The 55,984-nt window shown below is 59.3% G+C and carries 55 protein-coding genes (1 of these 55 cut by a window edge); 25 read left to right on the top strand and 30 right to left on the bottom strand.

The genetic code is table 11. The annotated features are described in order from the left end of the window. Positions 1-43: 43 nt before the first annotated feature. The 5 genes from glnQ to dps form a co-directional block, all read right to left on the bottom strand. Positions 44-766, bottom strand: coding sequence for a glutamine ABC transporter ATP-binding protein GlnQ (gene glnQ, locus ACJ8HH_RS03080; RefSeq protein WP_004939230.1), 723 nt, complete (start codon positions 764-766; stop codon positions 44-46). Then, the gene (glnP, locus tag ACJ8HH_RS03085) at positions 763-1,422 is read right to left on the bottom strand and encodes a glutamine ABC transporter permease GlnP (protein ID WP_004939229.1); all 660 of its coding nucleotides are present in this window, start codon (positions 1,420-1,422) and stop codon (positions 763-765) included. The genes glnQ and glnP overlap by 4 nt, the downstream gene beginning before the upstream one ends. Before the next feature lie 104 nt (positions 1,423-1,526). Further along, complete coding sequence (glnH, locus tag ACJ8HH_RS03090) at positions 1,527-2,270, bottom strand: glutamine ABC transporter substrate-binding protein GlnH (protein ID WP_004939223.1); 744 nt, start codon at positions 2,268-2,270, stop codon at positions 1,527-1,529. 338 nt (positions 2,271-2,608) lie between these two features. Next, on the bottom strand, positions 2,609-2,875 hold the full coding sequence (locus ACJ8HH_RS03095) for a DksA/TraR family C4-type zinc finger protein (RefSeq protein WP_033637659.1): 267 nt from the start codon (positions 2,873-2,875) through the stop codon (positions 2,609-2,611). A 140-nt stretch (positions 2,876-3,015) separates the two neighbouring features. Continuing rightward, a complete protein-coding gene (gene dps, locus ACJ8HH_RS03100; RefSeq protein ID WP_004939215.1) occupies positions 3,016-3,519 on the bottom strand; it encodes a DNA starvation/stationary phase protection protein Dps in 504 nt (167 codons plus the stop codon). Positions 3,520-3,874: 355 nt separating this feature from the next. Between dps and ACJ8HH_RS03105 the strand changes: the two genes are divergently transcribed. After that, positions 3,875-4,426 carry an AAA family ATPase gene (locus ACJ8HH_RS03105; protein WP_033647478.1) on the top strand — a complete coding sequence of 184 codons (552 nt, stop codon included), beginning with the start codon at positions 3,875-3,877 and terminating at the stop codon, positions 4,424-4,426. On the opposite strand, the gene ACJ8HH_RS03110 is transcribed toward ACJ8HH_RS03105, so the two are convergent. Together ACJ8HH_RS03110 and rhtA are read right to left on the bottom strand one after the other, a co-directional pair. Next, the gene (locus ACJ8HH_RS03110) at positions 4,408-4,875 is read right to left on the bottom strand and encodes a YhcH/YjgK/YiaL family protein (protein ID WP_033646871.1); all 468 of its coding nucleotides are present in this window, start codon (positions 4,873-4,875) and stop codon (positions 4,408-4,410) included. The two genes, ACJ8HH_RS03105 and ACJ8HH_RS03110, sit on opposite strands and share 19 nt — an antisense overlap. Positions 4,876-5,007: 132 nt before the next feature. Next, positions 5,008-5,895, bottom strand: a complete 888-nt coding sequence (rhtA, locus tag ACJ8HH_RS03115) for a threonine/homoserine exporter RhtA (RefSeq protein ID WP_004939202.1) — start codon at positions 5,893-5,895, stop codon at positions 5,008-5,010. Between the two features lie 400 nt (positions 5,896-6,295). Between rhtA and ompX the strand changes: the two genes are divergently transcribed. After that, on the top strand, positions 6,296-6,814 hold the full coding sequence (ompX, locus tag ACJ8HH_RS03120) for an outer membrane protein OmpX (protein WP_033637662.1): 519 nt from the start codon (positions 6,296-6,298) through the stop codon (positions 6,812-6,814). Between the two features lie 87 nt (positions 6,815-6,901). Here ompX and ACJ8HH_RS03125 read toward each other — a convergent pair whose 3' ends face one another. After that, complete coding sequence (locus tag ACJ8HH_RS03125; protein WP_060451417.1) at positions 6,902-7,885, bottom strand: nitrilase family protein; 984 nt, start codon at positions 7,883-7,885, stop codon at positions 6,902-6,904. Between the two features lie 91 nt (positions 7,886-7,976). On the opposite strand from ACJ8HH_RS03125, the gene ACJ8HH_RS03130 reads away from it, so the two are divergent. After that, on the top strand, positions 7,977-8,849 hold the full coding sequence (locus ACJ8HH_RS03130; RefSeq protein WP_060451418.1) for a LysR family transcriptional regulator: 873 nt from the start codon (positions 7,977-7,979) through the stop codon (positions 8,847-8,849). 3 nt (positions 8,850-8,852) lie between these two features. On the opposite strand, the gene ACJ8HH_RS03135 is transcribed toward ACJ8HH_RS03130, so the two are convergent. The 6 genes from ACJ8HH_RS03135 to ltnD all read right to left on the bottom strand — a co-directional run bounded on the left by ACJ8HH_RS03135 (position 8,853) and on the right by ltnD (position 14,505). Beyond that, positions 8,853-9,383 (bottom strand): GNAT family N-acetyltransferase, encoded by a 531-nt coding sequence (locus ACJ8HH_RS03135; RefSeq protein ID WP_033637665.1) that lies wholly within the window; start codon positions 9,381-9,383, stop codon positions 8,853-8,855. Positions 9,384-9,446: 63 nt separating this feature from the next. Continuing rightward, positions 9,447-10,817, bottom strand: a complete 1,371-nt coding sequence (locus ACJ8HH_RS03140; RefSeq protein ID WP_442520212.1) for a GntP family transporter — start codon at positions 10,815-10,817, stop codon at positions 9,447-9,449. A gap of 105 nt (positions 10,818-10,922) precedes the next feature. Further along, positions 10,923-11,699 (bottom strand): 2-oxo-tetronate isomerase, encoded by a 777-nt coding sequence (gene otnI, locus ACJ8HH_RS03145; protein ID WP_049233524.1) that lies wholly within the window; start codon positions 11,697-11,699, stop codon positions 10,923-10,925. Between the two features lie 3 nt (positions 11,700-11,702). Further along, positions 11,703-12,335, bottom strand: coding sequence for a 3-oxo-tetronate 4-phosphate decarboxylase (gene otnC, locus ACJ8HH_RS03150; RefSeq protein WP_033637668.1), 633 nt, complete (start codon positions 12,333-12,335; stop codon positions 11,703-11,705). Next, positions 12,332-13,591 (bottom strand): 3-oxo-tetronate kinase, encoded by a 1,260-nt coding sequence (gene otnK, locus ACJ8HH_RS03155; protein WP_080377019.1) that lies wholly within the window; start codon positions 13,589-13,591, stop codon positions 12,332-12,334. The genes otnC and otnK overlap by 4 nt, the downstream gene beginning before the upstream one ends. Continuing rightward, a complete protein-coding gene (gene ltnD / locus ACJ8HH_RS03160) occupies positions 13,591-14,505 on the bottom strand; it encodes an L-threonate dehydrogenase (RefSeq protein ID WP_060451419.1) in 915 nt (304 codons plus the stop codon). Before ltnD ends, otnK begins: the two co-directional genes overlap by 1 nt. Positions 14,506-14,788: 283 nt before the next feature. Here ltnD and ygbI point away from each other — a divergent pair, with 283 nt between their 5' ends. Beyond that, positions 14,789-15,559, top strand: a complete 771-nt coding sequence (ygbI, locus tag ACJ8HH_RS03165) for a DNA-binding transcriptional repressor YgbI (RefSeq protein ID WP_033637671.1) — start codon at positions 14,789-14,791, stop codon at positions 15,557-15,559. A 149-nt stretch (positions 15,560-15,708) separates the two neighbouring features. On the opposite strand, the gene ACJ8HH_RS03170 is transcribed toward ygbI, so the two are convergent. The 4 genes from ACJ8HH_RS03170 to ACJ8HH_RS03185 form a co-directional block, all read right to left on the bottom strand. Beyond that, positions 15,709-16,236, bottom strand: a complete 528-nt coding sequence (locus ACJ8HH_RS03170) for a hypothetical protein (RefSeq protein ID WP_048321379.1) — start codon at positions 16,234-16,236, stop codon at positions 15,709-15,711. Positions 16,237-16,358: 122 nt separating this feature from the next. After that, positions 16,359-17,126: a molybdopterin-dependent oxidoreductase gene (locus ACJ8HH_RS03175; RefSeq protein ID WP_060451420.1), complete on the bottom strand. Its 768-nt coding sequence runs from the start codon at positions 17,124-17,126 to the stop codon at positions 16,359-16,361. Continuing rightward, positions 17,119-17,724, bottom strand: a complete 606-nt coding sequence (locus tag ACJ8HH_RS03180; protein WP_033646856.1) for a cytochrome b/b6 domain-containing protein — start codon at positions 17,722-17,724, stop codon at positions 17,119-17,121. The genes ACJ8HH_RS03175 and ACJ8HH_RS03180 overlap by 8 nt, the downstream gene beginning before the upstream one ends. 12 nt (positions 17,725-17,736) lie before the next feature. Next, entirely contained in the window at positions 17,737-18,363 is a 627-nt protein-coding gene (locus tag ACJ8HH_RS03185; protein ID WP_033637674.1) for a hypothetical protein, read from the bottom strand. A 140-nt stretch (positions 18,364-18,503) separates the two neighbouring features. On the opposite strand from ACJ8HH_RS03185, the gene ACJ8HH_RS03190 reads away from it, so the two are divergent. The 9 genes from ACJ8HH_RS03190 (at position 18,504) to ACJ8HH_RS03230 (ending at position 29,382) form a co-directional block, all read left to right on the top strand. Continuing rightward, positions 18,504-19,175, top strand: a complete 672-nt coding sequence (locus ACJ8HH_RS03190; RefSeq protein WP_033637675.1) for a heavy metal response regulator transcription factor — start codon at positions 18,504-18,506, stop codon at positions 19,173-19,175. Next, the gene (locus ACJ8HH_RS03195; protein ID WP_033646854.1) at positions 19,172-20,593 is read left to right on the top strand and encodes a heavy metal sensor histidine kinase; all 1,422 of its coding nucleotides are present in this window, start codon (positions 19,172-19,174) and stop codon (positions 20,591-20,593) included. The genes ACJ8HH_RS03190 and ACJ8HH_RS03195 overlap by 4 nt, the downstream gene beginning before the upstream one ends. A 516-nt stretch (positions 20,594-21,109) precedes the next feature. Beyond that, the gene (locus ACJ8HH_RS03200) at positions 21,110-21,949 is read left to right on the top strand and encodes a winged helix-turn-helix domain-containing protein (RefSeq protein ID WP_033646852.1); all 840 of its coding nucleotides are present in this window, start codon (positions 21,110-21,112) and stop codon (positions 21,947-21,949) included. 168 nt (positions 21,950-22,117) lie between these two features. After that, positions 22,118-22,747, top strand: coding sequence for a helix-turn-helix transcriptional regulator (locus ACJ8HH_RS03205; protein WP_033646850.1), 630 nt, complete (start codon positions 22,118-22,120; stop codon positions 22,745-22,747). Positions 22,748-23,176: 429 nt separating this feature from the next. After that, positions 23,177-23,764 (top strand): common pilus major fimbrillin subunit EcpA, encoded by a 588-nt coding sequence (gene ecpA / locus ACJ8HH_RS03210; protein WP_033646847.1) that lies wholly within the window; start codon positions 23,177-23,179, stop codon positions 23,762-23,764. Between the two features lie 77 nt (positions 23,765-23,841). After that, on the top strand, positions 23,842-24,510 hold the full coding sequence (locus ACJ8HH_RS03215) for a hypothetical protein (protein WP_033646845.1): 669 nt from the start codon (positions 23,842-23,844) through the stop codon (positions 24,508-24,510). Between the two features lie 17 nt (positions 24,511-24,527). Further along, positions 24,528-27,080: a fimbrial biogenesis outer membrane usher protein gene (locus tag ACJ8HH_RS03220; protein WP_048322049.1), complete on the top strand. Its 2,553-nt coding sequence runs from the start codon at positions 24,528-24,530 to the stop codon at positions 27,078-27,080. After that, positions 27,070-28,704 (top strand): fimbrial adhesin EcpD, encoded by a 1,635-nt coding sequence (ecpD, locus tag ACJ8HH_RS03225; RefSeq protein WP_048321380.1) that lies wholly within the window; start codon positions 27,070-27,072, stop codon positions 28,702-28,704. The genes ACJ8HH_RS03220 and ecpD overlap by 11 nt, the downstream gene beginning before the upstream one ends. An 18-nt stretch (positions 28,705-28,722) precedes the next feature. Then, a complete protein-coding gene (locus ACJ8HH_RS03230; RefSeq protein WP_049233507.1) occupies positions 28,723-29,382 on the top strand; it encodes a fimbria/pilus periplasmic chaperone in 660 nt (219 codons plus the stop codon). On the opposite strand, the gene ACJ8HH_RS03235 is transcribed toward ACJ8HH_RS03230, so the two are convergent. Then, positions 29,379-30,845 (bottom strand): sensor histidine kinase, encoded by a 1,467-nt coding sequence (locus tag ACJ8HH_RS03235; RefSeq protein WP_033646836.1) that lies wholly within the window; start codon positions 30,843-30,845, stop codon positions 29,379-29,381. The two genes, ACJ8HH_RS03230 and ACJ8HH_RS03235, sit on opposite strands and share 4 nt — an antisense overlap. Before the next feature lie 3 nt (positions 30,846-30,848). Next, the gene (locus ACJ8HH_RS03240; protein WP_041034140.1) at positions 30,849-31,562 is read right to left on the bottom strand and encodes a response regulator transcription factor; all 714 of its coding nucleotides are present in this window, start codon (positions 31,560-31,562) and stop codon (positions 30,849-30,851) included. A 150-nt stretch (positions 31,563-31,712) separates the two neighbouring features. Between ACJ8HH_RS03240 and ACJ8HH_RS03245 the strand changes: the two genes are divergently transcribed. The 4 genes from ACJ8HH_RS03245 (at position 31,713) to ACJ8HH_RS03260 (ending at position 33,997) form a co-directional block, all read left to right on the top strand. After that, a complete protein-coding gene (locus ACJ8HH_RS03245) occupies positions 31,713-32,324 on the top strand; it encodes a cytochrome b/b6 domain-containing protein (RefSeq protein WP_041034142.1) in 612 nt (203 codons plus the stop codon). A gap of 10 nt (positions 32,325-32,334) precedes the next feature. Beyond that, the gene (locus ACJ8HH_RS03250; protein WP_039566870.1) at positions 32,335-33,111 is read left to right on the top strand and encodes a molybdopterin-dependent oxidoreductase; all 777 of its coding nucleotides are present in this window, start codon (positions 32,335-32,337) and stop codon (positions 33,109-33,111) included. 59 nt (positions 33,112-33,170) lie between these two features. Beyond that, on the top strand, positions 33,171-33,461 hold the full coding sequence (locus ACJ8HH_RS03255; protein ID WP_039566869.1) for a pentapeptide MXKDX repeat protein: 291 nt from the start codon (positions 33,171-33,173) through the stop codon (positions 33,459-33,461). Between the two features lie 65 nt (positions 33,462-33,526). Further along, a complete protein-coding gene (locus tag ACJ8HH_RS03260; RefSeq protein WP_033637683.1) occupies positions 33,527-33,997 on the top strand; it encodes a YkgB family protein in 471 nt (156 codons plus the stop codon). A 44-nt stretch (positions 33,998-34,041) separates the two neighbouring features. Here ACJ8HH_RS03260 and ACJ8HH_RS03265 read toward each other — a convergent pair whose 3' ends face one another. Next, positions 34,042-36,081, bottom strand: coding sequence for a choline transporter (locus ACJ8HH_RS03265; protein ID WP_033653535.1), 2,040 nt, complete (start codon positions 36,079-36,081; stop codon positions 34,042-34,044). Between the two features lie 399 nt (positions 36,082-36,480). On the opposite strand from ACJ8HH_RS03265, the gene betI reads away from it, so the two are divergent. From betI to betA, 3 genes are all read left to right on the top strand, one after another. Further along, positions 36,481-37,083 carry a transcriptional regulator BetI gene (gene betI, locus ACJ8HH_RS03270; RefSeq protein ID WP_004939107.1) on the top strand — a complete coding sequence of 201 codons (603 nt, stop codon included), beginning with the start codon at positions 36,481-36,483 and terminating at the stop codon, positions 37,081-37,083. Positions 37,084-37,097: 14 nt separating this feature from the next. Next, positions 37,098-38,570 (top strand): betaine-aldehyde dehydrogenase, encoded by a 1,473-nt coding sequence (gene betB / locus ACJ8HH_RS03275; RefSeq protein ID WP_033653381.1) that lies wholly within the window; start codon positions 37,098-37,100, stop codon positions 38,568-38,570. Between the two features lie 137 nt (positions 38,571-38,707). Continuing rightward, positions 38,708-40,375 (top strand): choline dehydrogenase, encoded by a 1,668-nt coding sequence (gene betA, locus ACJ8HH_RS03280; protein WP_033646828.1) that lies wholly within the window; start codon positions 38,708-38,710, stop codon positions 40,373-40,375. A gap of 109 nt (positions 40,376-40,484) precedes the next feature. Here the strand turns inward: betA and ACJ8HH_RS03285 are convergent, their stop codons facing one another. The 3 genes from ACJ8HH_RS03285 to ACJ8HH_RS03295 form a co-directional block, all read right to left on the bottom strand. Continuing rightward, positions 40,485-42,110 carry an FMN-binding glutamate synthase family protein gene (locus ACJ8HH_RS03285; protein ID WP_060451421.1) on the bottom strand — a complete coding sequence of 542 codons (1,626 nt, stop codon included), beginning with the start codon at positions 42,108-42,110 and terminating at the stop codon, positions 40,485-40,487. A 186-nt stretch (positions 42,111-42,296) separates the two neighbouring features. After that, positions 42,297-42,887 (bottom strand): LuxR family transcriptional regulator, encoded by a 591-nt coding sequence (locus ACJ8HH_RS03290; protein WP_004939094.1) that lies wholly within the window; start codon positions 42,885-42,887, stop codon positions 42,297-42,299. Positions 42,888-42,908: 21 nt separating this feature from the next. Then, a complete protein-coding gene (locus ACJ8HH_RS03295) occupies positions 42,909-43,625 on the bottom strand; it encodes an EAL domain-containing protein (protein WP_033637688.1) in 717 nt (238 codons plus the stop codon). Positions 43,626-44,137: 512 nt separating this feature from the next. Here ACJ8HH_RS03295 and ACJ8HH_RS03300 point away from each other — a divergent pair. From ACJ8HH_RS03300 to ACJ8HH_RS03315, 4 genes are read left to right on the top strand one after another with little or no spacing between them, the layout of a single operon-like run. Beyond that, complete coding sequence (locus tag ACJ8HH_RS03300) at positions 44,138-44,680, top strand: fimbrial protein (RefSeq protein ID WP_033647475.1); 543 nt, start codon at positions 44,138-44,140, stop codon at positions 44,678-44,680. Between the two features lie 48 nt (positions 44,681-44,728). Next, a complete protein-coding gene (locus tag ACJ8HH_RS03305; protein ID WP_033646826.1) occupies positions 44,729-45,415 on the top strand; it encodes a fimbrial biogenesis chaperone in 687 nt (228 codons plus the stop codon). Between the two features lie 12 nt (positions 45,416-45,427). After that, complete coding sequence (locus ACJ8HH_RS03310; protein WP_033646825.1) at positions 45,428-48,022, top strand: fimbria/pilus outer membrane usher protein; 2,595 nt, start codon at positions 45,428-45,430, stop codon at positions 48,020-48,022. Between the two features lie 14 nt (positions 48,023-48,036). After that, positions 48,037-49,104: a fimbrial protein gene (locus ACJ8HH_RS03315; RefSeq protein ID WP_033647471.1), complete on the top strand. Its 1,068-nt coding sequence runs from the start codon at positions 48,037-48,039 to the stop codon at positions 49,102-49,104. Positions 49,105-49,177: 73 nt separating this feature from the next. On the opposite strand, the gene ACJ8HH_RS03320 is transcribed toward ACJ8HH_RS03315, so the two are convergent. The 5 genes from ACJ8HH_RS03320 to ACJ8HH_RS03340 all read right to left on the bottom strand — a co-directional run bounded on the left by ACJ8HH_RS03320 (position 49,178) and on the right by ACJ8HH_RS03340 (position 54,908). Continuing rightward, the gene (locus ACJ8HH_RS03320) at positions 49,178-49,636 is read right to left on the bottom strand and encodes a helix-turn-helix domain-containing protein (protein ID WP_033646824.1); all 459 of its coding nucleotides are present in this window, start codon (positions 49,634-49,636) and stop codon (positions 49,178-49,180) included. A 205-nt stretch (positions 49,637-49,841) separates the two neighbouring features. After that, complete coding sequence (locus tag ACJ8HH_RS03325) at positions 49,842-51,422, bottom strand: malate:quinone oxidoreductase (protein ID WP_060387464.1); 1,581 nt, start codon at positions 51,420-51,422, stop codon at positions 49,842-49,844. A gap of 461 nt (positions 51,423-51,883) precedes the next feature. Next, on the bottom strand, positions 51,884-53,311 hold the full coding sequence (gene phoA, locus ACJ8HH_RS03330) for an alkaline phosphatase (RefSeq protein ID WP_033653376.1): 1,428 nt from the start codon (positions 53,309-53,311) through the stop codon (positions 51,884-51,886). Positions 53,312-53,442: 131 nt separating this feature from the next. Further along, on the bottom strand, positions 53,443-54,150 hold the full coding sequence (locus ACJ8HH_RS03335) for a glutathione S-transferase N-terminal domain-containing protein (RefSeq protein ID WP_039566863.1): 708 nt from the start codon (positions 54,148-54,150) through the stop codon (positions 53,443-53,445). Between the two features lie 74 nt (positions 54,151-54,224). Further along, entirely contained in the window at positions 54,225-54,908 is a 684-nt protein-coding gene (locus ACJ8HH_RS03340; protein WP_060451422.1) for an ArsR/SmtB family transcription factor, read from the bottom strand. A gap of 179 nt (positions 54,909-55,087) precedes the next feature. Between ACJ8HH_RS03340 and ACJ8HH_RS03345 the strand changes: the two genes are divergently transcribed. After that, positions 55,088-55,435 (top strand): antibiotic biosynthesis monooxygenase family protein, encoded by a 348-nt coding sequence (locus ACJ8HH_RS03345; protein WP_033646818.1) that lies wholly within the window; start codon positions 55,088-55,090, stop codon positions 55,433-55,435. A 31-nt stretch (positions 55,436-55,466) separates the two neighbouring features. Here ACJ8HH_RS03345 and ACJ8HH_RS03350 read toward each other — a convergent pair whose 3' ends face one another. Next, positions 55,467-55,984, bottom strand: the 3' portion of a protein-coding gene (locus ACJ8HH_RS03350) for an isochorismatase family protein (RefSeq protein ID WP_033637699.1). 214 nt of this gene lie beyond the right edge of the window; 518 of the gene's 732 nt are visible here — the last part of the coding sequence; its start codon lies off the right edge, out of view — the gene reads right to left on this strand; it ends in the stop codon at positions 55,467-55,469.

Raw genomic sequence — 55,984 nt, forward strand, 5'->3', positions numbered from 1 at the left:
AAAGCGGCGGGCGCGTGGCGCGCCCGCCGTGAAACCGCCAGGATCAGGATACGTGCTGCAGGAACTCCTGCAGACGCGGGCTTGGCGGATGGTTGATCAGGTCGTGCGGGTTGCCGTCTTCGGCAATCCGGCCCTTATCGATAAAGATCAGGCGCGACGCCACTTTTTCGGCAAAGCCGACTTCGTGGGTGACGATGACCATCGTCATGCCTTCCTCGGCCAGATCCTGCATCACCTTCAGCACTTCGTGGCGCAATTCCGGATCGAGCGCGGAGGTCGGCTCGTCGAACAGCATCATTTTCGGCTTCACCGCCAGCGCGCGCGCAATCGCCACGCGCTGCTGCTGCCCGCCCGACAGTTCGGACGGGTAGTGGTGGGCACGCTCCGCCAGACCGACCTTGGCCAGCAGCTCGCGCGCCAGCTTTTCCGCATCGGACTTCTTCGCGCCGCGCACGCGGATCGGGCCGAAGGCGACGTTTTCCAGCGCCGTCAGGTGTGGGAACAGGTAGAACTGCTGGAACACCATGCCGGCTTCCTGGCGGATCAACCGATCGTCCACTTTCGGATCGTTGGCTTTCAGGCCGTCGACGATCAGATCGCCGCTGGTGACCTCTTCCAGCTTGTTGATGCAGCGCAGCAGGGTGGATTTGCCGGAGCCGGACGGCCCGATGATCACCACCACTTCGCCTTTGTCGATCTTCAAATCGATGTTATGCAGCACCTGGGTTTGGCCAAAATGCTTGGAGACGTTTTTAAATTCAATCACAGGATTTTCATCCTTCTTTCCAGACGACGCAGCACGAAGCTCAGCACCAGGGTAATAATCAGATAGATAACCGCCACGGCGCTCCAGATTTCCAGCGCGCGGAAGTTACCGGCAATAATTTCCTGACCCTGACGGGTCAGCTCCGCCACGCCGATCACGATGAACAGCGAGGTGTCTTTGATGCTGATGATCCACTGGTTGCCCAGCGGCGGCAGCATGCGGCGCAGCGCCAGCGGCATAATGACGTAGCGGATGGTTTCGCGGCGCGACAGGCCGAGCGCCAGGCCGGCCTCGCGGAAACCGTTATGAATCGACAGCACCGCGCCGCGGGTGATTTCCGCAATGTAGGCGCCGGAGTTGATCATGATGGTCACCACCGCCGCGGTGAACGGATCGATGCGCAAATCGGTGAACGCCATCGGCAGGGCGAAGTAGATGAACATCACCTGCACCACGATCGGCGTGCCGCGGATCACTTCGATAAACACCAACGCGATGTGGTTGGCGATCCAACCGCCGTAGGTGCGGGCAAAGCCGGCGACGAGGCCGATGATCAGGCCGCCAATCAGACCGAGGACCGAAATCCACAGGGTCATTTTGGCGCCCTCTAACAAGATAGGAATGGCGGGCCAGATGGCGCTCCAGTCGAACTGCATGATATTTCTCCCGGTGATCCCGAACGTGGGTATCAGATACAACGAAGCGCAGGGGGGGTAAGCGCCCCCCTGTGCTTAAGTTAATAGCTTGCCAAATTCACAGCTTACTTAGGTTCGGTGCCGAACCACTTCTTGTAGATCTCGTTATAGGTGCCGTTCTCACGCAGGGTCTTCAGCGCGCCGTTCACCTTCTCGCGCAGCTCGTCGCTGCCTTTAGGGAAGGCGATGCCATACTGCTGTGCTTCCAGCGAATCGCCTACGGTTTTGAATTTGCCGGCGCCGGCCGTCTTGATGAAGTACAGGATGTTTGGCGTGTCGTGCAGCACCGCATCGGCGCGCTTGGTGCCCAGCTCCATGTAGGCGTTGTCGATGTTAGGGAACTGACGCAGATCCTTGGTTTTGATGTGCTGCTTGGCGTAATCCACCGAGCCGGTGCCGCTCTTCACCGCCACCACTTTGCCGTTCAGATCGTCGATGCTTTTCACGCTGTTGTTGTCGGCGTTGACCATCACCAGCAGGCCGCTCTTGTAGTAGCCGTCGGAGAAGTCGATGGCTTTCTTGCGCTCATCGGTGATGGTGATGCCGGCCAGCGCCAGATCGACGTTTTTGGTCTGCAGCGCCGGAATGATGCCGCCGAAGTCCATTGGCTTCAGGGTGTAGTCCAGCTTCAGCTCTTTGGCGACGGCGGCCCACAGGTCGATGTCGAAGCCGACGTATTTGTCGCCTTGTTTGAACTCAAAAGGAACGAAAGCGGTGTCGGTGGCGACCACCAGTTTGTCTGCTGCGTGGGAACTTACGGCAAAGGCCAGAGAGAGTGCGGCCAGGGAGACTTTAAAAATCGACTTCATGAGAGGAATTCCTGTACAGGTTGCGGATTACCCATTTTTTATATTGCAGTTGGTGCCATGAAAAAATCGTGCCATGTTTTCAACTACTATAAAAACAAAGAGTTATTGCGTGATGTTGTGCCGTAAAGGCGAATTGTTATGGTTATGCACCAACGTGAGGCACCAAAATGGTGCGTAAGAATTATCTTGGTGCATGGGGCTATCATTAACCAAACTTTGGCTGTGAAACAACCGTTCTTTAACGTTTTTGCTTCAATATTGATAACTAACTCTAACTTTCATGATGCACTGACGGTGCAAGCGGAGCCGCGTGCGGCGAAAAGGGGGAGCAGATAATGCTAGCGCAACTGGCTGTCTTTGCTGCCGCGCCGGTTATACAGGCTGGCGGCCGCGTGTTTTTTGTCTTGTTCGGTCTGGCAGGCGAGGCAAAAACGCACGCCGGTTAACGCCTTGCGGCGCGCCTCGGGGATCGGCTCTCCACATTCCTGGCAATAGCGCTCGCTCTCGCCGTGCCCGAGCGCTTCACGCGCGCGCTGCACCGCATCGTCGACGGTGGAATCAATCTGATCTTGTACGGCGCCGTCCGCCGCCCAGCCGCTGGCCATCGTTACCTCCTGACAAAGGAACCTTACCGTTTAATATGGGCCGTTTTTTGTACAATGCAACGGCCGCGCAAAAGAAAACAGGCCGGGCGAAGCCCAGCCTGTTCTGCCCGGAACGACGGGCGCTCTGCAACTTTTTAGCGTTATTCGATGTTGGATTCGATGAACCACAGGAACTTGTCCAGATCGCGCGAAGCGGCGGTGAACATGTCGGCGGTATCTTCGTCTTCCACTTCGGTAATGGCTTTACGGATGTCATTCGCGACCGCGCCGTAGCGATCGGCCAGCGCTTTCAGGTGCTCTTGCACGCTGTGGATATTGGTCGGATAGCTTTTCAGCGGCGTCCGATCGTTAACCACCTGTACGGTGCCCAGCGCCACGCCGCCCAGTTGCACCACGCGTTCGGCGAAGGTGTCCTGATGCTCGATGATGGCGGTGCGGAAGCCGTCCAGCATTTCATGGACCGCGATGAAGTTTGCGCCGCGCATGTTCCAGTGCGCCTGCTTGGTGATCAACGAAAGATCGATGAATTGCACGACCTGATGGTTCAGCGCCTTGATGGCGGCCAGTTTGACTTTTTCGTCCAGATCGTTACGGGTATACAGCAGATCAGAAGATTTCGTTTTCACCAGTTTAGCGGTACTCATATCAGATATCCTCTTGATTAGTCGTTGTCCTATTTCGTTACGGGATCAATTATAGCAGGGGTATTTATTTTTGCCGCACGAAAATGGCTATTGCACAAATAGGAATGGCCGAATGGCACTATTTTTATTTGTTTTTTGTTTTTGTGTAACTTTATGAAAGTTATTGTTATTTCAATTTAAGTTATTATTTATGTCAGTGAAGATTTACCCCTGTTATTTTATTTTCTGGCGGCATGCGGGTTCGGCTAAATATCTGCTTTGTTATCGGGGTGTTAATTTCAAGCCTATTCAGATTGATAGCCGTAATTGATGCGGATAAAGTAAGGGAATTAACCCCGGTCTTTATTGGCGAATGATGAAAATTAACGTCGTCGGCACCAGCGGCAGCGGTAAAAGCACCCTGGCGCGTCAACTGGCGGAACGGCTTGACGTTCCCTATATCGAGATGGACAGGCTCTATTGGCGGCCCGAGTGGCAGGGGACGCCCGATGACGCGTTCCTGGCGCGGCTTGAGCAGACGCTGGCCGAAGCGGGAGGAGGCTGGGTGCTGGACGGCAACTACAGCCGCACGCAGGCGATCAAGTGGCGCGAGGTCGATTATATCCTGTGGCTGGACTACGGCTTCTGCCGCACGCTGTGGCAGGCCGTGCGCCGCGCGTGCCGGCGCGCGGCCAGCAAACGCGAGCTGTGGCCGGGCACCGGCAATCGGGAAAGTTTCCGCCGTTCTTTCTTCAGCCGCGAGTCGATCGTGCTGTGGACGATCCGCACTTACTCGAAGAACCGGCGAAAATACCTGGCGGAGATGGCCCGTACCGATGCAGGGCGCCGTTTCAAGCGCTTGCGCTCTCCCCGCCAGGCTGCCGATTTTCTACGGACGCTGCCGCAGGTTCACAGCAGCAGGCGGTGATGGATCCTCACCACCGCTTTCTTGATGTGCTGCGGCCGCTGCCACAGGCAGCCGGTTTTGTGCGCTTCCATCTGGAAAAAGATCGCGAACATGCCGTGCGTCATGTGCAGCGTTTGCGGGTGGCGTTTGATGTCCAGCAGCAGAAGGTCGCTATTTTCCGCGTGGGGATGTTCGCGGTGCCAGTCGCCCGCCAGGCCGTATTCGATGCGTTCTTCGCCGCTGATCAGCAGATGCAGCGCGATGTACTCCTGATGCATTTCGGCGCGCTTTTCCGCCGCCGGCACGGTGGTCAGCGTCATCACGTCCATAAAGATGTTGTCGCCGTCGATCGGGTGATGGCCCAGCGCCAGTTCGGGCAGGTCGCATCGGCGTAACTCGGTCAGGGTTGAAACCAGCGCCGGCGCGAGTCCGCGGCCGAAGCGGGGGTTGAACAGGCTGTTGTGAATCACTGTTATTCTCCATGTGAGCGAAAGTCCAAAGAGCCTGCGATACAGGCTAAGGGGAAGTATGCCGATTTGTCACGAGGAAAACAGTTAACCCGCCTGCATTCCGACGTTGCGGTCGGCAGGCGAGTCAGGCGATCAGGAAAGGCTTTCGAGGCGCGGCTTGGGGCGAATGGTCAGGGCGGAGCCCATGGAGGCGGCGATAATCGCCGCCAGCGCCAGCCATTGCACGCCGCTCAGGTGTTCGCCGAGGAACAGCATGCCGGACAGCGCCGCCATCGCCGGTTCGAGGCTCATTAAGGTGCCGAAGGTGCGCGCCGGAATTTTGGGCAGCGCGATGATCTCCAGCGAATATGGCAGCGCGGTGGAGAGGATCGCCACCGCCAGCGCCACCGGCAGAATATCGAGGTTGAACAGTACGCTGCCGGTTTGCCAGGCGCCGATCGGGCAGAACACCAGCGCGGCGATCAAGGAGCCGAGCGCCACCGTACCGGGGCCGTGATCGCCGCCGGCCTTCTGGCCGAAGATGATATAGACCGCCCAGCAGGCGCCGGCGCCGAGCGCACAGGCGGCACCGAACGGATCGATCCCGCCCACGCCGTGGCCGAGCGGCAACAGGAACCATAACCCGGCGATCGCCAGCGCCACCCAAAGAAAGTCGATCGGCCGGCGCGACGAGAACATGGCCACCGCCAACGGGCCGGTAAACTCCAGCGCCACGGCGATGCCGAGCGGCACGGTGCGCAGCGACAGGTAGAACAGGTAGTTCATCGCGCCGAGCGACAGGCCGTAAATCAGCAGCGGCAAGCGGCTGCCGGCGACGATGCGCATACGCCACGGGCGGAAGATAATGAACAGAATCAGGGTGCCGATGAAAAGGCGCAGCGTCGTAATGCCTTCGGCGCCCACGATCGGGAACAGGCTTTTGGCCAACGAGGCGCCGCTCTGGATAGACACCATGGCGATGATCAACAGACAGATGGGCAGAAGCGCGGAGGGCGCTCTGCCGGAAGTAGATAACGACATCCTTAACGAGCCTTTTTTGCGCCGTTCCTCAGCCTTGAGAAAACGGTCGAAACGGGGATGCGAGCAGTGTAAATGAAATGGCGAAAATCTGTCTGAGAAAAGCGCGCATCGCGGTGAAATCCGCCGATCCTCGGATGAGATGTGGCGGATTTGGTCAAAAAGTGCGCTTTTTCTTAAGAATTATCTGGATATTAAATTGGTGATTTTTGTCACAGAAAGCCGTAGAATACGGCCGAAAATAGAGCGAAAAGAAGCAGATACACTGTTCTTGAAATCTTCTGTTACACGATATAAAGCTTTAGACACTCATTTCAAGGCAGAGTTTCACGCTAATTTTTGTTATATTTTCAAAGCATGAACAAATGGATGTACTTAATAATAAAACGCGTTTGAGGTGGTTATGAAAAAAATTGCATGTCTTTCCGCAGTAGCAGCTTGCGTATTAGCAGTTAGCGCAGGTACCGCATTCGCTGGTCAGAGCACCGTATCCGCTGGCTATGCGCAGGGTGATCTCCAAGGCGTTGCTAACAAGGCCGACGGTTTCAACCTGAAATACCGTTACGAGTTCGACAACAACCCACTGGGTGTGATCGGCTCCTTCACCCACCTGGAAAAAAATCGTTCTGAAAACGGTTTCTACAAGAAATCTCAGTACGATTCCATCACCGCAGGTCCAGCTTACCGCTTCAACGACTGGGCGAGCATCTACGGTGTGATCGGTGTTGGCTACGGCAAAAACATCGACAACGCCCAGGCTGGTGGTAACAAAGGTGGCAACAGCGACTATGGCTTCACCTACGGTGCCGGTCTGCAGTTCAACCCAATCGAAAACGTTGCCCTGGACGTTGGCTACGAGCAGAGCCGCATCCGCAGCGTGGACGTTGGCAGCTGGAACGTTGGCGTAGGCTACCGCTTCTAAGATTTCTTCATGCCTGCGGGCGTGAATGCGCGGCACAGGTTGCCGCGCGGATAAAAAATCCGCCTTCGGGCGGATTTTTTTTATCTGTCATTGGCCGCCGCCCCCCGTCGGCTGCGTCGAAAAGCGTGCGCTGCGGGCATCGCGCTCATAGCCTTGCGGTTCGGTCAGTAAACCGTACAGCTCGGGGCGGCGTCCGTAAATCCAGCGGCGGCCGGTGCTGAGCGGGATCAGCGTCAGATCGAGATCGGCGCTGACCATCCGGTCTTCCGCCGCCCAGGTCTCCGCCACGATGCGGCCGTAGGGATCGAGGATCATCGCATTGCCGGTGCGTACCTCATCGTCATCGCGGCCCACGCCGTTGCTGAACAGCAAAAACAGCCCGTTGTCGTGAGCGCGCGAGGGCAGCCAGCGCATCAGCCAGCCGCGGCCGTGTTCGCCGCGAAAGGCGGCTTCTATCGCCTGCGGATCTTCCGCCCGCCGCTGCCACAGCGCCTGTGGGATCGGCTTCATGCCGTGCGGGCTGCGCGAATGGGTGCCGCCGGTCTGGTGCGGGGCCATCAACACCTCCGCGCCCAGCAGCGCCGTTGCGCGCACATTCTCCACCAGATTGTTGTCCCAGCAGATCAATACGCCCACGCGCACGCCCCAGGGGGTGTCGAATACGGTATAGCGATCGCCGCTGGCGATAGCCGGGTGTTCGAAGGCGTGCAGTTTACGGTGCACATGCAGCGCGCCGTCCGGCAGGCATACGGCGTAGGCGTTGTAGCAACGGCCGTCGTCGCCCAGCTCGATCAGCCCGACGCCGATCGCCATGTTGTATCGCTCCGCCAGCGGGCGAATGCGCGCCAGCGAAGGGCTGGTGGCGATCGGTTCCGCCAGCGCCCGCACTTCGGCGTCGGACAGATGGCGCACGTGCCAATAGCCGGTGATGCACATTTCCGGGAAGGCCAGCAGCTGTACCTGCTGCTCGGCCGCCTGAGCGATAAAGCGCTCAATGATCGACAGGTTGTAATTCTTATCGTTGGCGCGATGCTGGAACTGCACCGTGGCGGCGCGCAATGAGATGGTCATGGTGTCTCTCCGGTTAGGGTCTGCGTTGATTACAGCAGGTGGATTGATTACTGTATAATCAATTAAATTCCCTATTTGATAACCTAATGGAATGGATATAAAACAACTGCGCGCCCTGGTGGCGCTGGCCGAGCAGGGCAACTATCGACAGGCGGCGAGCCGGCTGTGCATCAGCCAGCCGGCGCTGAGCAAGCAGATTCAGGCGCTGGAAACCCAGCTCGGCGTTCGATTGTTCGAGCGTGGCCGACAGGGCGCGGTGCTCACCGCCGGCGGGCAGCGGCTCTACCCGGAGGCGCAGGCGCTGGTGGAACAGTACCAGCAGTTTCAGCGGCGCGCCCGGCGGGTGGCGCTCGGGGAAGCGGGGCGGCTGGCGTTGGGATTTGGCCTCTCCAGCTTTCATCTGGCGCCGCAGCTGGTGGCGGCTTTTCGCCAACGGTTTCCCGAGGTGGCGATCGGCCTGGAGGACATCCCGTCGGAGCGGCAGTATCAGTTGCTGTTACAGGGGGAGTTGCAGGCGGGGTTCGTGCGTTTGCCGGTCAATACGCCGCTGTGCGGCGTGGCAATGCTGAGTGACCGGTTGGTGCTGGCTGCGCCGGGAGCGCTGGCGCTGCGCGCCGACGATCTGATGGCGCGTTTCAATCAGCTGCCGCTGTTGCAGTTGACTCCGAAGCGCGGGCGCGGGCTGAGCGATCAGTCGCTGCGGTTTATCGCCGCTCACCGCTTGACGCCGAACGTGGTGCAGCAGGCCAGCGATATTCAGACGCTGTTGGCGCTGGTCGCCGCCGGCGTCGGCGTTGCGCTGCTGCCGCACAGCATCACGCATATCGCGCCGGCCGGCATCGATATTTTACCGCTGAGCGGCGAGGAAACGGAGTGGCAGGTCGGTATCGCCTGGGATCCGCAACGCGCCGACGCGCTGCGGGACAACTTTGTTCAGACGGCGTTGGCGATGCAGCGCGGTTAGGTTTTAGAGCGGGCAATGCATCACGACGATCGGGCTTTGGTGATACTCGCTGCGGCGGCTTTCGCTAAAGCCGACTTTTTTCGCCAGCGCCAGCGAAGCCTGGTTTTCCGGCGAGATGATGCAGACGGTTTTCTCCCCCGGCAGGTGCGTTTTACCCCAGGCCAGCGCCGCCCGCAGTGCCTCGGTGGCGTAGCCTTTGCCGTGCGCAGAACTCACCAGCGTCCAGCCCATTTCCGGCGCGTCGAGCGCCGGGGTGATATCGCGCAGGCCGTCGAAGAAGCCGATGCTGCCGAGGTACTCGCCGCTCTGTTTGTCACGCACCGCCCAATTTCCATACCCCAACAGCGCCCAGTGGCCGGCGTAGCGCATCAGGCGCCCCCAGGAGTCTTCCCGGTCGCGCGGCGTGCCGCCGATATAGCGTACCACCAGCGGATCGGCCCACAATGCGGCCAGCGACTCGAAGTCGTCCAGCCTGTGCGCGTCCAGCCGCAGGCGTTCGGTGACAAGCGTTGGCGCGGTGTTGATTACGGTCATGTTGCTGCTCCTGCACAGGGTGAAAGGCGATGAAAAACAACGGCGTTCAGTATGCCAGAGAAATCACACCGCCAGCCACAACAGCCAGGTGAACAGAAAGCCGCTCAGGCCGAGCAGGGTGGTCAGCACCGTCCAGGTTTTCAGGCCGTCGGCCACCGACAGCCCCAGATAGCGCGTGACGATCCAAAAACCGGAGTCGTTGACGTGGGAAAGCCCCAGCCCGCCGAAACAGGTCGCCAGCGTCACCAGCACCAGCTGCAGCTGATTCAAGCCGCTGACCGCCTCCGACAACAGGCCGCCGGTGGTCAGGATCGCCACGGTGGCGGATCCCTGCGAAGCGCGCAGCGCCAGCGAAATGATAAAGGCGGCGGGCACCAGCGGCAGGCCGATGGCCGTCAGCACCTCCGCCAGCGCCTTGCCGACGCCGGATTCCACCAGCACCTTGCCGAACACGCCGCCCGCGCCGGTCACCAGGATCACCACCGCGGCGGTCGGCAGCGCAGCGCCCATCACGTCGCTGGCGTGTTGCAGGCTCCAGCCGCGGCGCAGCGCCAGGAAGTAGAAGGCCAGCAGCAGGGCGATCATCAGCGCCACCGCCGGCGAGCCCAGCAGCGACAGCGTATCGCGCAGCGCCGAGCTGGCAGGCAACAGCGTGGCGGAGACGGTGCCGAGCATGATGATGGCGATCGGGATGACGATCAGCGCTGCCACCAGCCCGGCGCCGGGCGGGTTGATGCGATCGCTGAGCGGCGCTTGCCCTTCCGGCCGCGGTTCCGGCGCCGCCAGCTGCAGCTGTTCCAGCACCTCTATCGATAACGGATAGGTTTTGCGGTTGAGGTAGTTGGCGGCGAAATAGCCGATCGCGCCGACCGGAATACAAATCGCGAGGCCGATGATGGTCAGCCAACCGATGTCGGCGTTGAGCAAACCGGCGGCGGCCACCGGGCCGGGGTGCGGCGGCAGCGCGACGTGGACCGTCAACATCACGCCGGCCATCGGCAGGCCGAACTTCAGCGGCGACACTTTGGCGACCTTGGCGAAGCCGTAGATAATCGGCGCCAGAATGATAAAGCCGACGTCGAAGAACACCGGAATGCCGAGGATAAACGCGGCGAGGGTCAGCGCGGCGACGGTGCGTTTCGGCCCCAGCCCCTGGCTGAAGCGCTGCGCCAGCGACTCGGCGCCGCCCGAGTGTTCGATCATGCGGCCAAGCATCGCCCCCAGGCCGATGATGATGGTCACCGAGCCGAGCACGCCGCCCATCCCGGCGGTCATCACTTTCATCACTTCACCGGTCGGAATGCCGCTGGCCAATGCCACCAGCAGACTGACCACCAACAGCGCGACAAAGGGTTGCACCTTCGCCTTGATGACCATCAATAACAGCAGCACCACGCCGAGTACGGCAATCAGCAACAGCAGAGAGGTAGACATGAAAAAAGCCTTTCGTTGGGTAAGCGTTGGGCACCGCGATCGCCGCGTGGCGATACGGGTGCGTTTCATTGTTATAAAATCGATTTCCTGGTGTCGGCGGCGGCGTTAGCGGTAAGGTTTCAGCCAGCCGAGCCCAGCGGCGGTGTCGCCGCGCGGCCGGTATTCGCAACCTACCCAGCCCTGATAACCGAGCGCATCCAGCCTGTCGAACAGCCACGGGTAATTCAGTTCGCCGTCATCCGGCTCATGGCGATCCGGCACCGAGGCTATCTGGATATGCGCGTAGCGCCCGGCCAGCGTTTCCAGCAACCCGCTGATATTGCCATCTACTAACTGCGCGTGGAAAAAGTCGAACTGAATGAACACGTTCGGTCTCTCGATAGCCGCTACCGCCTCCGCCGCCTGATGTTGACTGGCGAACAGGTAGTCGGGTTTGACCGGTGGGCTGAGCGCTTCGATCAGCACCTTGACGCCGTGCGGGGCGAAGGCGTCGGCGGCATAGCGCGCATTGGCGATAAAGGTGTCGAGATAACGCTGCCGGTCCGCGCCCGCGGGCACCACGCCGGCCATCAGGTGCACGCAGGGGCAGGCGAGGGCGATGGCGTAGGCCAGCGCGCGATCGATATCGGCGCGCGCATCCTGCTCGCGGCCCGGCAGCGCCGCCAGCCCCCATTCGCCGGCGGCGACATCGCCGGGCGCGGTGTTGAACAGCACCTGTTGCAGGCCGTGTTCGCGCAGTTTTTCCGCCAACAGCTCGGCGGGATGCTCGTAAGGGAACAGGAACTCCACCGCGTTGAAGCCTTGTTCGGCAGCGGCGGCGAAGCGCTCGAGGAACGGCACTTCGTTAAACATCATCGATAAATTGGCGGCAAATTTAGGCATGGGTCAGCTCCGTAATTCGGCAATTTCATCATCGGTCAAATAGCGGATCGGACGATCGCCAAGGGTGAAGATCAGCCGCGCCGCATCTTCCATCTCTTCGGTATTGTCCGCCGCCGCTCGCAGGTCTTTACCCGTCACCACCGGCCCGTGGTTGGCCAGCAAAAAGGCGCGGTGGGTGGGCGCCAGGCGGGCCAGATCCTGCGCCAGCCTTTCGTCGCCGGGGCGATAGTAGGGCACCACCGGCACCTTGCCGACGCGCATCACCACATAGGGGGTGAACGGTTTGATGGCGTTGTCGACGTCCAGCCCCTGCAGGCAAGAGAGCGCCGTGAGATAGGTGCAATGCAGGTGCACCACCGCTTTGCATTCCGGGTTGTTCAGATACAGCGCGCGGTGAAAGCTGATCTCTTTCGACGGCTTGTCGCCGGACAGCCAGTCGCCGTTCAGGCTCACTTTAGACAGGCGGTCGGCCTGCAGCTCGCCGAGACAGGAGCCGGTCGGCGTCGCCAGCAGCGCGCCGTCCGGCAGCAACAGCGAGAGGTTGCCGGCTGAGCCGGTGGCGTAACCGCGTTGGAAAAACGAGGCACCTAGGCGCACCATCTCTTCTCGTGCCTGCTGTTCGATGGTCGTGGTCATACTGGAAACTCCGTTTGCGCGCGCGCGAAGAAGGCTTCATCGCCAAAATTGCCTGATTTCAATGCCAGGGAAATGGCCCGATCGCTGGCGCGCACCCAGGGAACGCCGGGGGAAATGCTGGGGCCGATATGGAAGCCGCGAATGCCCAGCGCCTGCGTGACCACGCCGGAGGTTTCGCCGCCGGCGACGATAAAGCGGCTGAATCCCAACTGGCGCAGTTGCACTACCAGCTCGGCGAACAACGCCTCCACCGCCTCGCTGGCGGCGCTACCGTACTGCCGTTGCGTTTGCTGCAGCGCTTCCGGCGCTGCGGTGGCGTAGATCAGCGGGGCAAGCGCCTCCCCGGCGTGACGCTGCGCCCAATGCGCCAGCTCGGCGGCGTAGGCGGCGCGCGCCTGCGGATCGAGACAGCGGCCGATATCGATGGCCTGCGCCGCCGCGCGTTCGCGGTAGTGCGCCACCTGCCGGTTAGTCATGACGGAGCAAGAACCGGACAGCACCGCCGCTTTCTCGCCCTGCGGCGCGCCGGCCGCCTCTGCCGAACGCTCGCCGTTCTGCGCCCACTGCCGCGCCAGGCCGATCGCCAGGCCCGAACCGCCGGTCACCAGCTTCATCGTTTTCAACGCTTCGCCCTGGCTGAGCAGATGCCGTTCGTTGAGCGTATCCAGCACCGCGTAGCGCACGCCTTCCTGCGCCAATTGCCGCAGTTTCTCGCTGACCGCCCCGGCGCCGCGATCCATTTCCGCCGCCGTCACCAGCCCGCAGCGCCCGGTGGCCTGGGATTCCATCAGGCGCAGCAGGTTGCTGTCGGTCATCGGCGTGACCGGGTGATGACGCATGCCGGATTCGGACAGCAGCTGTTCCCCGACGAACAGGTGGCCCTGATAGACCGTGCGGCCGTTTATCGGCAACGCCGGAGATACCACAGTGAAACTTTCCCCCAGCGCGGCGAGCAGGGCGTCGGTCACCGGGCCGATATTGCCCTGCGCGGTGCTGTCGAAAGTGGAGCAGTATTTGAAGTAGAACTGGCGGCAGCCCTGTTTTTGCAGCCAGGCCAGCGCCTGCAACGACAGTTCGACCGCCTGCTCTGCCGGGCAGGAGCGCGATTTCAGGCTGATGACCGCCGCCTGCGCGCTGACCGGCGTTTCGTCTTGCGGCACGCCGTTCAACTGCACCGTCGGCAGGCCGTTTTGCACCAGAAAACTGGCGATATCGGTCGCGCCGGTAAAATCATCCGCGATTACGCCGATCAGCATCAGATTGCCTCCTTTTTCTGCGGCAAATCGATGCCGGCAAAGATTTTGATTACCGCACTGTCGTCTTCTTTACCGTAACCGGCGTTGCTGGCGGCGGTAAACATGGTGAAGGCGGTGGAGGCCAGCGGCAGCGGGAAGTGCAGCGCCTTGGCGGTATCGGCCACCAGCCCCAGGTCCTTGACGAAGATATCCACCGCCGATTTGGGTGCATAGTCGCCGTCGACCACGTGGCGCATGCGATTTTCGAACATCCAGGAGTTGCCGGCGGCGTGGGTGACCACGTCGTACATCACGTCCAGCGGGATGCCGGCGCGGGCGGCCAGCGCCATGGCTTCCGCTCCGGCGGCGATGTGCACCCCGGCCAACAGCTGGTGGATGATTTTAACCGTCGCGCCCAGGCCGATCGCCTCGCCGATGCGGTAAACCTTGCCGGCGATGGCGTCCAGCACGGGTTGCAGGCGCTCGAAGGTGGCGTCGGCGCCGGCGGCCATCACCGTCATCTGGCCTTCCTCCGCCTTGGCCGCTCCGCCGGAAACCGGCGCATCCAGCATCGGCAGCCCGTAGTCCAGCAGACGTTGCTCGATCTGTTTGGCGTCATCGGCGGAAATGGTCGAAGAGACCATCACCGCGGTGCCCGGCTTGAGCTTTGGCGCCAGGCCTTGTTCGCCGAACAGGATCTGCTTCACCTGGGCGGCGTTCACCACCAGCAGCAGCACGGCGTCCAGTTCGGCGGCGAAGTCGCGCGCGCTGGTAGACGCGTGTTTTGCGCCGGCCTGTTGCAGCGCCGCCAGCGCCTGCGGATTCAGGTCCGCCCCGTAGGTGGTCAATCCGGCGCGGAGGCACGAGCGCGCCGCGCCCATGCCCATCGCGCCCAGCCCAATGACGCAGACGGCATATTTCCCTGGGTGTGTCATACTGCACTCCTGTTAATTTTAGTGATAATTTGTTTTGTTGTGTTAAATGTAAGCGCTTGACGGCCGTTTATCCGCGATCGATATCACAATAATTAACAATGCGTGAGACGAATTCTTCGTACGGTTTCTGGCCTGCATCAACATTATTGTTATGTTTTTAAATAAGTTTATGTTTTTCTGGCGTCACTGCGCGCGCCGTCACGCCGCGAAAAATTAGGGCTATCGGCGAACGAAAATTGACGTAAAATCACAATTATTATCACCGCAGCAACGAGAGGGAACCGTGATACCTGTAGAACGCCATCAACAAATTCTTGCGCTGGTATCCGAACGCGGCGTCGTCAGCATTGCCGAGCTGACCGAACGGCTGGGGGTGTCGCATATGACGATCCGCCGCGATTTGCAAAAGCTGGAGGAACAGGGCGCGGTGCAGTCGGTCTCGGGCGGCGTGCAGGCACCCGAGCGGGTGGCGAGCGAACCTTCGCACCAGGCCAAAGAGGGGATGTTCAGCCGGCAGAAAATCGCCATCGGCCGGCTGGCGGCGCGGCAAATTCCCGCCAATAGCTGTATTTATCTGGATGCCGGCACCACCACGCTGGCGCTGGCGAAGCAGATCGGTGAACGTGACGATTTGACGGTGGTGACCAACGACTTTGTCATCGCCGGCTTCCTGATCGAACACAGCCAGTGCAGAATCATCCACACAGGCGGCACCGTGTGCCGGGAAAACCGCTCCTGCGTCGGCGAAGCGGCGGCGCAGGCGCTGCGCGGTCTGTTTATCGATCTGGCGTTTATCTCCGCCTCTTCGTGGAGCATGCGCGGCCTGTCGACGCCGAACGAAGACAAGGTGATGGTAAAGAAGGCCATCGTCGAGGCCAGCCGCCGCTGCATTCTGCTCAGCGACACCTCGAAATACGGCAAGATCGCGACCTACCTGGCGCTGCCGATCGCCGCCTTTGACGCCGTCATTACCGACGAGGGGCTGCCCGCCGCCGCGCGGGAGGCAATCGAGCAAGCTGGGCTTGCGTTGCTGACGGCAGGGGAAGAAGAGTAAGAACGAACCGGAGTCAGGATGAAAGTTCGGTATCGATGCCACATGCGGGCGGTTCACTTGCTTCAACGCCGCCGCGTTCACGCCATTCGCGGCGCCTTTGTTCCCACCACTCTTCGTGGAAGGCTTGCATCTCTTTCAGGCGTTGTTCCTTAACGTGCTGCTGGTAAGTATGGGGTGTTATGGGGGTTATGCGGGATTTCGATGACATAGAGGCCGTCCTTTATAAACTCTATTTTGTATGAATAATGCCCTTTTTCAGCGTGTTTTTTCAACAGGAAATCATAAATTTTAGCTAATGCTGGCCTTAACGGTGCACTGAAGATGATCCTGGCATGATACTGATAAGCAAACTTGAGAAGGGTTTCCCCGATGCCAACGACGAATAAACGTTCGCGTTGGAGAAGGGTGTAATGCATTGCGGTATAGGTATCGAAAGCTGAGCGCTGGTGCTTGCTTGCGTCGCTCAGCGCCTTAACATCATAAAACTCCAGAGAGAAAGCATTATCGAGGAGAGTAGTGTCCACATACACTGGGGCAAACCAATGGTGCATGTTTTGCCCAATTTTCTTGAAATCCAAATGATAGATGGCCGTTTTACCATCACTTTTTCTTACAGTAATCTGATACCTGTATGTGTCTGCTATCCCTGTGTGTGACTCCCTCACATCAATCTCCATGATGAAATCCTTTTTACTATTATTTTTCCTATAGTTATCCCCTTTGTGACGAACCGATTATTAACTGCGGCGGAGAAGACCCTCCAGCCGCCGATGGAGCTTATGCGCAGCACCGCGCAAAACTAAATGCCGCTGAACCAGTTGTAGCCCTGATCTTCCCAATAGCCGCCCGGATTGACGTCGCTGACGAAGATGGCGGCGATATGTTTGGCGTTTTTGAACCCCAGCTTGGTGGGCACCCGCAGCCGCAGCGGGTAGCCATAGTCCGCCGGCAGCGCCTTGCCGCCGAAATCCAGCGCCAGAATGGTCTGCGGGTGCAGCGCGGTGGCCATGTCGAGGCTGGAGTAGTAGCGATCGGCGCATTTGAAGCCGACGTAACCGGCATTCAGATCCGCCCCGACGTGCTGCAGAAAGGTGCGCAGCGGCACGCCGCCCCATTGGCCGATGGCGCTCCAGCCCTCAATGCAGATCAGACGCGTGATCTGGCTTTGCTGCGGCAGCCGTTGCAGCTGTTCCAGCGTCCAGGGCGCTTTTTTCTCCACTTTCCCCGTGACCTCAAGCCGGTAGCCGGCCAGATCGATCTCGGGGACGTTGTATTCCGGGTAAAACGCGTTGAAGGGGAAAGGCTGGGTAATCTGATCGGGCCGGTAAGTTTGCGCCAGCCGCTGGCCGCTGAACAGCCAGGCCTGCACCCGGTCGTTCCAGCGCGACATGGCCCACAGCACCTTATCCACCCGATCGCCGTCTTGCAGGTTGCAACCGGTGAGCATGGCGATGCCGCCCAGCGTCAGGCCGGAGCGCAGCATCAGGCGGCGCTGCAGATTGACCAGCTGCTTTTTTTGGTCCGGTTCCAGTTTTGGCGCGGTTGCCCGCGGCTTTTTCTCATTCATGTTTGCCACCCGTTATCATCGCCCACAGCGTTTTGGGCACGACGATCACCATAAAGACGTGGATCGCCACGAACAGGCCGATGCCGACCATGGCGAAGAAATGCACGTAGCGCGCGAAATCGAAGCCACCAAACAGGGCGACCAATCCCTGCAGCTGAACCGGCTTCCAAATCGCCAGGCCGGACAGCACCAGCAATAGGCCCAGCGCCAGCACGCCGAGATACATCAGCTTCTGAATGGCGTTGTAGTGGCCATGCCGGTGGCGCAGGCGCAGCGTCAACGCCAGCCAGATATCCTGCCGCAGCGCGCCGACGCGAAGCGGCAACAGATCGCGGCGAAAATGGCCGCTGAACAGGCTCCACAGCAGATAGCAGGTGGCGTTGAGCGCCAATAGCCACATCACCGCCAAATGCCAACCAATCGCGCCGCCCAGCCAACCGCCCAGCGTCATCTGCGGCGGAAAGCGGAAATCGAACAGAGGCGAGGCGTTATAGATCTCCCAGCCGCTCATAAACATGCACACCATGGCGAACAGGTTGATCCAATGAGTGATTCGAACCGGCCAGCGATGCACCGGCCGCGACGCGTTGGGTTTCATGGCTTTCTCCGGTTACATCGGCGGCACGGTGCCGTCTTTGCCGGCGGATATGCGGGTGGCGACGCGCTCGCCCTTATCGTTGGCGGCGGAGAACAGCACGATGTGCACGCCCGGTTTCAGCAGGCTCAAATCGCCCGGATCCAGCGTCACGATTGGCACGTCTTCCGGCACGACGACGGTTTTCTGCTGGTTGCCGTAGGTGACGGTCAGGGTGCGGCCGTTGGATTTCACCAGTTTGCCGACGGTGCCGTTGGTCATGGTGTCTACTTTGCCGTCAGCGGATTCCCAGGCCGAGTGCCCTTCGCCGGTGCCGCGCAGGCTGGCGGCGAACACGTGCACCTCCAGCGCTTTGAGCGTGCCGTCCGGCTGCGGCACGGCGGCGGTGCCGATAAAGCTGTCCGGTTTGATGTCGTCCAGCGTGGCCTTGGAAACGCTGAGCACTTTGGTCTGATCGTTCAGCTTGACGCTGAGCGTCTCACCCTTGCGATCGGTCAGCTGCAGATTGCCGTCGGCCACCTGGCTGATGGTGCCGCGCAGCGGCGCGATAACCTTGCCCGGCGTTTGAGCGGCGGCGGCCAGGCCGCTGGACAGCAGCAAGGTGGACAACAGTAAACCGGCTATACGATGACGGGTAATCATAACGTTCTCCTGAAATGAGTTTGCCGGGTAAGCATGGTTGAGCCATTGGGTCAGCGCCATGGCCGTTTGATGACATTAATGTCATCAAGTTTGTCCGCCGAAGCTGCTAGTATTTTTGCAGACGTAACGAGGTGGTGAGCATGCGAATACTGGTAGTTGAAGACGATATCGGCACAGGGGATTACCTGAAGAAAGGGCTGAGCGAGGCGGGGTACGGCGTCGATTTGGCGCGCACCGGCACCGACGGGTTGTTTCGCGCGTTGGAGCAAGACTACGATGCGATCGTGCTCGACGTGATGCTGCCGGGGCTGGACGGTTGGCAGATCATCGAGGTGCTGCGCAAGAAAAGCGACGTGCCGATTCTGTTTCTCACCGCTCGCGACGGCGTGCAGGATCGCATCCACGGTCTGGAGCTGGGCGCGGACGATTATCTGATTAAACCGTTTTCGTTCACCGAACTGGTGCTGCGTTTACGCACCTTGCTGCGCCGTGGGCCGGCGCGCGAAGCCGATCATTACGCCATCGCCGATCTGCAGCTGGACGTGCTGCGCCGCCGGGCGGTGCGTCAGGAACAGGTGATCCCGTTGACCAACAAGGAGTTCATGCTGCTGCACCTGCTGGTGCGGCGCGAGGGCGAAGTGCTGTCGCGCACGCAGATCGCCTCTCAGGTGTGGGACATGAATTTTGACAGCGACACCAATGTGGTTGACGTGGCGATCAAACGCCTGCGCGCCAAAATAGACCGGCCGTTCGACGTCAAGCTGATCCACAGCGTGCGCGGCATCGGCTATGTCTGCGAGCCACGCTCGTGAACGGGCGCACTTCACGTCGGCCGGTGTCGCTGACGCTGCGCACCGCCACGCTGTTCGCGCTGGTGGCCGCTTTGGTGGTGAGCGGGACGGGCGGGTATCTGTATAGCGCCATGCGCCAGGAAATGACGCTGCGCAGCGATCTGCAGGTGACCGGGCGCGTAGAGTATTTCCGCCATTTGCTGGGACAGCGCTTTCCTTTGGCGCGCCTGACCGCCAATAACGGCCTGTTTGAAAACATGCTGGGCAATGAACAGGACGTGCTGATTTTCCAAATTCCGGGGCAAAAACCGCTCATCAACGTGAACCCGGCCGGGGTGGCATTGCCGCCGATCGCGCCGACGCCGGCCGGCCAGGCGCAGACGTTGGCCGCCGTGCGCGGCGGGGAAACGGCGCAGGGGGTGCCGCTGCGCGCGGCGTCGGCGATGGTGCGCCTGGAAGACGGCAGCCTGTTGCAGATCTCCGCCGCGCATGTGATGGTCAACGAGCAGAAGATGCTGGCGCGTTACCTGTGGCGCATCGTCGCGGCGGTGGCGGTGGCTTTCCTGCTGATTGCGCTGCTGGGGTATGGGGTTATGCGCCGGGGATTGAAGCCGTTATGGCGCATGGCGGCGCAGGCGTCGCAGATTGCGCCCAATACGCTGTCGACGCGCCTCAGCGAGCAGGGAGCGCCGAAGGAATTGCAGCAGTTGACCCGTTCGTTCAATGCGATGCTCGATCGGTTGAATGAAGGCTATCAGCGCCTGACGCAGTTTTCCGCCGATCTGGCCCATGAGATCCGCACCCCGATAGGGGCGCTGATGGGCCAGTGCCAGGTGGCGCTTTACCAGCCCCGCAGCGTGGAGGAGTACGAAACCCTGCTGTCGAACAATATGGATGAGCTGGAGCGCATTTCCCGCATGGTGGAAAACATCCTGTTTCTGGCGCGCGCCGGGGAGGCGCAGTCTGCGCTGAACTACGGCCGTCTGGATGTGGCGCTGGAACTGCGGCGGGTGGCGGATTACTTCGAAGGGCTGGCGGAAGAACGCGGCATCGCGCTGAGCTGCGAAGGGGAAGGCGAGTTGAAGGCGGACGCGATGTTGTTCCAGCGGGCGCTGAGCAACCTGGTGGCCAACGCGGTGCGCTATGCCGATGAAAACAGCCTGATCGCGTTGCGGGCTGAATGGCGCGCCGATGCCTGGTGGGTGCAGGTTATCAATCAGGGGCCGCCGATCGCGCCGGCACAGCTGGAAAAATTGTTCGATCGTTTCTACCGCGCCGATCCCGCGCGCAGCGCCGGCAATCATGCCAGTGGGCTGGGGCTGTCTATCGTGCGCGCCATCATGACGCTGCACGGCGGTGAGGTGCGCGCGCAGTGTTCCGCTGGCCAGGATGCTGCTTGCTTGACCTTTAGCCTGATATTCCCTTCATCAGTTCAATGAACTGCGCGAATGTTTTCGCCTGTTGCGAATAATGCGACAGGCGTCATTCGTAAGCTTTTCCTTTCATTATTATTTCCCCAGCGCCTTGGCTGAACCTAAATTTTAACATTTGCGTCGCGGCAAGCGCGTTAATTCATCAGGCTAATGCGTATGCCGGCTATATGTGATTGCGCTCAACATTCACGTGTTATTATTTTTTTATTAAAATTTAGTTCTGCGGCTATTTTTTGAGATGATTTTCCTTAAAGTTGATAATTTGCGATATAAAAAACTAACTTTTTGGTTTTTATCGCGTCAATATATCAATGGGCGTGGTGATTGGTTAACCTTTGGTTATGGTTTGCAAGAAAAATCCTATATAACGGTGGTGAGGTGAAAAAGCGTATTTCGTGGCGTTGATTGCGTGGTTTTTCTTGCCTGCATTTGGGTGTTTTTGCGAATTAACCCGATTTAATATTTCATTAACATTTGACGCCAAACTATAAATTATCGCTATAGTGAAAACATGTGAATAAAATGAAATATAGATTTAATGACCATATTCTCTTTGACGCAGACACCAGAACCCTTAGCCCAACTGATTTTTCTGACGATCCCATATCCATATCCAGTCCTTCCAAGCGGTTGTTGCTGCTGCTGATTGCCCACCATGGCGAGGCCGTGGGGCGTGAATTGATATTCAAGAAGGTCTGGGACGATTACGGCATGGTTTCCAGCAATAATAATCTTAATCAGTGCGTCAGCAAATTACGCCGGGTGATTAAAAATCTGGGCGTCGAAGAAGAGGTTATTGTCACTGTCCCTAAAGTGGGTTTTATGCTGCGTGATGAGATTACCATCGAGTCTTATGAGGAAGCGGAAGATAGACACGATGCAGAACCCGCCGCCTCTTTGCCGGAGCCTGCGCCCGAAGCGGCGATAAACCCGCCATCCGCAACCGTCATCAACCGGGCCACCTCTTTTTTCGGTGATTCCCGCCGCGGCTGGCTGATGATCTGTGCATTGGTTCTGGGGGGCATCCTCATGGCCATTGCTGTCACCGCCTATTTCAGCGGCTCGGAGGCCCGGCAGGAGAGCTACCTGGGAAAGTCCGGCAATTGTAAGGTTTTCATGTCCTTGCCTGCCGCCTCGGCGTCGGTCAACGCCAGCCTGAATCGGGACATTCTGGCTTACGCCGCTCACCAAACGGGAGAATGCAGCGGCGATGAGTTTTTGCTGGTGGTGCGCAGCAATCAGGTCAGGGCTTACATTTCCGGCATTTCCCGCTTATTCCTGCTGCGCTGCAAGATTTTGCGTGAACATAAAATGGAGATCTGTTCCGGTTTGGAAAGCGACAATGCCGAGTTTATTAATTGACCATCGATAGCCGTCGGCCCAACGCGATTGAAAGGACGGTGGATATGACAAAAATATTACAGCATTGAAATTGAACGTTTGCTTTTCATTTGGCAGGGTGCCGTGTGGCGTCTATCGAGAGGTATTTCCCTTTCTCTACCGCTTTCTACCTCATTATGGTGATTATGTATGGTTAAAGCCGATTTCGGTGATGCGCTGCTATTTTTTGAACCCAGCTATTTAGTGAGAACAGGAATGGAAGCATTTCTCGTTACCCGATCAAGTGACAGGTATTTTATCGATGCCTTGAGCGAGCTGGAGGGAGCATTGAAAGGAGGGAAGCCGCGCGCGCTTATTATGGAGTTATATCATCAGAACGAATATTTGTATGATGTATTGCGGTTCGTTCTGACGGCAAAAAATGTCTGGCCGGAAATTCCCTTGGTGATTTTCACCGCGGTAGAACACCCCGGTATATTAGCGCTGTTAGCGACGGATGCGCGCATAGCTATAGTGGCAAAGGAGGAGCCTTTGCATTGCCTGCGTGATGCCATTGCGGCTGCGGGGGAGTTCTCCGGCTATCGTTCCCCGCATATTCGTGCCCGGTTGGCCCATTCGCCTGTCGCATTATCTGACGGTGAATGGCGAGTTTTGGCCATGATGGCTGCCGGCGCATCTCCACGAAGCATTGCCAACCTGACCCGGCGAAGTTACAAAACCATCAGCTCCCATAAACTGAATATTATGCGAAAACTGAGCCTCAATCAGGCCGGTTTTATGCGGCTTATTCTTACCCTGAGAACCCGCTATCCTTCCTGAAATGTGGCAAGAGTCACCTCTTCTCTGCAGCAGTCGATCTTCATTGGCTGCTGCTCTCCTGAGTTAATCCAATCAATCTTCTCTCCGCAACGAACGAATGACGCGGGCTGAAATTCTGTACGGACATGGCAAGGATAAACAGGGTTGCTTTGTGGTTAAACAACAACCGCTTTGATGGGGTTAAACCACAATATGATTGTGCTTTCATCAAAGGCTTAATCCGTGTTTTAACGTGATTGTCGGGGGCCGCAATCTTAATTGCGGCATTTAAATCTAAATATTTGAACTTTAATAGTTAATGATTCTTTTTTGAACGGCTGGGGATATTCTTGTGGCGTCAAGCAGACTGGCTAAACGCAGTGATGCAAACGGCTGGCTGAGAATGGACGAAAGAAAGAAAACATATTCAACATTGAAGGGAGTTATACCATGAAGAAAATGACACTGGCTCTGGCGATCGTTTCCGCCTTTGCAGCGGTCAGCACTGCTCAAGCCGCCGACGTTACCGCTCAGGCGTTGGCAACCTGGTCTGCGACCGCCAAGAAAGACACCACCAGCAAACTGGTTGTGACGCCGATTGGCAGCCTGACCTTCAACTATGCAGAAGGCATTAAGGGTTTCAACAGTCAGAAAGGCCTGTTTGACGTCACCGTGGAAGGCGATACCACGGCCACCGCTTTCAAACTGACCTCAAAACTGGTCTCCAATACGCTGACTCAGCTGGATACTTCCGGTTCTACGCTGGAAGTCGGGGTGAACTACAACGGTGCTGCGGTAGAGAAAACGGCTGAAACCACCATGATCGACACCACCGCCGGCATTTTGGGCGGCAATCTGAGCGCCCTGTCCAACGCCTATAACCAGGCCGGCCGCACCAGCGCGCAGGATCAATTCACCTTCAGCATCATCGGCGCGACGTCAAACGGCACCACCGCCGTTACGGATTTCAGCACGTTGCCGGAAGGTATCTGGAGCGGCGACGTCAGCGTCGAGTTCAACGCGACCTGGACTTCCTAATCCCCCGAACGATCTGCACCTGGCAGGGGGGAGACCTCCTGCTATTTATCGCTCATCAACGCCAGTGGAATACCGCAATGACACGCTTTTCTCTCGCCGTCACCCTGATGTTAATGCTGCTGCGGCCGGCTTTGGCTCTCGATGTGGGTGAGATCAGCTCCTTCATGCCTGGCGACAGCGCGCGCCTGAGCAAGGAAATCAAAAACACCACCGACAGCGGCCGGCTGGTGAACATCAAGATCGAACGCATTTCCAGCCCCCTGGCCTCCGGTACGGCGATCCCGATGAGCAGCCGGGATGAAATGCTGCTGTCGCCCGCCAGCCTGATCTTGCCGGCCAACGCCAGCGACGTGATCCGCTTTTACTACAAGGGACCGAACGATGCTCAGGAGCGCTACTACCGCATCGTTTGGTTCGATCAGGCGCTGAGCGAGGCGGGGCAAAACTCGGATCGGCGTAATGCCGTGGCCACCACGTCGGCGCGCATCGGCACCATTTTGGTGGTGGCGCCTCGGCAGGATCGCTTCGCCTATCAGTTCGCCAACGGACGGATCAAAAACACCGGCAACGCCACGTTCAAAGTGGTGGCCTACGGCAATTGTAGGAACAAGCAAGACGGCAGCGACTGCAAGGAGAACTATTTCGTGATGCCGGGCAAGGATCGCGCCTTCAGCAAGGTTGACGTCAACGACAAAAAAGGGCGCGTCGCGCTGTGGCACGGCGAACAGTTTATCCCGGTGAAGTAATGCGCGCGTTATCCACGATGGATGCAAAACAATCACGCAAGGAGTGGCATGTGAACGCTGTGCTGTTGAAAACGCTTTTGGCTGCCGGTGCGCTGGCGCTGCCGACGCTGTTGCCTGGCCGTATGGCGATGGCGGCCGGTTTGACGCAGATTAACGGCGTGCTGATCCCGCAAACCTTCAGCCTGGCGTTGCGCGAGGGGATGAGTATTCCGCTGTTGTTGCATTATGAAAAGAGCGATGGCGTCAAAGACGACAGCCGCATCGGCCATGCCTTTCTCTACCTGGATCAGGACAGGCTAACGATTCGTCGGGTGACGCTGGAGGATAACGACGACGGCGCCCGGCTGACGGCGGCGATAGCCGGCCAGCTGCAGGCTTTGCAGGATGCGCCATTCGATCGGCAGCAGCATATCCGGATCGCGGACGACGCTTGGCTGGCGCTGGATTTCCGGCAGCTCAACCTGCAGCTGGTGGTGAAGGAATCCGCGCTCGGAACGGTGCTGCGCGCCCGCTCCAGCGACATCGGCGCGTCCAGCGTGGATGCCGTAAGCAGCACGCTGGATTATAACCTCGGAGTCTACGATAACCGGGCCCGCGCCAGCGAAGGCAATACCTCCAGTTATTTATCGCTCAACAGCGTTACCGCATTGCGTGAACACCACGTGGAGTTGAACGGTTCCATCTACGGTATCGGCAGCGGCGATGAAAACGCCACGCTGTACAAAGCGATGTACGAGCGTGATTTCGCCGGCCGCCGTTTCGCCGCCGGCATGCTGGACAGCTGGAATCTGCAGTCGCTGGGGCCGGTCACCACCATCAACTCGAGCAAGATTTATGGTCTGTCCTACGGCAACCGCGCCAACTCGACGGTATTCGATAATTCCCAATCGCTGACGCCGATCGTGGTTTTTTTCCCCTCGGCCGGCGAGGTGCATTTGTCGCGCGATGGGCGGCTGCTCAGCGTGCAAAACTTCACGATGGGCAACCATGAAGTGGACACCGGCAGCCTGCCCTACGGCATTTATGACGTCGAGGTGGAGATCGTGGTCAACGGCAAAGTGGTGGATAAACGCATGCAGCGAGTGAATAAACTGTTCAGCCCCAATCGCGGCGCCAATGCGCCGCTGGCCTGGCAATTTTGGGGCGGGATGCTGCGCATGGACGACTGGCGCGGCGAGCGAGAGCGCCACCGCCCGGCAAAGGACTCTTATTTGCTTGGCGCTTCGGCTACCGGCAATCTGCACACGCTGAATTGGGCGCTGTCGGGGTATTCGTTTGACGGCAACGCCGTCGGCGAGAGCCGTGTCAGCCTGCCGGTGACCGAGTCGATTCAGATCAACCTGCAAAACATGGCGGCCTCCGATCGCTCCTGGAGCCTGGTCAATAGCGTCAGCGCCGCGTTGCCCGGCGGCTTCAGCAGCGTATGGATCAATCAGGAGAAAACGCAGATTGGCGATCGTCTGTTGCAAAATGACGCCTATAACCGCGCCGTTGGCGGCAGCCTTAATCTGGGGGCGCTGTGGTCTCCGCTGGGCACCCTGAGCGCCAGCTACAACGACGATAAGAAGAACGACAGTCACTATTACAACGCCGACTATTACCAGAACATCTTTACCGGCCGCTTCGGCACGCTGGGCGTGCGGGCGGGCGTGCAACGCTACAACAACGGCAGCAGCAGCGCCAATACCGGCAAGTACATCGCGCTCGATTTTTCGCTGCCGATGGGCAACTGGCTCAGCGCCGGCGTTTCCAACCAGAACGGCTACACCACCGCCAACCTGGCGGCGCGCAAGGACATCAAGGACGGGCCGATCCGCACCCTGGGCGCCAACCTGTCGCGGGCGATTTCCGGTGATACCCGCGGCGACAACCGTTTCAACGGTGGTGGCTATGCGCGCTTCGACACCAAGTATTCTGCCGGCACGCTCAACGTCAGCAGCTCCGCCGACGGCTATGTTAACAGCAGCCTGACCGCGAGCGGCAGCATGGGCTGGCAAGGGCGTGATATTGCCATCAGCGGCCGCAACGAAGGCAACGCCGGGATTATCTTCAATACCGGCATTGAAAACGACGGCCTGCTGACCGCACGGGTTGACGGCCGGATGGTGAAGCTGAGCGGCAATAAGAATTACCTGCCTTTGTCGCCTTACGGTCAGTACGACGTTGAGCTGATGAACAACAAAAACTCGGCGGAGAGCTTCGACATCGTCACCAAGCGCAAGAGCAGGCTCACCCTGTATCCGGGCAACGTGGCGGTGATCTCGCCGGAGATAAAACAGATGGTGACGGTGTTCGGCCGCATCAAGGCGGAGGACGGCACGCTGCTGGCCAACGCCTATATCAAGAATCATATCGGCCGCACCCGCACCGATGAGAAAGGCGAATTTATCATGGACGTCGACAAGAAATTCCCGGTTATCGATTTTACCCACAGCGGCAATCAGACATGCGAAGTGGATTTGGATCTCAGCAAGGCGCAAGGCGCGGTGTGGGTCGGCGACGTGATCTGCACCGGGCTGAAAACCTATGCGGGCAATCTGTCATCCGGGGAGTCTGACCATGAGAGCTAACGTTGCGCTGTTGTTGTTGGCGCTGGTCGCCCCCGCGCTGCAGGCGGCGGTCAGCCAGACCAACTGGCCGGATGCGGCGGTAATGAAATTTGTCTTCGTGGAGAACAACGCCGACGACAACTTTTTCGTTACGCCGGCCGGCGGGCTGGATCCGCGCATGACCGGCGCCAACAAGTGGACCGGGCTGAAATACGGCGGTTCCGGCACTATCTATCAGCAGAGCCTGGGGTACGTGGACAATGGTTACAACACGGGGCTGAATGCCAACTGGCGCTATGACATGTGGCTGGAAAATGCGCCGATAAAGAATCCGTTCCTCGGCTTGCGTTGCATCAACTGGTATGCCGGTTGCAATATGGATACCAGCTTGATTCTGCCGCAGACCACCGACGAAAAGGGATTTTACGGCGCCGTGGTCACGCCCGGCGGCGCAAAATGGATGCACGGCATGATGTCGCCGAGCTTCTATCAGTATCTGAAGCAGATGGCGGCGGGTGACGCTTTCAGCATGCAGATCAACGGTTGCCAAACGTCGGTGGCTTACGACGCCGCGGCCGGCGGCCGCTGCCAGGATCAGGCCAGCGGCAGCTGGTACAAGCGCACCGTCACGCACAGCAAGGCGGCGCACCTGCGCTTTATCAATACCAACGCCGTATCGGAGGTGTTCGTCAACAGCGATGGGGTGCCGATCATCGGCGAGGGCAATGCCGATTGCAAGAACCAGACTATCGGCGCCCGCTCGGGCATCATGTGCAAGATGGTCAGCTATGATTTGCAGACCGACGGCAGCGTCAGCAATACCTCGATTCATGTTTTCCCGGCGATTAACCATGCGGCGCTGTCATCCGCGGTGAACGCCGCCGACCTGCAGTTCAGTCTGAACGGCAACACCTGGAAAAACACGTCGGGCACCGGCAGCTACTATACCTTTAACGAACTGAAGAGCAGCAATGCCGTCTATGTGTTCTTCTCCAGTAACTTCTTCAAACAGATGGTTGCGCTGGGGATTTCCGACAGCGGCACCCGCGATCTGATCAATTTCCGTTTTCAGAACACCACCTCGCCGGAGTCGGGATGGTATGAGTTTTCCACCTCAAACCAGCTGATTATCAAGCCGCGCGATTTCAGCATCAGCATTATTTCCGATGATTACGACAACAGCCCTCATCGTGAAGGTTATGTCGGCCCGACGGAGCCGGCGCTGGAGTTCGGCTACCTGGTGACTACCAGCGGCAAAACCGCCGCCGATCAGGTGAGGGTGATGGCGACCGGGCCGACTCGGGCGATCAACGGGGTGAACTATTGCCTCTTTTCTTCCGCGGATAACAGTACCCAGGTGCCGTTTCCCGCCACCCTCGGCATCACCACCAGCACCAACGGCCAGCAGAGCTTCGCCGCCGGCTGCGATGGCCAGTGGCACGACATGACCAATGCGCTCTGGAGCAGCACCCCGTGGAATGATATTTCCGGCGAAGTGGGGGTGCTGAACAAGACCCGCGTGACCTTTAGTATTCCGATGAATAATCCGATCTCGCTGAGAACCGTCGACGGCAACGGTTGGTACGGCGACGTCAGCGCCGCCGGTGAAATTCATGTCGAAGCCACCTGGCGCAACATCAATTGAGGGCAGAGCGTGAAACTTATGCTGATAGGGTTGCTGTGTTTGTCCTTCCCCTTTACCGCCGCTGCAATCAATGTCGGCACCCTGACGTTTGCCATGGATCAGGATCGCTCATTCACCGCCAAGCGGGTGTTGAATAACAACCGCAGCGCGCGCCTGTATCAGGTGAGCATTCGCGCCATCGATCGGCCGGGAGAGCGCGAGGTGCGCAGCCGGCCGGCGGATGGCGAACTGCTGTTCGCGCCGCGCCAGCTGACTCTGCAGGCCGGGCAGGCGGAGTACTACAAGTTTTTCTACCGCGGGCCGCAGGATAATCGCGAGCGTTATTACCGGGTGTCATTTCGCGAAGTGCCGACCCGATTGTTCGAGCCGGGGCCGCGTCGGGGCGCCGGGGTCAACCTGGAGCCGATCGTGGTGATGGACACCATTCTGGTGGTGCGCCCGCGTCAGGTAAACTTTGCCTATCGGCTCGATACCCAGCGCGGTACGCTCACCAACACCGGCAACACCTACTTCAAGTTCCTGCTCAAGCCGGGCTGCAACAGCACGGATGAAGAGGGCGTCACCGAATACCTGCGCCCCGGCGATACGCTGACCCATGCCGGTATTCGGCTGAAGGGGCAGAAATTCATTATCTATAACGACAAATTTATCAGCGTCGATCGCAGCTGCCTCGATTAACGTGGCGGAATGGCAAACCGGAAACAGGCACCGCTTTGCGCTTGTTCGATCAGCTGAATATCGCTGTCGTGCAGCTGCAAAATGCGCCGCACGATCATCAACCCCAGCCCGCCGGAAGGGCGCCGGGCGCCGCTCAGGACAGACGGGCGCACGAACAGATCGGCGCGCAGCGTCTGCGGAATACCGGGGCCGCTGTCGCTGACCTGCACCATCACCCGATCGTCCTGCCGCCACAGCCGCACGCCGATGTCGCCGCCGGGCGGCGTATGGCGAATGGCGTTGTCCAACAGGTTGGTCAGCACCCGCTCAATCATGCTGAGATCGGCGAACACCGGCGGAATGCCGGGGGCGATGTCGGCGTGCAGCCGCTGGTTGCGCGCCTCCGCCGCCAGCTCGAACTTTTGGAACACGTCCTGCAACAGCTCGCTGAGGGAGAAGGGCTCTTTCTGCGGTTTCACCACGCCATACTCCAGCCGCGCCAGCTCGAACAGCTCCTGCGCCAGCTTGCCCACCTTGCGGCTCTGCGCCAGCGCGATCTCCAGGTAGCGCTGCCGATCGGCTTCGCTCAGGGTGGCGGCTTTGACCGACAGCGTCTCCAGATAGCCGTGCAGCGAGGTGAGCGGGGTGCGCAGATCGTGCGAGACGTTGGCGATGAACTCGCGCCGCAGCCGATCCTGCTGCGCCAGCGTTTGCCACTGTTCGGCAAGGCGCTGCGCCATGCGGTGGAAGGCCTGCTGCAGCTGGCTGACTTCGTCGCGCCCGGCCCTGACCGCCGGCAGCGATGCGTAGGCCTGCACCGCCTCGATGCCGCCGCTGTCCAGCGCGCTGACCTGCCGGGTCAGGCGACGGATAGGGCGCGTCACCCAATAAAACGCCAAACCGCCGGCCAGCAGGCTGAACAGCACCATCAGCCCGGAGGTCCACAGCGCCATCCTGACCGCCGAGTTGAACTGGGCGTTGCTGGCCAGCGCCGTGTACTCTTCGCCGAGCAGCACCACGTACAGATAGCCTTCGATCCGGCCATCAACCTTTAGCGGCGCGACGCTGAACACCTTGCGCCCGTCCGCGCTGCGCGGATCGTCGCCATACACCGGCATCGGCGCGCCACCGAGCAGCGCCTGCAGCGGCGGCAGCGCGACCCGCTGCCGCTTCAGATGCCCGGCCGGCGCGGCGTTGCCGATAATCGTGCCCTGTTTGTCGAGCAGGTAAACCTCAACGCTGGGATTCACCGCCATCAGCTGATCGAACAGGGTATGCACCGCCTGCGGATCCGGCCCGTTCACCCCCAGCAGCGGGTTGCTGTCGGCAATATGCTGCGCCAGGTTGCCGGACAGGCGCTGGATCACTGCCTGGCTATATTGGGTGCTGCTGCGCACCTGCATCCAGCCGGAAAAGGCGCAGCCGATGACGATCAGCAGCGCGAAGATCAGCGTGAGGCGTTGCGCTAACGTAAGGTTTTTCATGGCTCACTCTTGCGGCGCGGCCGCGAATTTATAGCCCATGCCCCACACCGTGAGGATGCGCTCGGGTTCCGCCGGGTTGCGCTCTATCTTGATGCGCAGCCGGTTGATATGGGTGTTGACGGTGTGCTCATACCCCTCGTGCTGATAGCCCCAGACCTGATTCAACAGGCTCAGGCGCGAGAACACCTGGCCCGGGTGGCGGGCGAAAAAGTACAGCAGGTCGAATTCGCGCGGCGTCAGCTCGACCGGCTGCTGGTGCAGGTGCACTTCGCGGGCGATGGGATCGATGGTCAGATCGTTGAAACTGAGCACGCCGGCGTCCATGCGCAGGTTGCGGCTCATCGCTTCCTGGCGGCGGAACAGCGCCTTGACCCGTGCCACCAGCTCCAGCATGGAGAAGGGCTTGGCCAGATAGTCGTCGGCGCCCAGTTCCAGCCCCAGCACGCGGTGTACCTCGCTGGAGCGCGCGCTGATGATGATGATCGGCGTGTAGCGCGTCATGGTGCGCGCCCGGCGGCAAATTTCCAATCCGTCCACGCCCGGCAGCATCAGATCGAGGATGAGGGCGTCCCAGCCGCCCTGTTCCAGCATCGCCATGCCCCGGTTGCCGTCGGCGGCGTGGCTGATGGCGTAACCCTCGTCGCGCAGATGCAGCTGCAGCAGTTCGGCGATGTCGCCGTCGTCCTCGACGATCAAAATTCGTTTTGGCTTGTCCATTCTCATTACCGCTGATTGCCCGTTTCTCTCCGAAGTCTACACAACCCCCACCGGCGGAGTTATCACATTTTATTTAACTTTGTGTGAGGTCTTGGGGAACAAATCCGGGGAATACTCGGCTCATCGCCTCATTGGTCGCCAGGAGTTCGCATGAACCTCACTCTCACCCCGGAACAACGACAGACGGTGCATCCGCTGTGGCTGCGGTTGACGCACTGGCTGAATGCGCTGGCGATGCTGATCATGGTGACCAGCGGCTGGCGCATCTACAACGCCTCGCCGCTGTTCAACTTCAGCTTTCTCAATGAGCTGACGCTCGGCGGCTGGCTGGGCGGCGCGCTGCAGTGGCACTTCGCCGGCATGTGGCTGTTCGGCGTCAACGGGCTGTGCTACCTGCTGATCAACCTGGCCAGCGGGCGTTTCAAACGCAAATATTGGCCGCTCAGCCCACGGCAGTTTCTCGCCGATATAGGCGCCGCGCTGCGCGGCAGGCTGCAACACGCCGACCTGCGCCACTACAACATGGTGCAGCGCGTGGCCTATCTGTCGGTGATGATCCTCGGCGTGATGAGCGCGCTGTCCGGGCTGGTGCTGTGGAAATCGGTGCAGTTTCCGCTGCTGCGCACGCTGCTCGGCGGCTATGAGGCGGCGCGCTATATCCACTTTTTCGCCATGTCGGCGCTGGTGGCCTTCGTCGCGATTCACCTGGTGATGGTGGCGCTGGTGCCGCGCACGCTGCTGGCCATGCTGCGCGGACGCTAAGGAGTGAATAATGGAAAAGGATAAACAGATCATGACGATCGATGAAGGGCAGGCGATCGTCAAAGAAGCGCAGCGGCTGTTGAGCGCGTCATCCCGCCGCCGCTTTCTGCGCAATGGCCTGACGCTGGGCGGCATCGCCATGCTCACCGGCTGCGATCTCAGCGACAACGCCAACGTCGAACAGGCACTTAGCCGCATGTCGCGCTTCAACGATCGGGTGCAGGGCTGGCTGTTCGACGGCGAGCGCCTGGCGCCGGTCTACCCGGAATCGATGATCACCCGGCCGTTTCCGTTCAACGCTTTCTACGCCGAGGAGGACGCGCCGGACATCAACGGCGACGACTACCGGCTGGAGGTGGCGGGACTGGTGCAGGACAAACGCGCCTGGAGCCTGCCGCAGCTGCACCGGATGGCGCAGGTCAGCCAGGTGACGCGCCATATCTGTGTCGAGGGCTGGAGCGCCATCGGCAAGTGGGGCGGCGTGCCGTTCGCGACCTTTCTCAAGGTGATTGGCGCGGATCTGAGCGCCCGCTACGTCAGCTTCAAATGCGCCGACGACTACTACACCAGCATCGACATGGCCACCGCGCTGCATCCGCAGACGATTATCGCGCTGACTTATGACGGCCAGATCTTGCCGCGCAAGTACGGCTACCCGATGAAGCTGCGCATGCCGACCAAGCTGGGTTACAAGAACCCAAAACACATTCAGGTGATCGAGGTCACCAACCGCTTCCCGGGCGGTTACTGGGAAGACCAGGGCTACAACTGGTTTGGCGGCAGCTGAGGCGGCCGCCGGCCATTCTCCGGCACTCCGGTGCCTTTGACATGACGGAAGGAAATACCATGAAAAAGTTATTCGCAATGATGATGTGCAGCGCGCTGATGCTGGGCGTAGCCGGCGCCAACGCCGCTGATGGCATGAGCAAAGACGCGATGGAAAAGGACGGCATGAGCCAGATGTCGCACGACGGCATGGCGAAAGATGGGATGAAGAAAGAGTGCATGGGCAAGGAGTGCATGAAGAAAGACAAGATGGGCAAAGACGCCATGAAAAAGGATGGCATGGCGAAAGACGGTATGGCCAAAGACGGCATGAAGAAAGACGAAATGAAGAAGGACGCGATGGGGCACTAAGCCGCCGCACTCCGCGGCCGCCAGCGGGCGATCCGCGGTGGCCGTGGGCAACATAAGGAGAGAGGATGATGCTGGCGACATGGCTGCGGCGCTTTCAGCGCTCGAACGGGGACGTTATCTTTATGCGCGCGGCGCTGGTGGTGATCTTCGCCGCCTTCGGCTACGCCAAATGGTTTGATTACGAGGCGCAGGGGCTGGTGCCGCTGATCGGCAACAGCCCGCTGCTGAGCTGGATGCATCAGGCGTTCGGCATCCGCGGCGCCAGCTATGCGCTGGGCGTCGCTGAGTGGAGCTTCGGTTTGCTGCTGCTGGCGGGATTCTGGTCGCGGCGGCTGGGGTTGCTGGGGGCGATCGGTTCGACGGTGACCTACCTGACCACGCTGACGCTGATATTTTCCACGCCGGGTGCCTGGGAGCCTTCCGCCGGCGGTTTTCCGGCCATGGCCGGCGCCACCAGCTTTTTGATCAAGGATCTGGTGTTGCTGGCCGGTTCCCTGGTGCTGCTGAAAGCCGATTTGCCGGCCGAGCAGGCATAAAAAAGGGCGTAGCCTGGCTACGCCCTCTGGTTATTGATCGACCGTCACATATCCGGGAAGGTCAGGGTGCCCCCCGGCGCTTCGCGATGAATGTGCAGGAAGTTCAGGTGCTTCTCGTACTGGTCGAGGATATCGCCAATCACCTGTTCCTTGCTGTAGTCCATCAGGTCGTTGCCCTGGGTGCCTTCCATCAGGAAGGTTTCCAGCCGGTAGTAGTGCGACTTGCCGGAGCGGGCGCGGTAGGTGAAGCCCGGCACCGAGTAGCGCATCGGCCAGATCTGATAGATGAAGTTCTGTTCCTCGCCCAGGTGCACCAGCAGCTCCAGGTGGTTCAGGCGCTCGTCTTCGGTCGGCGGCACTTCACTGAACTCCACTTTCGCGCCGCGCAGCTCCAGCTCGCGCGCCACGTCCTGCATTGCCGGGCGGCAGACTTTATCCAACATTTTCTGCGTGTACTGGGTGCCCGGGTAGTTCATCACCCGCGACAGGCGCTGTTTCCAGTTGAGCACGTCGTGGCTGGAGACCGGCACCGGCGCCAGGGTGCTGAGCGCGCTAGCCTTGCGGTAGTCTTCCACCCGCAGCGATTTATACAGCCCGGCCATCACGAAGAAGATCACGAAGCTGAACGGCAGGCCCATGATCACCGTGGTTTTCTGCAGCGCCGGCACGCCATCGGTCATCAGCATGCCGATGGTCAGCAGGCCGATGGCCACCGACCAGAAAATCCGCAGCCAGTTTGGCGCATCATTATTGATGTCGGCCAGGCGCGAGGTGAAGTTGCCCAGCACCAGCGAGCCGGAGTCCGCCGAGGTGACGTAGAACAACAGGCCGGTGATGGTGGCCACCGAGGCGCTGAAGGTGAAGCCGGGGTATTGCGCCAGCAGGCTGTAGAAGCCGCGCTCCGGGAACTGCATCACTTCCTGCGCAAACTCGGCGTTGCCGTGAATGATCTGGTACAGCGCGCTGTTGCCGAAGATTGACAGCCACAGCAGGGTGAACACGAACGGAATGATCAGCGTGCCGACCACGAACTGGCGAATGGTGCGCCCGCGCGAGATGCGCGCCAGGAACAGGCCGACGAACGGCGACCACGCCACCCACCAGGCCCAGAAGAACAGCGTCCAGTTGTTCATCCACTCCACCGGCCGATCGAAGGCGAAGCTGTTGAGCGTCATGCCCATAAAGCGGTTGATGTAATCGCCGACGTTGAGCACCAGCGCATTGAGCAGGAACTCGGTGTCGCCGAAGAACAGCACGAACAGGATCAGGCCCAGCGCCAGCAGCACGTTCAGCTCGGACAGGATGCGGATGCCCTTGTTGACGCCCGAGGTGACCGAGATGGTGGCCATGATCACCGACAGCAGGATCAGCGAGCCCTGCACCGTCAGGTTTTCCGGGATCTCGAACAGCACCTTGAGGCCGTAGTTGAGCTGCACCACGCCGATGCCCAGCGTGGTGGCGATGCCGAAGATGGTGCCGAGCACCGCGGCGATGTCCACGCTGTGGCCGATCGGGCCATTGATGCGCTTACCGAAGATCGGGTACAGCGCCGAGCGGATGGTCAGCGGCAGATTGTAGCGATAGCTGAAGTAGCCGAGGGCGATGCCCATCAGCGCATACATCGACCAGCCGGTCAGGCCGTAGTGGAACAGCGTCCAGACCATCGCCTGGCGCGCGGCCTCCAGCGTTTGCGCGTCGCCTTCCGGCGGCATCATGTACTGGGTCACCGGCTCGGCGACCGAGAAGAACATCAGGTCGATGCCGATGCCGGCGGCGAACAGCATCGCCGCCCAGCTCATCAGGCTGAACTCCGGCTTGGACTGCTCCGGCCCGAGCTTGATCGAACCGAAGCGCGAAGCGGCGATAAACACCACGAACACGATGTACAGCGTCGCCGCCAGCAGGTAGTACCAACCGAAGGTGGTCGACACCCAATTCAGCGTGCGGGTGATCCACTGCCCGGAGAAGTCGGTGAAAAAGATGGTCATCAGCGAGAAGGCCAGGATCAGCCCCGCCGAGGTGAAGAAAACCACAGGGTTGAGGCGGTCCTGCTGCGGTTTGGAGGAGGTTTCGCGTGTTGTCATCGTCATCCTCTGAACTGAGTAAAATCGTGCCGCTCCGCATTTCGGGGCGCGTTGGCGCCGCCGGAAAACGGGCGAATGAAGGCGGCGGCCACCCCATCAGGAGGGCCTGAGTAACGCCGCTTTCGCCTGTTAACGAAGCGCCGGCGCGCTTCGCGGCGGGAACCGCTTACAGCCACTGATTTTGGTCAGATTCGTTAATTACCTCACAAAAATCAGCCAGTTCCACAACCAGATAGTACAAATTTTTAACCAGGCGGCAATAAAATATATGCAATTTTTATTGAACGTTCAATCAAAAAAAAGTTTAATAGTCCCCATGATGACCTGAATCACGGGCGAAACGGCAGTGAAATTTGCCCGCTGAGATAAGGCCGAAGTCGGTTTTGTGAGAGTCGAAATATGCCAAAGGTAGGAATGCAGCCAATCAGAAGGCAGCAGTTGATTGATGCCACGCTCGCCGCGGTAAACGAAGTGGGAATGCATGACGCCACCATCGCGCAGATCGCGCGGCGGGCCGGCGTTTCCAACGGCATCATCAGCCATTATTTCAAGGACAAGAACGGCCTGCTGGAAGCCACGATGCGCTATCTGATCAGCCATCTGGGCGAGGCGGTGAAGCTGCGTTTGCAGGCGCTGACCGATAACAGCCCGGCGGCGCGGCTGCAGGCGATCGTCGCCGGCAACTTCGACGACAGCCAGATCAACAGCGCGGCGATGAAGACCTGGCTGGCCTTTTGGGCCAGCAGTCTGCACCAACCGCAGCTCAACCGGCTGCAGCAGGTGAACGGCCGCCGGCTCTATTCCAACCTGTGCGCCGAGTTTCGCCGCGTCATGCCGCAGCCGCAGGCGCGGTTGGCGGCCAAGGGGCTGGCGGCGCTGATCGACGGACTGTGGCTGCGCAGCGCGCTGCGCGGCTCGGCGTTCAATCAGGCGCAGGCGCTGGCGCTCACGACCGAATACATCACGTTCCAACTCCGGGGGCAGACGCCGCCCGGAGGATAACTCAAGGAGATCCTATGTCCCGTTTTGGCTTGCAGAAGCTCTATATTCATGGCGCCTATGTAGACAGCACCGCTGGAAAAACCTTCAACGCCATCAACCCGGCGAACGGCGAAGTTCTGGCGGAAGTCCAGGCCGCCGGCGCTGAAGACGTCGATCGTGCGGTGGCCAGCGCGGCCAGCGGGCAGAAGGTGTGGGCGGCGATGACGGCGATGGCGCGTTCGCGCATCCTGCGCCGCGCGGTGGATATTCTGCGCGAGCGCAACGATGAGCTGGCGGCGCTGGAAACGCTGGATACCGGCAAAGCGATGTCGGAAACCACCGCGGTGGACATCGTCACCGGCGCCGACGTGCTGGAGTATTACGCCGGCCTGATCCCGGCCATTGAAGGCGAACAGATCCCGCTGCGCGAAACCTCATTCGTCTACACCCGCCGCGAACCGCTGGGCGTGGTGGCCGGCATCGGCGCCTGGAACTACCCGATTCAAATCGCGCTGTGGAAGTCCGCGCCGGCGCTGGCGGCGGGCAATGCGATGATCTTCAAGCCGAGCGAAGTCACCTCGTTGACGGCGTTGAAGCTGGCGGAAATTTACACCGAAGCCGGCCTGCCGGACGGCGTCTTCAACGTGGTGACCGGCAGCGGCGCGGAAGTTGGGCAGTACCTGACTGACCATCCGGGCATCGCCAAAGTCTCTTTCACCGGCGGGGTGAAAACCGGCAAGAAGGTGATGGCCAACGCGTCGGGGTCGACGCTGAAAGAAGTCACCATGGAGCTGGGCGGCAAGTCGCCGCTGATTATCTTCGACGACGCCGATCTGGATCGCGCCGCCGATATCGCCATGATGGCCAACTTCTACAGCTCCGGCCAGGTGTGCACCAACGGCACCCGCGTCTTCGTGCCGGCGGCGCTGCAGGCGCAGTTTGAGGCGAAAATCCTCGAGCGCGTGAAGCGCATTCGCCTCGGCGATCCGACCGATCCGCAGACCAACTTCGGGCCGCTGGTCAGCTTCGCGCACATGGAATCGGTGCTGCGCTTTATCGAAAGCGGCAAGAACAGCGGCGCGCGCCTGCTGTGCGGCGGCGAACGCGTCACCCACGGCGAATTCGGCAAGGGCGCTTACGTGGCGCCGACGGTATTCAGCGACTGCCGCGACGACATGGAAATCGTGCGCGAGGAGATCTTCGGGCCGGTGATGAGCATTCTCAGCTACCAGAGCGAAGAGGAAGTGGTGCGCCGCGCCAACGATACCACCTTCGGCCTGGCCGCGGGCGTGGTGACCAACGATCTGGCGCGCGCGCACCGCGTGATCCACCAACTGGAAGCCGGCATTTGCTGGATCAACACCTGGGGCGAGTCGGCGGCGGAAATGCCGGTCGGCGGCTACAAGCAGTCCGGCGTTGGCCGCGAGAACGGCCTGACTACGCTGGAACACTACACCCAGATCAAATCGGTGCAGGTTGAGCTGGGCGAATACGCCTCGGTATTCTGATCTTCCCGCCGTCTTTCGAGCCGCAGCCGCGTTGGCTGCGGCCGACAATCTCTAGAGAGCCAAAATACACAGCCTGTTGCCGAGTCGCGCTTCGCGTCTTTGCCTGACCAGGCCTCTATAAAGTAAGGAGATAATGAATGGAATTTGACTACATCATTATCGGTGCCGGTTCCGCCGGCAACGTGTTAGCCACCCGATTGACCGAGGACGCCGACGTCAGCGTCCTGCTGCTGGAAGCCGGCGGCCCGGATTACCGGATGGATTTCCGTACCCAGATGCCGGCCGCGCTGGCGTTTCCGCTGCAGGGCCGCCGCTATAACTGGGCGTATGAGACCGATCCTGAGCCGCACATGAACAATCGCCGGATGGAATGCGGCCGCGGCAAAGGGCTGGGCGGTTCGTCCCTGATCAACGGCATGTGTTACATTCGCGGCAACGCGATGGACTTCGATAACTGGGCCAAAGCGCCGGGTCTGGAAGACTGGACCTATCTGGACTGCCTGCCGTATTTCCGCAAGGCGGAAACCCGCGATATCGGCCCGAACGACTATCACGGCGGCGAGGGTCCGGTGAGCGTCACCACGCCGAAAGCCGGTAACAACGAACTGTTCCACGCCATGGTGGAAGCCGGCGTGCAGGCGGGTTACCCGCGCACCGACGATCTGAACGGTTACCAACAAGAAGGCTTCGGCCCGATGGATCGCACCGTGACGCCGAAAGGGCGCCGCGCCAGCACCGCCCGCGGCTATCTGGATCAGGCGCGTTCGCGGCCGAACCTGAAGATCGTCACCCATGCGCTGACCGACCACATTGTGTTCGACGGCAAGCGTGCGGTGGGCGTCAACTATTTGCAGGGCGACAGCAATCAACTGACCCACGCCAAAGCGCGGCGCGAAGTGCTGCTGTGCGCCGGCGCCATCGCCTCGCCGCAGATCCTGCAGCGTTCGGGCGTCGGCCCGGCGGCGCTGCTGAACAGCCTGGATATCAAGGTGGTGCACGATCTGCCGGGCGTCGGGGAAAACCTGCAGGATCACCTGGAGATGTACCTGCAGTACGCCTGTAAGAAACCGGTGTCGCTGTACCCGGCGCTGCAATGGTTCAACCAGCCGAAGATCGGCGCGGAATGGCTGTTCAACGGTACCGGCGTTGGCGCCAGCAACCAGTTCGAGGCCGGCGGCTTCATCCGCAGCCGCGCAGAATTCGCCTGGCCGAACATTCAGTATCACTTCCTGCCGGTGGCGATTAACTACAACGGCAGCAACGCGGTGAAAGAGCACGGCTTCCAGGCGCATGTCGGCTCGATGCGTTCGCCGAGCCGCGGCCGGGTGCAGGTGAAGTCGAAAGATCCGCGCCAGCACCCGAGCATTCTGTTCAACTACATGTCGACCGAACAGGATTGGCAGGAGTTCCGCGACGCTATTCGCATCACGCGCGAGATCATGGCGCAGCCGGCTTTGGACGAATACCGTGGCCGCGAGATAAGCCCGGGGCCGGAGGTGCAGACCGACGAGCAGCTGGACGCCTTCGTGCGCGAGCACGCCGAAACCGCCTTCCACCCGTCCTGCTCGTGCAAGATGGGCGAGGATGAGATGGCGGTGGTCGATGGGCAGGGCCGGGTGCACGGCATGGAAGGATTGCGGGTGGTGGATGCGTCAATCATGCCGCTGATCATCACCGGCAACCTGAACGCCACCACCATCATGATCGCCGAGAAGTTAGCCGATCGCATTCGCCAGCGCGCGCCGCTGCCGCGCAGCACCGCCGACTATTACGTCGCCGGCGATGCGCCGGTGCGCAAACAGTAACCGACACGCCCTCTCGCCGTTGAGGGGGAGGGCCGCCGTAGCAAGCAACCCCTCTCCATATGCTCTTCCCCAAGGCGAGGGGGCAACTCTCTTTTTATTCCTTATCCCATCATGCCGCCGGCAGCGAGATCGCCTGATCGAAACTGGTGGGCGTCGCCATGCGCCACATGCGGGCGTAGAACTCGCTTTTGATCTCCGGCTGCAGCAGCGCGCCCGGCTCCAGGTAGTAATAGATATCGGCGTATACCTTGATCTCGGTCGGCGTGATGCGGCGCAGCATATGGTGCGAGGTCAGCTGCTCCGGGCGGCTGACGCCGGCCGCCGCCAACATGTCCGCCAGCGCTTTCACCGTATTTTGATGGAAGTGGTAGACGCGTTCCGCCTTGTTCGGCACCACCAGCGCCTTTTGCCGCAGCGGATCTTGCGTCGCTACGCCGGTCGGGCAGTGGTTGGTGTGGCAGCTCTGCGACTGGATGCAGCCGACGGCGAACATAAAGCCGCGCGCCGAGTTCACCCAATCGGCGCCGAGCACCAGCACGCTGGCGATGTCGAACGCGCTGATGATCTTGCCGCTGGCGCCTATCTTGATCTGGTCGCGCAGGCCGCAGCCTACCAGCGTGTTATGCACGAACAGCAGCCCTTCGCGCAGCGGCATGCCCATATAGTTGGAAAGCTCAAGCGGCGCGGCGCCGGTGCCGCCTTCCTTGCCGTCCACCACGATGAAATCCGGCAGGATGCGGGTGTGCAGCATCGCCTTGACGATGGCGACGAACTCCCACGGGTGGCCGATGCACAGCTTGAAACCGACCGGTTTGCCGCCTGACAGCTCGCGCAGCTGTTGTATGAAATGCATCATTTCCAGCGGAGTGGTGAAGGCGCTGTGCGAGGCCGGCGAGATGCAATCGACGCCTTCCGGCACGCCGCGGGTGGCGGCGATTTCCGCATCCACCTTCTTCGCCGGCAGAATGCCGCCGTGGCCGGGTTTGGCGCCCTGGCTGAGCTTGATTTCAATCATTTTCACCTGCGGGCTTTGCGCCTGTTCGGCAAAGCGCCGCGGATCGAAATGGCCGTCGGCGGTGCGGCAGCCGAAATAGCCGCTGCCCAGCTCCCACACCAGATCGCCGTTGTTTTCACGGTGATAGCGGCTGATGCTGCCCTCGCCGGTGTCGTGGTAGAAATTGCCCTTGGCCGCGCCGAGGTTGAGCGCGCGAATGGCGTTGGCGGAGAGCGCGCCGAAGCTCATGGCAGAAATGTTGAAGATCGACGCGGAGTAGGGCTGGCGGCAGTCGGCGCCGCCGATGGTGATGCGGAAACTGGTCGGGTCGGCGGCTTCCACCGGCCGCATGGAGTGGCCGATGCACTCATAGCCGGTTTGGTAGACGTCCAGCAGGGTGCCGAACGGTTTGTCGCCCATCTCGTTTTTCGCCCGGCGATACACCAGCGTGCGCTGGGTGCGCGAAAACGGGATCTCTTCATTATCCTGCTCGAGGAAATACTGGCGCAGTTCCGGGCGGATGAACTCGAAGAAGAAGCGCATGCGGCCGATGATCGGGTAGTTACGGCAGATGGCGTGGTGGTGCTGGGTGAGATCGTAGATACCCAACACCATCAGGCAACCGCAGGCCAGGGCCGGCAGCCAGAACCACGGATAGTTGTGCATCATGATCAAGAAAGCCAGGGTGAGCAAGATGCTCAGTACAAAGCAGGTATAGCGGCTGAATAAGGACGACTTCATAACATCTCCTGATGTTTATTTTAATCCACACGACATGACTCACGGATAATCCGTGTGCGAATCGTAGCCAACAGGAGGAGATGTTGTGTGTCTGTTGCTGCTTTGTCGCCGGTTGTTACATTAATTTAACGTGGCGGCAGGGGAGACGGGTTGCCGCGCGGCGTACCGCGCAACAAGCCAGGATGTTTATTTGCCGGCGACGAAGATGGTGCTCATGCTGCGCAGCCGCAGCTTTTTCATCGCGCTGTATTTCTGCGAAAAGATGGTTTTTGGGTGCGTGCCGCGCTTTTCCGCAATGTGCAGCAGGCTGTCGCCGCGCAGCAGATTGAAGATCACGTCGCTTTCCGCCGGGCTGAGCTCGCGGGTTTTCTGCACTCTGATGCCGCCCGGCTCCTTGCTTTCCAGCAGCCGCTGGATTTTTTCCTGCAGCGAATAAAGCGGAATGCGGGTGGAGACCAACTCAACAGAAATCCCCAGGATCGACAGCAGTTTCACCACGCGCTCGTCGTCGTAGAACACCAACAGGCGCGTTTTGCTGTTGTACTGCTGGTGCAGGGACACCAGGCTTTCGATCACGTTAACGCTCTGCTCCAGGTTTTGCGAGGTGAAAATCAGCGCGATATCGTGCTTGGTGATCTTCTCTGCTTTGGCGCCGCCGTGCATGAAATCGGAAAACAGGCGGATATCGTACGCGCCGTAGTGTTTCTTCAGCAGCACCGACAGGCCAACATAGCTGTACTTACACTCACTAATCACAAGAACGTTGTTTTTAGACATAGGGCAAACACCAATACCGAGTTAAAAGTATTCAGCTGTAAGAAGCGAGTTCAAATCCTTGATGCTGGATTCCTTCCACAGCTTTCCCTGCAGTGCGTAATATGGCATTTCATCCAGCCATTTCTTGTGTTCGGGAGTTTCAACTCCTTCGATAATTACCTTGTAATGATTAAGGTAAAAGAAGCGCAGTAATGCGCGCATCAAGCCCTCGCCGCCGGACTTTTTCATGAAGTCCCAGAGCAGAAAACGGTCGAGCTTAACGAAGCGGAACTGGCTGTTGTACAACGCGGAAAAACCCGCATAGCCAGAACCAAAATCATCGAGCCAAAATGAATAACTATTCAATGACGGATCGCCGTGCACGCGATCTTTCACCAGCCGGGTTGAATTCTCGCTGATCTCGAAATGAATACAGCGCATGGCATTAATTCTTTCGGCAAAGTGAGTATTCGCCAGCGATTGCAGAGAATAATCGTCAACATTCAAAGTGGCTATCACTTGGTTTTCATGAAACCAGTGTTTGTATTTATCGATCAGATTGATCTGATCCATCAAAATCTCAATCCGGGTGGCGCTATCGGCGTGGCGAAAGAACTGTTCAGGAGAAAAATGAGCGTATTCGCTATTAAACGTAAAGCGAGACAGACATTCGACGGCCAGCAATTGTCCCGATTTCGCGAACATTGGCTGAAAAACATAATTAATGCCGTTATTTTTCTCTCTGAAAGAACCGCTCATTTCCCAATCCTTGGATTGATATTTAACTTGTTGATTTTAAATGATTAAAAAGAAAGTTACTCCAGGTTTATTGGTAAATTTCTTATTTAAAGCGCCAGAATGGCCGAAGCGTGTCGACAGACCATTTAACGCGTAATTCGTGCCAAAGTCCAAATGTCGCAATATGTTACTAAATGTAAATATTCGGGATAATATGCTGATTTTCAGGCCTTAATGCAAAATCTTGAACTCTGCAGCTTTCCCAAACACAGATTATTCCTATTCATATGAATCGTCAACATCGATCGATAGGTATTCGCCGATAGTTTATTCCTATCAAGAGAGGCCTTATGAATGTTTTAAACGATTTAACATTAAGAATATGCTTAGTCTATATTTCGTCCGGCAATGAGTTCATCGAGGCAACGCTCCTTTTCAGCAAGGGAGTGCTATCGCTGAGTGTATGCTCAGTGGCGGCAATATATATAAGCCCGCCACTGAATCGATTATTTTATTGTTCTATGGAGCTGGAAATGAAAAAAGTATTATTGCCTTTGGCTGCCCTGGTATTGTCTGCAACTGCTTCCAACGCAATGGCAGCAAACGGCACTGTTAAATTCACCGGTGAAATCAAACAGTCTACCTGCCAGGTAACTAGCGATACTCAGAATAAAGAAGTTTACCTGGGTACTTACCCAACTTCTGCTTTCCCAACCGTGGGTTCTAAATCCGCTTCTAAAGCTTTCCAGATCTCTCTGGAAAAATGTGATGCCGGTGATTACAGCCTGCGTTTCGACGGTAACACCGTTGCCGGCAACCCAGACCTGCTGTCCGTAAGCAACGTTGGCGGCACTGGCGCTGCAGCTACCGGCGTGGGTATCGAAATCACCGATAACAACGGCAAGCCATTCGCTATCGGCGACGGTTCCAACATCAACGACGACGTAGCGAAAGTCACCATCGCTGCTGACGGTAAAGCGACCTTCAACCTGCAGGCTCGTTACCGTTCATTCGACAGCAACGTAACTGCAGGTCTGGCTAACGCCACCAGCCCGTTCACTATCGAATACAAATAATCGTCTTTCAGGACACACACGGCCAAGGATGGCCCGTAGAGGAAACCGATGAAAAAGTTCTTTGCTGCTCTGCTGATGCTGGGCACCTTTAACAGCTACGCCGGTATCCAGGTAGATGCCACTCGCGTGATCTATAAAGGCGACGACAAATCCGCCTCTCTGCCGATTCATAACGATGCTTCAGAAGCTTATATGGTGCAGACCTGGCTGGACACCGGTGACAGAAACCAAGTGCCGAAAAATCTGCCTGTCGTTGTCGTTCCACCGATTCTGAAATTGGACGCTGCCAAAACTGCAGTTCTGCGCTTTATCTATTCCGGTAATGGCTTACCTCAGGATAAAGAAACCCTGCTGTGGATTAACGTGCAGGAAATTCCGCCGGCGCCGAAGCAAGAAAACGTGCTGCAGGTTGCGGTGCGTACTCGAATCAAACTTTTTTACCGGCCGGTGGCGTTGAAAACGACGCTGGACGAGCAAGTACAAAACTTGCGTTGGCAGCGTGAAGGTTCACGTCTGCAAGTGATTAACGATGGCCCGCTGCATATTACCTTTGGGGCGCTGCATTTGAAAAACAGCGCGGGCAAGACCGTGGATGTGGACGCCAACATGGTGAGCCCGAAAGATCGCTTATCGATCAGCATCCCGGCGGGCGTCAGCGTCGGCAACAAGATTGCTTTCAGTTATATCAACGATTTTGGCGGTAGAACGGAAGTCAAGGACGTTCCAGTACAATAAGAGAGACAGGGAATGGCAAATCAACGAAAAGTAGCAGGCGGAACGACGCGGCTGACACAGCTGATCCGAATTGCAATCATTGCCGCCAGTGCGCCGATGTTCTGGAGTGAAGCGGCGCTGGCAGAGTTTAACATGTCGTTTATTCACGGCGATGAAAACCTGAGCAATGCGGAAGCGGTCGCTCAGGGCGATGCTTTGCAACCGGGCGTTTACCCATTCGACATCTACGTCAACCTGACTCAGGTCGATCATAAGGATGTTACTTTTCGTCAGGTTAAAGGCCAGACCGCGTCTCAACCCTGCCTGAAAGTTGAAGACCTGCGCAACTACGGCATCAAACTGCCGGAAACGCTGCAGGCCGGCAGCTGCGTTGATCTGCCTGCGTTGGTTAAAGACGCCACCGTCAGCTATGACGCGGCGGTGCAGCAGATCAACATTTCCGTGCCTCAGACCATGATGGATCTGAGCGCTATCGGCGCGATCCCGCCAAGCATGTACGATGAAGGCATCAACGCGCTGTTCGCCAACTATAACTTCAACTACAACAAGAACAGCTATCGCAAAGATGACGCTGACGACAGCGAGTACATGTTCCTCGCGTTGAACAGCGGCCTTAACCTGGGCAGATGGCGCCTGCGCAACAACTCCACCTGGGACAAACAGAGTGGCAGCAGCAGCAACTGGACCAACGTCTCTTCCTGGGCCGAGACCGACATCGTGCCATGGCGCAGCCGTTTGGTGATGGGGCAGGCGAGCACCAACAACAGCGTGTTCAACAGCTTCCAGTTCCGCGGGGTGCAACTCTCCAGCGTTGACGACATGCTGCCGGACAGCCTGCGCGGTTATGCGCCGGTGGTGCGCGGCGTGGCGGCGACCAACGCCCGCGTCGAGATTCGCCAGAACGGTTACGTCATTTACAGCACCAACGTTGCGCCGGGTCCTTTCGAGATCCACGACGTCTATCCGCATACCAACAACGGTGACCTGCAGGTGACCGTCAACGAGGCCGACGGTTCGCACAAAACGTTCAGCGTCGCCTACTCTTCCGTGGCCAACATGCTGCGCGAAGGCATTTGGAACTTCCAGCTGACCGCCGGTAAATACCATAACGGTAACGGTGGCTATCAGCCGAAGCTGATTCAGGGTACTGCGGCATACGGCATGAACTATGGCCTGACGCCGTTCGGCGGCGCCATCATTGCCGAGCACTACCGTTCCGCTGCCGTGGGTATCGGTAAGAGCCTGGGATCGTGGGGTGCCATCTCCGTGGACGGTTCGATCTCCGATACCGAGCTGGCGAACGGCGATCGCAAGCAGGGGCAGAGCTTCCGTTTCCTGTACTCCAAATCGCTCAACCAGATGGGCACCAACTTCCAGTTGGCGGGCTATCGCTATGCGACTTCCGGTTACTATGATCTCAGCGATGCGGTCCAGGAGCGTAACAGCTGGCGCAACGGCATTTATGCCAATGATTACTGGGATCCGAACGATCTGCAGCCGGGCCAGCCTTCCTGGAGCAACAATCAGAAACGCACCCGATACACCGCGCGTTACGGCAACAAGCGTGAACGCGTCGAGCTATCGCTCAGCCAGCAGCTGTGGGCGGGGGCCAGCCTGTACGCCAACGTGAGCCATCAGAACTACTGGGGCGTATCCGGTAACGATCGTACGATTCAGCTGGGTTACAACGACGGCTTCAAGCGCATTTCCTACGGCGTTTATCTACAGGATACGCGCGGCCAGTACGGTTATTCCGATCGCAGCGTGAACTTCACGATGTCGATCCCGTTGGATTGGGGCCAGAGCAACAACTCGACCACTGCCAACTTCAGCGCGGCGCACAGCAAACAGAGCGGCGACAGCTACTCGACCGGCATCAGCGGCACCATGCTGGACGATCGTCGCATGAACTATTCGGTTTCCACCGGGCATACGCAGTCCTCCGGTCAGAGCAGCAACCTGAACCTGGGCTACAGCAGCAGCATCGGTAACATCGACGGTAGCTATGCCTACAGCTCGAAATACCGTCAGGAAGGGGTGGGTCTCTCCGGCGGCCTGCTGGTGCACTCCGGCGGCGCGACGCTGACGCAGCCGTTGCAGAACACTATCTTGCTGGTGGAAGCGAAAGACGCCAAAGGCGTGCGTCTGGAAAACCAGCCGGGCGTGACCATCGATCGCTTCGGTTATGCGGTTGTGCCGTCGGCCAACCCGTACCGCTACAACTATGTGGCGCTGCGCACCGAAGATTTCGGCCCGGGCCTGGATGTGCCTGTGGCCAGTAAGCAAGTGGTGCCGACCGAGAAATCGGTGGTGAAGGTGAGTTTCGATACCTTCAAGGGCGTCAGCCTGCTGATTCACGCTCGTCTGGGTGACAACGGTTATCCGGCCATCGGCGCCGGCGTGTTCAACGAGTCCGGTCGCAACAGCGGCACCGTGGGCCTGGAAGGCGCAACCTATGTTTCCGGCGTGAAAGCGGGTGAGAAACTGACGATCAAATGGGGGCCGAAAGCCGACCAGCAATGCGTACTGCCGATCCCGGCGGACGTGGGCGACAAACAAGCGGCCATGGGATATCAGGAACTGACCCTGCAATGCCAAAAACTGTAAGGTACACCATGAACTTGAGCAAATTAGCACGTAACACACTTCTGTCAGTGGTGGGGCTGGCGGGGTTGGCGATGGCGCAACAGGCGGCGGCGATGCAGTGCCGTTTCGGCAACTCGACCGGCAGTAGCAGGCCAACCGGCAGCGTGACGCAGGATATCGACGTCGGCCGCCCGATCGTGTTGGCTGCCAGCGACTTTGTTAAAGGTAACCTGATTTGGCGTTCTCAGAACTTTACCTCCACCTTTACCTGCTGGGATACCGACAACTACCCGCGTGGAGAGAACGCTTACATCTATTGGAACCCGCAGAACTCGTTCGGCGCACTGGATAAGTCGTTGGAGATTGGGGTGTCGATCAACGGGCGTGATTATGATGCGATCAACCTGAAGCAAAGTTCCAACCGGCCGACGGGCCCTGATTTGGGGCCGGGTACCAAACCGGGCAGTAATAGAAGGAAAGCCGATCCTCAGGCGGTGACCGCCACTTATTCGGTGTATATCAAAGCCACCGGGGTGAAACCGCCGGCGGGTAACTTCCCGCCGCTGGCGCGCGCTTCGCTGTTCCAGATCGATGGTGAGTTGGGCCTGAACGCCACCAAAGACAGCAACTTTAACGCCTATATTAAAGGGTTGGACAAGATCCGCGTGATCCAGTGCAATCCGCAGATCACCGTGTTGGCCAACAACGGCGCCAGCGTCGATTTCGGTGTGTTGACGACGTCCAGCGCCAAAACCGGCACTATCGCCAAGCAGGTGCCGTTCGATATCAAGGCGACCTTGAGCGGCGGCGAGTGTGCCGGCCAGTCTCTGCAGGCCAGTTTCAGCAGCACCAACGCCGATCCGTCAGATAACACGCAGATCCTGCCGACCACCAAACCGGGCGTGGCGATCTTCCTGACTCAGCAACGCGACACCAACAAAACGCCGATCCCACTGCAAACCAACGTGGATTTCGGCGGCGTGCTGCAGGATAAGCAGAACGAAGTGAAAGAGACCTTTATCGCGAACCTGAAGTGGTTGACCAATACGCCGAAGACCGGGGTGTTCAACGCCACCGCCAACGTTGACGTCACCTTCAAATAATCCGGTGTCGCTTCAATTAAAAAGGGTTCAGTTCGCGAGAACTGAACCCTTTTTACGTGTTATGCCGCGTTTATCAGCGCAGCCCCATCCAGGTGGTGCAAACGCCTTCTGGCGGTTTGCCAGCGTACCAGCGAGGCAGCGTGGGGGCATCGTGGCGTGGCTCGGCCTCCACTTCCACCGGCTGCGCCGGCCATTCCGCCACGTCCCAGCGGGTGGTGCGGCGATACACCGCCGGGGTTTTGCCGAACTGTTTCTTGAAGGCGCGTGAGAACGAAGGCTGAGAATCGAAATGGTATTGCAGGGCGATATCCAGGATCGGGCGCGGGGTGGAGCGCAGCGCCTGCGCCGCCTGCGACAGGCGCCGCTCGCGGATATAGCTGCCGAGCGCGTGGCCGGTGGTGCTGCGGAACATGCGCTGCAGGTGCCATTTGGAGTAGCCCGACTTGGCGGCGACGTTATCCAGCAGCAGCGGCTGGTCCAGATGAGTTTCAATCCAGTCTAGTAAATCGTGAATGATATTGACGCGATCCATGGTTTTAGTTCTCCCGCAAAAACGACATTCAGGTCACAGTGACTTAGCTTAATTATCCAAGAATATACTTTGATAATAGGCGCGAGTGCGCCGTTACGCAAGGGTAAACCGGGGGGAAAAAGGTGACCAAAAATGCTCTTTGAATCGCAGGGGATAAAAGAAAGGCCGCATAAAGCGGCCTTTCCAGCAGGAAACGAGTGGAAAATCAGTTGGTTTCCGGTTTCACTTCAATGTAGTTCAGACCCAGTACGTTGCTGGTGTAGCCGCGGATCTTGTTGGTCATCTCGATATCGCCGTTCAGCTTGTGGCCGTAGGACGGGATGATCTCTTTCAGCTTGCTCTGCCATTCCGGCGTCGCCACTTTGTCTTTGAACACGGTTTCCATCAGGTGCAGCATGATTGGCGCAGCGGTGGAAGCGCCCGGTGACGCGCCCAGCAGAGCGGCGATGCTGCCGTCTTCAGAGCTGACGACTTCGGTGCCGAACTGCAGCACGCCGCCTTTATCCGCGTCTTTCTTGATGATCTGCACGCGCTGGCCTGCGGTCCACAGCTTCCAGTCTTCCTGCTTGGCGTCCGGGAAGTACTCTTTCAGCGCGGCGAAGCGATCGTCGTCGTTCATCATCAGCTGGCCGACCAGGTATTTCACCAGATCGAAGTTATCCAGACCGACGTGGGTCATCGGCATCAGGTTCGAGGTGCTCAGCGAGTGCAGCAGATCGAACAGCGAACCGTTCTTCAGGAACTTGCTGGAGAAGGTGGCGAATGGCCCGAACAGCAGCACGCGCTTGCCGTCCAGCATGCGGGTATCCAGGTGCGGCACGGACATCGGCGGCGAACCTACGCTGGCCAGGCCATACACTTTGGCCAGGTGCTGGTTGGCGATCGCCGGGTTGGTGGTGACCAGGAACTGGCCGCCGACCGGGAAGCCGCCGTAGCCGTCGGCTTCAGGGATGCCGGATTTCTGCAGCAGGGTCAGGGAGGCGCCGCCTGCGCCGATGAACACGAACTTGGCGTTAACGGTGGTTTCTTTACCGTCGCGGTTCAGATCGGCAACGGTCACGCTCCAGGTCTGATCGGCGTTGCGCTTGATGTCGCGCACTTCGTGGCTCAGGTTCAGCTTGAACTTGTCGCTGGTGCTCAGCGCGTCAACCAGCTGATGGGTGATCACGCCGAAGTTGACGTCGGTACCCAGCGGCATGCGGGTCGCGGCGATTTTCTGCGCCGGATCGCGGCCGTTCATCACCAGCGGCGCCCACTGTTTGATTTGCGCAGGATCTTCGGAGTATTCCATGCCGCGGAACAGGGTGCTGTGCTGCAGCGCCGCGTAGCGTTTACGCAGGAAGTTGACGTTGTCGTCGCCCCACACGAAGCTCATGTGCGGCACGCTGTTAATGAAGGATTTCGGATCTTTCAGGACATTGTTTTTCACCTGATAAGACCAGAACTGGCGAGAGATTTCGAAAGACTCGTTGACCTTCACCGCCTTGCTGATGTCGATGGTGCCATCGGCTTTTTCCGGCGTGTAGTTCATTTCGCTGAAGGCGGAGTGGCCGGTGCCGGCGTTGTTCCAGCCGTTGGAGCTCTCTTCCGCCACGCCGTTCATGCGCTCGTACATGTCGATGGTCCAGGTCGGCTCCAGCTCATGCAGATAGGTGCCCAAGGTGGCGCTCATGATGCCGCCGCCGATCAACACCACGTCGACGGTTTTATTCTTCTCTTCAGCCGCCGCCTGCTGCGTAACGCTAAACAGGCTGAGACTGAAAATCAGGACGAGTAATTTTCTCATTGAATTAAATCTCTTGTGTGTAAATTCTACTCATTGCAGGTGAAAGAATTTAGCGGGAGTTACCCTGGAAAATAGTGAAGCCGACCGCCCGGCGTGAGCCGATAGGCAGCGATAATGCCTTTTTGTTAATAGGGTTTTTAACGAAAAGTGAACTATTGCAGGCCGTCCGGATGCAAATTGATCGGTTCACGTTACTGGCGGGGTATTATTGTTTGCGAGAATGTTAAAAACTACTTTTGTAACTAAAAAAAATGAATATAAGCAAAAATAGGCCGGTTGCTGTCGCAGGAATAAACAGAGAGGGGAATAAGGCCATATAACCGCGTTATTTTCAGGGGTTAATTGTCGCGTAATTAAACGTTATTTCGTTATCACACAATAATTGCGGTTAAATTGTAAATACGCATCGGTAACCAATAATAAACGGCCGCCGTTGCGGGCGGCCAGGATTCACAAGGCGGTTACTTGATGCCCATCGCATCGCGCATGGTGAAGAACAGATCGGTCTGATCGGTCAACCCCACCACGTTGGCGGCGTGCGGGCCGTAGGCCGCGACGCGCAGCTGGGTGCCGGTGTGCCCCTGCGATTCCTCTTCCGAGTTGCCGTAGCTGAGGGTCATCGGCGCGCCGTCTTTGGTGGTCAGTGTCTGGGTTAGGCCCGGCGCTTTGGCGTCGGCGGCGACGATCTGGCTGGAGTGCGCGTGGTCGGCGGTGACGATCACCAGCGTGTTGCCGTCGGCGCGGGCGAAGGCCAGCGCTTTTTGCACCGCCTCGTCCAGATCGACGGTCTCACCAATCTGCCCGCACGGGTTGGCGGCGTGATCCTGCTTATCGATCGACGCGCCCTCTACCTGCAGGAAGAAGCCGTTCGGGTTGTCTTTCAGCAGCGCGATCGCTTTTTCGGTCATCGCCGCCAGCGTTGGCGTGGCCGCGGTGCGAGCCGGGTTGTTTTCGCAGGTCACCGCCGGTTTGTCGAGGTTGCCGTGATAGCTGGCTTTCGGCCCCAGCCAGCGCACCGGCATGTTGCCGTCGGCGAACAGGCCCAGCAGCGGTTTTTGCTGATTGGCCAGGGTAACGGCCTGCAGTTCATCCGCGTTGCTCACCCACTGATAACCTTGCGCCGCCGCTTGATCTTTCAGCGATTTTCCTTGCCATTCGCCGCTTTTCGCCAGTTGGTTGAAGGATTTCGCGCCGCCGCCCAGCGTGACGTCGGCGCGGGTTTTCAGCAACTGCTCGGTGATGGAGCCGCGGCCGCCGTTTTCCAGCGCGTTAGCGGCGCATTTCTCGCTGGTTTCCTCCGGGCCGTAGCATTTGCGCGAGGTAACGTGTGACACCAGCGCCGCCGGCGTGGCGTCCTGCAGTTCGGCGGTGGAGACGTTGCCGGTGGCCTTGCCGGCCGCCTTGGCGATCTCCAGCAGCGTCGGCTGGTCTTTGCCGTTCACGTCCACGCCGAGCGCGCCGTTATAGGTTTTCACCCCGGTGGCCCAGGCGGTGGCGGAAGCGGCGGAGTCGGTCACGTAATCCGGTTTGTGGGTTTTCTTGTCCAGCGAGTAGTGGGTGTATTGCCCGGTCAGCGGCAGGGCGTCGATGCCCTTGAAGTAACCGCCTGCGCCCTCGGCATAGTTACGCGCGGCGGTGATTTCGGAATCCCCCATGCCGTCGCCAATCAGCAGGATCACGTTTTTCACCGTTTTGTCCGACAGCGACGCCTTCAGCGCGGCAGTCTGATCGCCGGCCAGACGACGGGCGCCGCCCGGTTCGGTGAGGGTGCCGCGCGCGGCGCGCTCGGTCAGGCCATCGGCATTGGCCGAGTTTTCTGCCGCGATGGCGGAGGAACAGAGCAGGGCGGACAGCACGGCGCCGGCGATCAGGGATACAGCAGGTTGCATGGGGCAAGCTCCTTGTCGTAATACAACAATGTAAATAACATCAAATTGTTACGTAAGGAGAGTAGAGCAGAGGGATGACAATTTTATGACAACGGAAAGCGGGACGGCCCGGCGGCCATCCCGTTTGACGATCAGGCCGCGCGCGCCGGTATAGTGAGCCCACGCTGAACCGCCGGCCGCGCCAGACCGCGTTCCAGCCACTGCGCGACGCGGGGGAAACTGTCGAACTCTACCAGTTCGCGCGCCTCATAGAAGCCGATCAGGTTGCGCACCCAGCCCAGCAGCGAGATATCGGCGATGGTGTAGTCCGCGCCCATGATCCAGTCGCGGCCTTCCAGGCGCGTTTCCAGCACGCCGAGCAAGCGTTTCGATTCGTTTTTGTAGCGCTCCAGCGGCCGCTTATCTTCATACTCGCGCCCGGCGAATTTGTGGAAGAAACCGAGCTGGCCGAACATCGGGCCGACGGCGGCCATCTGGAAGAACACCCACTGAATGGTTTCGTAACGCTGCGCCGGATCCTGCGGCAGGAAACGGCCGCTCTTTTCCGCCAGGTAGAGCAGAATGGCGCCGGATTCGAACAGCGGCAGCGGCCGGCCGCCGGGGCCGTCGGGATCGATGATCGCCGGGATCTTGCCGTTCGGGTTCAGCGCCAGGAATTCCGGCGTCCAGGTTTCGTTGTTACCGATGTCGATCAGGTGCGCCTCATAGGGCAGGCCGATCTCTTCCAGCATGATGGACACTTTGACGCCGTTCGGCGTCGGCAGGGAATAGAGCTGCAGCCTTTCAGGATGCTGAGCCGGCCAGCGTTTGACGATCGGGAATTGGGTGGAATCGAGCATGGAAACTCCTCGGGTTGGCGGGGTGGCCTAAGCGTACCCCTTGAGTATTGCAGTAAAACTACCCCGCCGCCGGGTTACACCGTGAGTTCAAAATGTGCTGCCAGCGCTTTTTTACCGGCAGGGGTCAGCTGCAACTCGCGGCTGTCGAGCCGGCGGACGATCCAGCCGCGGTGGATAAAGGCGGCCAACAGTGCGGCGCCCAGCGCGCCGCCGAGGTGAGAGCGGCGTTCGCTCCAGTCCAGGCAGCCGCAGGCGAAGCGGCGGCGGGTGGGGGCGGGGGAGCAATCGACGCCCAGCCGCGCCAGCGCGGCCTGACCGGCGTCGCTTAACCGGTAGTCTTCCTCACCGGTCAGCCAATTCAGCGCATGCAGCCGATCGTGCAGCTTCACCGCCACCTCGCCCGCCATATGGTCGTAGCAGGTGCGGGCATATTGCAGCGTGGTGGGCGTGCTGCTTTTCACCGACGGGCGCGGTACGCCCGCCAGCGCCATCAGGCCTTCCAGCGCCTCGGCCACCGGCTGACCGGCCAGCCGAAAATAGCGGTAGCGCCCCTGTTTGACGCAGGCGATCAGCCGCTGCTCCAGCAGTTTCGCCAGATGTGCGCTGGCGGTGGACGGGGCGACCTCGACCGCCGCGCTGAGCTCGGTGGCGGTGTAGGCGCGCCCATCCATCAACAGGCACAGCATGCGCGCCCGGGTGCGGTCGGCGATGGCGGCGCTCAGCGCCGCCAAACGATCTTCTAGGTCGATGTTATGCATACTTCGAGGTTAGACGAAGTATGACTGCGCGTCCATTGCTAACCTGTGGCTGTCGCATTCTGGTGCTGTGCGTCTGTGTTCGCTGGATATTGATGAGCGGGCGTTGGAATCGGTGCGGTGGCGCCCTTCCTACAATCAATGCGCGCGTACCTGAATTTTACCGTTGAGAGGAGACGATAATGATCGCCGTGATTTTTGAACTGCAGGCCGCCGACGGGCAGCGCGATACCTATCTGGCGTTGGCGGCGGAGCTGAAGCCGCTGCTGGCGCAGATCGACGGATTCATCTCCATCGAGCGCTTTCAAAGCCTGGCCGATCCTGCGCGCCTGCTGTCGCTCTCCTTCTGGCGCGACGAGGCGGCGGTGCAGCAGTGGCGCAATCTCGAGCAGCACCGGGCGGCGCAGGCGCGCGGCCGTGGCGAGGTGCTGGCGCAGTATCGGCTGCGGGTGGCGGAGGTGGTGCGGGACTACGGGTTGGAGAGACGCGAACAGGCGCCGCAAGATAGCCGTTGTTATCACCGCACCTGAAGAAAGCCCGCCGGCGGCGGGCTTTCGTCCGTTATTTCGCTTCGCTGCCCACCTTCATTGCCCCGGCGTAGCTGGCGCCCATCCCCCAGGCGGCGCCGTGGTCGCGGGCGATCTGCAATACGCCTCCCGCCGTGGCTTTGCGGCTCCAGTCCTGCTGCCATTCCAGCATCAACGCCACCCAGTTGATGGGCGTGGCGCCCGCCTGTACCAGACGTTGCATGGCGTTGTTTTGGCTGTCTGGCGTAATGTCGCCGGTGACGTCCGACAGGATATAAACCTCATAACCCTCGCCCAGGGCGGACAGCGCCGGCAGCATCACGCAGCTGGCGGTCCACAGCCCGCCGATGATGATTTTCTTGCGGCCGGATTGTTTGATCAGATCCACCACGCGCCGGTCCTGCCAGACGTTGATGGCGGTGCGATCGTACACCTGCAGATCCGGGCGTGCCTGCGTCACCTGCTGGAATACCGGCCCGGCGAAGCTTTTGGCGTTGGCCGAGGCCAGAATGGTCGGCACGTTGAACACCTTGGCGGCCTTGGCGATGCCGG

The sequence above is a fragment of the Serratia sp. CY32780 genome (genome assembly GCF_052169135.1).
GTDB lineage: Bacteria > Pseudomonadota > Gammaproteobacteria > Enterobacterales > Enterobacteriaceae > Serratia > Serratia sarumanii.

Bases quoted from the DNA above. Each gene is read 5' to 3' on its own strand.
- ACJ8HH_RS03295 (WP_033637688.1), bottom strand. From the start codon at position 43,625: ATGAGCGGTTCTTTCAGAGAGAAAAATAACGGCATTAATTATGTTTTT.
- ACJ8HH_RS03135 (WP_033637665.1), bottom strand. From the start codon at position 9,383: ATGACCGTAATCAACACCGCGCCAACGCTTGTCACCGAACGCCTGCGG.
- ACJ8HH_RS03105 (WP_033647478.1), top strand. From the start codon at position 3,875: ATGAAAATTAACGTCGTCGGCACCAGCGGCAGCGGTAAAAGCACCCTG.
- ACJ8HH_RS03130 (WP_060451418.1), top strand. From the start codon at position 7,977: ATGGATATAAAACAACTGCGCGCCCTGGTGGCGCTGGCCGAGCAGGGC.
- betB (WP_033653381.1), top strand. From the start codon at position 37,098: ATGTCCCGTTTTGGCTTGCAGAAGCTCTATATTCATGGCGCCTATGTA.
- ACJ8HH_RS03230 (WP_049233507.1), top strand. From the start codon at position 28,723: ATGCTGATAGGGTTGCTGTGTTTGTCCTTCCCCTTTACCGCCGCTGCA.
- ACJ8HH_RS03185 (WP_033637674.1), bottom strand. From the start codon at position 18,363: ATGATTACCCGTCATCGTATAGCCGGTTTACTGTTGTCCACCTTGCTG.
- ACJ8HH_RS03170 (WP_048321379.1), bottom strand. From the start codon at position 16,236: ATGGAGATTGATGTGAGGGAGTCACACACAGGGATAGCAGACACATAC.
- ACJ8HH_RS03215 (WP_033646845.1), top strand. From the start codon at position 23,842: ATGACACGCTTTTCTCTCGCCGTCACCCTGATGTTAATGCTGCTGCGG.
- otnI (WP_049233524.1), bottom strand. From the start codon at position 11,699: ATGCCTAAATTTGCCGCCAATTTATCGATGATGTTTAACGAAGTGCCG.
- ACJ8HH_RS03345 (WP_033646818.1), top strand. From the start codon at position 55,088: ATGATCGCCGTGATTTTTGAACTGCAGGCCGCCGACGGGCAGCGCGAT.
- ACJ8HH_RS03250 (WP_039566870.1), top strand. From the start codon at position 32,335: ATGGAAAAGGATAAACAGATCATGACGATCGATGAAGGGCAGGCGATC.
- ACJ8HH_RS03095 (WP_033637659.1), bottom strand. From the start codon at position 2,875: ATGGCCAGCGGCTGGGCGGCGGACGGCGCCGTACAAGATCAGATTGAT.
- ACJ8HH_RS03300 (WP_033647475.1), top strand. From the start codon at position 44,138: ATGAAAAAAGTATTATTGCCTTTGGCTGCCCTGGTATTGTCTGCAACT.
- otnC (WP_033637668.1), bottom strand. From the start codon at position 12,335: ATGACCACGACCATCGAACAGCAGGCACGAGAAGAGATGGTGCGCCTA.
- ACJ8HH_RS03140 (WP_442520212.1), bottom strand. From the start codon at position 10,817: ATGTCTACCTCTCTGCTGTTGCTGATTGCCGTACTCGGCGTGGTGCTG.
- ltnD (WP_060451419.1), bottom strand. From the start codon at position 14,505: ATGACACACCCAGGGAAATATGCCGTCTGCGTCATTGGGCTGGGCGCG.
- glnH (WP_004939223.1), bottom strand. From the start codon at position 2,270: ATGAAGTCGATTTTTAAAGTCTCCCTGGCCGCACTCTCTCTGGCCTTT.
- ecpD (WP_048321380.1), top strand. From the start codon at position 27,070: ATGAGAGCTAACGTTGCGCTGTTGTTGTTGGCGCTGGTCGCCCCCGCG.
- ecpA (WP_033646847.1), top strand. From the start codon at position 23,177: ATGAAGAAAATGACACTGGCTCTGGCGATCGTTTCCGCCTTTGCAGCG.
- ACJ8HH_RS03125 (WP_060451417.1), bottom strand. From the start codon at position 7,885: ATGACCATCTCATTGCGCGCCGCCACGGTGCAGTTCCAGCATCGCGCC.
- ACJ8HH_RS03290 (WP_004939094.1), bottom strand. From the start codon at position 42,887: ATGTCTAAAAACAACGTTCTTGTGATTAGTGAGTGTAAGTACAGCTAT.
- ACJ8HH_RS03265 (WP_033653535.1), bottom strand. From the start codon at position 36,081: ATGACAACACGCGAAACCTCCTCCAAACCGCAGCAGGACCGCCTCAAC.
- ACJ8HH_RS03180 (WP_033646856.1), bottom strand. From the start codon at position 17,724: ATGAAACCCAACGCGTCGCGGCCGGTGCATCGCTGGCCGGTTCGAATC.
- ACJ8HH_RS03200 (WP_033646852.1), top strand. From the start codon at position 21,110: ATGAAATATAGATTTAATGACCATATTCTCTTTGACGCAGACACCAGA.
- phoA (WP_033653376.1), bottom strand. From the start codon at position 53,311: ATGCAACCTGCTGTATCCCTGATCGCCGGCGCCGTGCTGTCCGCCCTG.
- ACJ8HH_RS03205 (WP_033646850.1), top strand. From the start codon at position 22,118: ATGGTTAAAGCCGATTTCGGTGATGCGCTGCTATTTTTTGAACCCAGC.
- glnP (WP_004939229.1), bottom strand. From the start codon at position 1,422: ATGCAGTTCGACTGGAGCGCCATCTGGCCCGCCATTCCTATCTTGTTA.
- ACJ8HH_RS03190 (WP_033637675.1), top strand. From the start codon at position 18,504: ATGCGAATACTGGTAGTTGAAGACGATATCGGCACAGGGGATTACCTG.
- ACJ8HH_RS03175 (WP_060451420.1), bottom strand. From the start codon at position 17,126: ATGAATGAGAAAAAGCCGCGGGCAACCGCGCCAAAACTGGAACCGGAC.
- otnK (WP_080377019.1), bottom strand. From the start codon at position 13,591: ATGCTGATCGGCGTAATCGCGGATGATTTTACCGGCGCGACCGATATC.
- ACJ8HH_RS03310 (WP_033646825.1), top strand. From the start codon at position 45,428: ATGGCAAATCAACGAAAAGTAGCAGGCGGAACGACGCGGCTGACACAG.
- ACJ8HH_RS03240 (WP_041034140.1), bottom strand. From the start codon at position 31,562: ATGGACAAGCCAAAACGAATTTTGATCGTCGAGGACGACGGCGACATC.
- ACJ8HH_RS03255 (WP_039566869.1), top strand. From the start codon at position 33,171: ATGAAAAAGTTATTCGCAATGATGATGTGCAGCGCGCTGATGCTGGGC.
- ACJ8HH_RS03335 (WP_039566863.1), bottom strand. From the start codon at position 54,150: ATGCTCGATTCCACCCAATTCCCGATCGTCAAACGCTGGCCGGCTCAG.
- ompX (WP_033637662.1), top strand. From the start codon at position 6,296: ATGAAAAAAATTGCATGTCTTTCCGCAGTAGCAGCTTGCGTATTAGCA.
- rhtA (WP_004939202.1), bottom strand. From the start codon at position 5,895: ATGTCGTTATCTACTTCCGGCAGAGCGCCCTCCGCGCTTCTGCCCATC.
- ACJ8HH_RS03325 (WP_060387464.1), bottom strand. From the start codon at position 51,422: ATGAGAAAATTACTCGTCCTGATTTTCAGTCTCAGCCTGTTTAGCGTT.
- ACJ8HH_RS03340 (WP_060451422.1), bottom strand. From the start codon at position 54,908: ATGCATAACATCGACCTAGAAGATCGTTTGGCGGCGCTGAGCGCCGCC.
- ACJ8HH_RS03235 (WP_033646836.1), bottom strand. From the start codon at position 30,845: ATGAAAAACCTTACGTTAGCGCAACGCCTCACGCTGATCTTCGCGCTG.
- ACJ8HH_RS03305 (WP_033646826.1), top strand. From the start codon at position 44,729: ATGAAAAAGTTCTTTGCTGCTCTGCTGATGCTGGGCACCTTTAACAGC.
- ACJ8HH_RS03245 (WP_041034142.1), top strand. From the start codon at position 31,713: ATGAACCTCACTCTCACCCCGGAACAACGACAGACGGTGCATCCGCTG.
- dps (WP_004939215.1), bottom strand. From the start codon at position 3,519: ATGAGTACCGCTAAACTGGTGAAAACGAAATCTTCTGATCTGCTGTAT.
- ACJ8HH_RS03320 (WP_033646824.1), bottom strand. From the start codon at position 49,636: ATGGATCGCGTCAATATCATTCACGATTTACTAGACTGGATTGAAACT.
- ACJ8HH_RS03220 (WP_048322049.1), top strand. From the start codon at position 24,528: ATGGATGCAAAACAATCACGCAAGGAGTGGCATGTGAACGCTGTGCTG.
- betI (WP_004939107.1), top strand. From the start codon at position 36,481: ATGCCAAAGGTAGGAATGCAGCCAATCAGAAGGCAGCAGTTGATTGAT.
- ACJ8HH_RS03285 (WP_060451421.1), bottom strand. From the start codon at position 42,110: ATGAAGTCGTCCTTATTCAGCCGCTATACCTGCTTTGTACTGAGCATC.
- ACJ8HH_RS03260 (WP_033637683.1), top strand. From the start codon at position 33,527: ATGATGCTGGCGACATGGCTGCGGCGCTTTCAGCGCTCGAACGGGGAC.
- betA (WP_033646828.1), top strand. From the start codon at position 38,708: ATGGAATTTGACTACATCATTATCGGTGCCGGTTCCGCCGGCAACGTG.